The sequence below is a fragment of the Haladaptatus sp. CMAA 1909 genome, assembly GCF_043952005.1.
Lineage (GTDB): Archaea > Halobacteriota > Halobacteria > Halobacteriales > Haladaptataceae > Haladaptatus.
Genome location: NZ_JBIOAV010000001.1, coordinates 1,581,519 through 1,637,133, shown reverse-complemented (window position 1 = coordinate 1,637,133; position 55,615 = coordinate 1,581,519). Strand labels below are relative to the sequence as shown.

The window sequence follows — 55,615 nt, the reverse complement described above, 5'->3', positions numbered from 1 at the left end:
CGAATCCGGAACCGGGCGACGAGGACTACTGGCCGAAGAAGTGGGCCAAGGACGAATACGGCACCGACAAACGTCTCGCCGACTTCTTTGCAGGCAAGTACGGCTACGAAGCGACCGGCAAGCGGTCGAGCCCGCCGTTCCTCGCGAACGTCGCGCTGAGCCACTCCGGCACGGGTATCGAAGGCGTCATGGAAGGTCGCGTCGACATCGGCGATGCTAGTGCGCCCGCGAAAGCGGAACTCGAGGGCAAGAACGTCTCCGACTCGGAGATGAAGAAATTCGTCGATCACGTCGTCGGCGTTGACGGCCAGCCCATCGTCGTGAGCAAGGAAATCAAGGGCGCGGGCGTCAACAAGATCACGCTCGACCAACTCAAAAAGATCTACAAGGGGCAGGTCAGCAACTGGAGCGAAGTCGGCGGTCCCGACAAGGAGATGCTCGTTCTCGGTCGCGCACCCGATTCCGGGACCGCGACGTCCTTCCGGAGCAACGTGTTCGGGGACGCGAACGCGCAGACCAAGCCCGACCAGCGCTACGGGAAGAACCAGCAACTCGCACAGGCCGTCGCGCAGGCGGACAACGCCATCACGTACCTCGCACTCGCGTTCGTCAAGCCGGACGGCCAAGTGCCACCCATCGGACTCCAAATCGGAGACACGCTGTACGAGTACGGCAAAAACCTCGGTGCGAAAGATTACCCGCTCTCGCGTGACCTCCACGCTTACACGTGGGAGGACACCTCGCGACGCGAAGCGGCGTTCCTCAACTTCATTCTGAGCGACTTCGGGCAGGAGATGTTCGTGAAAAAGAACAACTACTTCGCACTGCCGAAGGGGCGACTGGAAGAAGAACGCAAGAAAGTCGCGCCGAGCGAGTTCGACTGACCGCTGTCTGCGGTCAGTCCACCGAAGTCGCGAGTCGCACAAACGGATGACTATTTGAACACAGTATTCAGTATGGCAGACGCACTATCGACACGGATAACTAATTACTGGTCACAGCACGACGACGGAGCGCTGTTGTTGTGGGGGTTCGGCGCGCTCACGTTGCTCGCCGCGTTCGGCCTGTTCTTGAACAGTTCTCGGTGGACGGTCGCACCGGTCGCGCTGTTCGTCGTCCTCTCCGGCGTCGGTTGGTACTCCCACCAATCGGACACCGCGATGGGACTGACGTTCCTCGCAACGATACTGACCGTCACCATCCTCGGCCTCATCATCACATTCATCTTCCTCGAAGCGTGGCCCGCACTGCGGAAGACCGGCGTCGCGATGATATACCGAACGAACACGAGCGGATCGTTTTGGCCCGCAGGCGACGGTCTGTACTACCTGTCGCCGATGATATTCGGCACGCTGGTGACGACGGTCATCGCCACTGCGGTCGCCGCCCCGCTCGGCATCGCCGGGGCGTTGTTCCTCTCGGAAATCGCCCCGCCGACGGTCCGCGAGGTCGTCAAGCCGGGCATCGAGATGCTGGCCGGGATTCCCTCGATCACGTACGGGTTCATCGGATTCGTCATCGTCAACGACTACTTCTACAAGGAGTTGAACACGCCGACGTTCGGGAGCCTGTTCACGGTCGGATTGGTCATCGGAATCATGGCGTTGCCGACCATCGTGACGGTCGCCGAGGACGCGCTATCGACGGTTCCGGAATCGATGAAGAGCGGGTCGTTAGCGATGGGTTCGACCGACTGGCAGACGATGAAGAGCGTCACCGTTCCGGCGGCGTTCTCCGGAGTCTCCGCCGCGGTATTGCTCGGCGTAGGCCGAGCGATGGGCGAGACGATGGCGGCGACGGTGATGATAACGCACAACGTCGGCTTCCCGGACCCGATATTCGACGTGTTCGGACGCAAAGGGGAGACGCTGACGACGCTCATCGCGTTCAACGCGAACTCTTCGCACGGACTGGCGTTGAGTTCGCTGTTCGCGGCCGGCGTCGTCCTCTTCCTGACCGTCCTCGTGTTGAGCGTCGGGTCGATGTACATCGAGACGCGGATGCAGGAGAAACTCGGAGGGAAGCGATGAGTTCCGTCGAACGAACCGCACTCGTCGTGGACGAATCGACGACGGCCGATTACCTCGCCACAGGCGTCATCGGCGTCGGACTTGCGGCGTTCGTGGCGAGTTGGCTGACGTTGTTCCAGTGGGTTGATCAGACGACGAGCGTCCTCGGCGTCTCGCTGTTCACGACACTGGGCGTGCTGTTGGTCGCGATGGGACTCGGCGTCATCGCACTCGGTCTCGGGTCACGATACGGGGCGTTCGCGACGGAGCCATCGACGACCGCCGGCTTGCTCGTCGGCGTGCTGTTTGGCCTCGCTGGCTTCGTCACCGGCGGACTGATCGCGTCCCAGACGGTCGGGTTAGGGACCGGCGGATGGCTCGCCGCTGCCGTCCTCATCGGCGTGGTTGCCACGGTAATCGCGGTCCTCCCGCGGGAGGACGTCGGTTCGACGCTCCCGGCGGGAACGTTCCTGCTGTTCGTCGGCGGCGTCGTGGCGACCGGCGTCATCGATACGACGTGGACGTGGTCGCCGAACGGCCTCTCCATGACGTTCATCGGACCGGTCGTCGTACCGACGCTCGTCGCCTTGGCGTCCCTCGTCGCATCGTGGAGCGCCGCAAAGGCACGCGCAGGATTCGGTGCTCGGGGACGTCAGAACGGCGCGTACCTTCTCGTGTTGATGAGCATCGCCGGGATGCTCGCAACCCTCCTACTGCTGGTCGGGTTCATCGTCGTCAACGGACTCGATACCGTCCTGACCGGGGCGAAACTTGGCGGAAAGAACGTCGTTTCGCTGCCGTTCCTGACGAACGTCACCAAGAGTCTCTTCGTCGAAGTACCGGGCGTCTTCCCCGCCGTCGTGGGAACGCTTTGGCTCGTCGCCGGAGCCATCGCGTTCGCGGTCCCGCTCGGCGTCGGCGCGGCGGTGTTCATCACCGAGTACGCCGACCGTGGACGGTTCACCCGACTCGTCGAAGTCGCGACGAACGGCCTCTGGAGTACGCCCAGCATCGTCTTCGGACTGTTCGGCATCGCGTTCATCATGCCGCGGGTCAGTAGCGGTCGGCGGTCGTTGCTCGCCGGAATGGTCGTCCTCGGATTCATGCTCCTCCCGCTCGTGGTCATCACGAGCCGTGAGTCTATCAAAGCGGTTCCCGAGGAGTACCGAGAAGCGAGCGTCGCGCTCGGCGTCTCGAAGTGGCAGACGATTCGTAGCGTCGTCCTTCCGTCGGCGGTGCCCGGCGTCATCACCGGCATCATCCTCGGCGTCGGGCGTATCGCCGGCGAGACCGCACCGCTGATTCTGGTGTATGGCGGGCCGCCGTACCCGAATTCGAATCCGAACGTGCTCGGGTCGTTCGAGTTCACGTCCTCCCCGCCGTTCGTGACCAACCCGGAACTGCTGAAAGCGGGGAGTGCACTTCCATACCAGCTCTACACGTCGATAACGTCCGGACTGCCGCCGGGAGAAGCGTTCACGGCCCAAGCCTTCGGCTGGGGGACGGCGCTCGTCCTGCTGGTCGTCGTCCTCGGACTGTACGCTATCGGCATCGTCAGTCGACTCTACTTCAGGAGGAAACTACACCATGAGTAAAATCGCGATGAACCAGAACGGCGAACAGACCACGACCACCGGCGAAACAGAAGAGCGGGTTCGAACGGAGTGGACGAACTACGAGTTCGATGGCGAGACGAAACTCGCCGTCTCGGACCTCGACGTCTACTACGGCAACGACCACGCGTTGAAGAGCGTCTCGATGGACATTCCCGAAGAGAGTGTGACGGCGCTCATCGGTCCGTCCGGTTGCGGGAAATCGACGTTTCTCCGGTGTCTCAACCGGATGAACGACCGCATCGACGCCGCAGCCATCGACGGATCGGTGACGCTCGACGGCCAGGAGGTCTATCAGGACGGCGTGAACCTCGTGGAACTGCGTAAGCGCGTCGGCATGGTGTTCCAAAGCCCGAACCCGTTCCCGAAGTCCATCCGGGACAACATCTCATACGGGCCGCGAAAACACGGCGACACCCAGACGGGGTTGCTCGCGAGACTGCTCGGCAACGCCGACGGAGAGGCCGAATCGGACCTCGTCGAGCGATCGCTTCGGAACGCCGCGCTGTGGGACGAGGTCAGCGACCGACTGGACGACAACGCACTCGGTCTCTCGGGCGGTCAGCAACAACGCCTCTGCATCGCGCGCTGTCTCGCGGTGAATCCGGAGGTCATCCTGATGGACGAACCGGCGAGCGCGCTCGACCCCATCGCCACCGCGAAAATCGAGGAACTCATCGAGTCGCTGGCCGACGAGTACACCGTCGTCGTCGTCACGCACAACATGCAACAGGCGGCGCGCATCAGCGACCAGACCGCCGTGTTCCTCACCGGTGGCGAACTCGTCGAGTACGATACGACCGGGAAAATTTTCGAGGATCCCGATAGCCGACGCGTCGAAGAGTACATCACGGGCAAGTTCGGATGACGGTGGAACTGGCGAACGACACGCGGACGGTACAGGCGACCGGTAGCTCCTCGTACACCATCTCCCTGCCCAAAAAGTGGATCGACGAACACGGTATCGACGCCGGGATGGAACTCTCGTTCTATCCCGCACACGGCGGTGAACTGGTCATCAAACCCGAACCGACGTCCGCCGGAGGGCGGGGCGCTTCCGACGAACCGAGAGTCGATATCGCGGCGTTATCCGCCGCCGAAGTTCGGCAGGTGGTGGGCGCCCTGTACGCGACTGGCTGTGAGGAGTTCGTCCTCCGCGCCGGAAACGGCGTCAGTTCGAAACAGCGTCGCGCCGCGGCGAACGCGGCATCGAGCAAGACCGGGCTGGAAATCGAGCGCGAATCGGGGTCGGAAATTCACTTCAGGACGGTCATCGACACGACGGCCGTCTCGCTCGAACGGTCCGTCCTCCAACTGCAGTACGCCGCGCTCTCGATGCAGCGAACCGTCGTTCGCGTTCTCGTCGACGGCTCCTTCGACGACCTCGAACGAATCGACGGACGGTATGACGACGCAGTGCGGCGGTTCGAAGTCATCGACGGTCGGTTTCGACGCGCGCTCGCCGATGTGGAGGAACTCGACCGTCTCGGCCGTTCCCGACGGGCGGTGTTCGACCGGTATACGACTGCCGGACACCTGCTCACCGTCACCGAGCGATTCCAGCGGGTGGCCGACCTGCTCCGCGGCCGGGTGAACGCGGAGCGAACCCCGTGGTCGGACGAGTTCGAGGACTGTGCGCGTCGGTCGCGGACACTCACGGAATCGGCGGTCGATGCCGTTTTGACGGCATCACGACCGCCGTACGATACGGCCCAGGACGCTCGAATGCTCGCCGAAGACGTCGTCGAACTCCACCGGAGAGCGAACGAGGAGGACGGACACGCGCACGTCTGGACGGTCGCGCTCGTCGGCCTCGAACGATCCGCGACGAGCGCGGCGGAAATCGCCGAGCGAGCGGTGCAGGCGTCGCTCCGCTAACGTCGTGTCGATAATCTTCGGTTAGTTCCACTGCCACACGCTCAAGTAGCCCCAGTATCGAGAATAGGATATATCTATGATCGAAGTAGAAAAGATTCGGAAAGAATACGGGAGCTTCACGGCCGTCGAGGGGAGCAGCTTTTCCGTCTCCGAGGGGGAGGTGTTCGGCATCATCGGCCCGAACGGGGCGGGAAAGACGACGACCCTGAAGATGCTGTCGGGTCTCATCGAACCGACCGCCGGGAGCGCACGGGTCGCGGGCTACGACGCGCAGGACGTCGAAATGCGGACTCAGCTGGGGTTTCTCCCCGAGGAATCGCCGCTGTACGAGGACATGACGCCGCTCTCGTATCTGTCCTTCTTCGCCGACCTCTACGACGTACCGCCCGCCACCGCTACCGAGCGGATTCATCATACGCTGGACCGCCTCGAACTCGACCACCGCGAGCGACGACTGGGCGATATGTCCAAGGGAATGCGGCGGAAGGTCGCCATCGCCCGCTCGTTGGTCAACGACCCGGACGTGTTGATTTACGACGAACCGGCGAGCGGGTTGGACCCGCTCACGACGAACTACATCATCGAGTTCACGCGGGAGTTGAGCGATTCGGGGAAGACGGTCGTCTTCAGCGCGCACAACCTGTTTCACGTCGAGAGCATCTGTGATCGAATCGTCGTGATGAACAACGGTCGAATCGTCGCGGGCGGGAGCGTCGAGGACCTCCGCGAAGAGTACGGACGAACCGAGTACCACGTCTCCACGACGGTCGAGGTCGCGGATGCGGTTCGGGAGAACGGAACCTATCGTCGCGTCGTGGGGAGCATGGACGCCGTGGCCGAAACGCGCGAACTCGCCGAAGCGTCCGGTGGGAGTGTCGTGGACATCGAGACGCACACGCCCAGTTTGGAGGACATCTTCCTCGATTTGGCGACCGACGCGCCGGACGTGGAGGGCCGTCCGTGAAACGCCGCAAGACGCTTCGAATCGCACGCTGGGAGGTGAGCAGAAACGCGGGGCAGTTCGACCGCCGGACGCTAGTTCTCGTCGCCGTCGTTCTCCTCTTCGTCGGCGTGCTGACGCCCATGGTCGCCAGTCGGGGGAACACCGTGGACGACGGCATCTACCGCGTCGGCGTCAGCGAGAACAGCCGGTACCACGCCCCGGTCGCTTTCGACCGGACGTTCGTGGCCGTCGAACCGACCGCGGCGAACTACGACTCGGGCGCGTTCGACCTGTTCATCTGCCCGAACTCCGGAATTTCGGGGTGTCCAGCGAACACGATGCGTTACAAGGACTCTCCCAAAGGCAAAGCGGCGCTCGCGGAACTGCGGACGACGGTCGAACGTTACAACGACCGGCGGATAGCCGAGGAACCGGACAGCGCCGCCGCGTTCCCGGTGAACGTCACGCTCCGCTACGTGGCACAAAACGACACGGGCGGCTTCGCCGGGTCGGGAACAGGTACGGGAACGGATTCAAGCGGGAAGATCACCACTCGAACCACGACGGCGGGAGAGATGCGCCTCGGCGGCGGAAGCGGCGGTACCGGAACGGGCGGCGGCAGCGGAACCGGAGAAAGCGCTTCCGGTGGGTCGGGCAGCGGTTCGGTCGCGGCCCCGTCGGTCGGTTCCGGGTCGTCCATCTTCGTCGATAACGAACGACGGGGAACGCCGTCGGACATCTCGCCGCCGTTCCCGTTCGAGTCGCTGATCCTCGCGTTCGCGTTCATCTTGCCGATGAACTTCGTGATTCAGGCCTACGCCAGCAGCGTCATCGAGGAGCGCATCAACGACCGTGGCGAACTACTTCTCGTCTCGCCGGTGTCCCGCGGCGACATCATCGTCGGTAAAACCCTGCCGTATCTCGTCGGCATGGTCGCCATCGCCACGGTGACGGCGGTCGGAATCGTCCAATTCACGCCCCACATCGGCACCGAACCGTTGGCCACCGCAAGCGCGGTAGTGACGGCCGTCTCGGCGGTGATTCCCATCGCGCTGTTGTTCCTCGCCAGCGCGTTCGTCGGCGCGATGTTCGCCCGCTCGTTCAAGGAACTCACCTTTGTCACGGTGTCGCTCAGCGTCTTCCTCACCTCCTACGCCTTCGTGCCGTCCGTGTTCACCGACGTGCATCCGATAGCGGCCATTTCGCCCCTGTCGCTGGTGGTCCGCGTGTTGCAGGGCGAACCGGTCGCGCTCGGTCAGTACGCCTTCTCGACGCTGCCGCTGTTTCTCACCGGGGGCGCGTTGTTCGCGCTCGGCGCCGGCGTCTACCGCGAGGAGGACATGTTCACCCAACGACCGGTGACGCTGAAGGCGCTCGACGCCCTCGACGGCCAACTACGCGGAAAGTGGAGCGTCGCGAAGGTCAGCGCGTTCTCGATTCCGTTCGTCTTCGTCGCGGAACTCCTCGCCGTGGCCCTCCTCTTCGCGCTTCCCGTGGAACTCTCGATTCCGGTGTTGCTCCTCGCCATCGCGTTCATCGAGGAAGTCGCAAAGAGCGTCCACGTCTACGCCGGATTCGCCCACGAGCGGTTCGACCGCTCGCTTCGGACGGTTGGTACCCTCGGTCTGCTCTCCGGACTCGGCTTCTTCGCGGGCGAGAAACTGACTGCCATCGCCCAGTTGGTCGGACTTCCGAACCTCGAACTCGGGCGGGCGGCGTTCGGTGCCGCCACCGGCCTCGGCGTGGACGCGTCGCCGCTCGTCCTGCTGGGGCTGCTGTTCGCGCCGCTCGCGCTTCACTCGGTTACGGCGACCATCACGGCCTACGGTGCCGGCAAGGACCGAACCTGGTACGTCTGGACGCTGGTCGTCACGACGTTAGTTCACGCCGCCTACAACCTAACGGTGGTGAACGCCCTTGGATAGGCGTCTCACCGTCGCACGACGGGAGTTGGCGTCGCTCAGGAGCGAGAAGACCATCGTGTTGGCGATACTGATTCAACTGCTCATCGCGGCGTTCTCGTCGTTCCTCGCGGTCGGATTGGTGTCGATGTACGACCCCGGGTCCGCCTCCGACAACGTCGTCGTCTCCTTCGGCGTGACGGGCGACGCGAGCGACGAACTCGCTCCGGTTCTCGCCTCCGACGATGCGTGGAAAGGGGTTCGGTACCGGACCCAGCGCGGCGCGATGGATGATTTCCGTTCCGGGGAGGTGCAAGCGGTCCTCCACGTCGAGCGCACCGCGAACGGACGCCTCGACGTGACCGCTATCGCCCCGGATGGCAACATACAGACGACGTTAGTCGTGACCCGGATAAAGGAGGTGCTCGACGAACTGGAACGTCACCAGCGGACGCAATTATCGGCGCGACTCGAACGGTCCGTCGTCGCGCCGCCGCCGGAGAAGGGTGCGAGTCCGTACTTCGGGTTCACCTACACGGTGCTCATCCCGCTGTTGATGTTCCTGCCCGTGTTCATCAGCGGGAGCGTCGCCGTGGACACCATCGCCGAGGAGTACGACCGCGGGACCCTCGAACTGCTCCGGGTGACGCCGCTGACGGGCATCGACATCGTGGACGGCAAACTGCTGGCGATGGGAATCCTCGCGCCGGTGCAGGCCGCGGCGTGGTTGGTCCTCCTCTCGTTCAACGGAACGAGCGTCGCCAACCCACTCGAAATCGTGGTCCTCGTAACCGCCTTCTCGATAACCATAGTCGCGCTCGGAGCGATACTTGCGTTGCGGTTCCGCGATAGAAAACAGGCCCAGTTCCAGTTCTCGATGGCGATGCTGGTCGTCTTCAGCGGGACGTACCTGCTTCCCGAAGCGCCCGCGAACACCGTCGCGAAACTCGCCATCGGGAGCCCGACACAGTTCACGCACGCGATGGTCGCACTCTATCTGGTGGCGTCGCTTCTCGGCTACGGACTGGTCCGTCGGGTCGTCGGAACGGGTCGGCTACTGACGACCGCGTGAGCGGCATGGTGACGGGTCGGCCGTGCCACTCGATTCCTCGTTTCGACAGATCGGACGCCGTTCAGTGTCGAATCGAGACTATGTTTTCCATATATAGAACTTTGAATCAATCTAGCTTCCTATTATAAATACTATAGTACTGGCCGAAGTATGTCGAAATATGGTGTCAGAACGACTCCAGACGTTGAATCGGCGAACGTTCGTTGGAACCGGTGCGGCCGTCGCGAGCACCGCGTTAGCCGGAGTCGGAACCGCACAGGAGTGTTCCGATGACGAGACAGACGAGGGTCAGGGTGCGGACGACGACCGCGGCCACGACGGGGGAAACGACGAGGACGGGGTCACGTACGTCGCCCATCGCGGGTACAAGGGGATGTATCCGGAGAACACCCTCCGGGCGTTCGAGGCGGCCTCCCGGACGGCGGACATGATAGAACTCGACATCATGCCGTGTGCGGGCGGCGAAATCGTCGTCTTCCACGACGAGAAACTCGGCGCGCGCGACGGCGGTACCCGCGGCCTCACCGACGAGCACGGGTACGTCTGGGAGAACGACTGCGAGACGGTGCGGAACGCGAACGTCCTCGGAAGCGGAGAAACGATACCGTTCCTCTCGGAAGCGCTCGAAGCCATCCCGGACCACGTCGGCGTGAACATCGAGTTCAAGAACCCCGGTTCGGCGGAGGCACAGTCCTCGACGGACCTCTCCGGTTCGGAACTGGAGGCCGGAAAGGACCGCTGGCGGTCGTTCACGGAGAAGGCGCTCGACATCGCCGACGAGTACGAAAACGACATCCTCGTCTCCTCGTTCTACGAGGCGGCCATCGCCACCGTCCGCGAACTCGACCCGGAGATGCCCGTCGGCTACCTGCTCTGGGACTCCATCGAGCGCGGCCTCGACATCGTGCGCGAGTACGACTGCGAGGCGGTCAATCCCCCGTACAACATGGTGAAGGGGTCGCCGTTTTTCAACGACGCCTACTACCTCGACGACCCGCAGTTCGCGGACATCGACCTCGTGCAGGTCGCTCACGACGAAGGGCGCGAGGTCAACGTCTACACTATCGATACGTGGTATCAGGCCGAGCAACTCGCGGAAGCGGGCGCGGACGGCGTCATCGTCAACTACCCGCACCTGCTCCGAGAGTAGCGGCTTCGTGAGTCCGAAGGACGTATTCTTTGAATGGTCTGCACGGAACGACACGCTCGAACCGTGCCAAAAAGTGCCCTCGTGAAGTTACATCTCGACGGTCGTCCCACAGTCGGGACATTCGAGGTAAATCCCGTCGTCGCCCATATTGAACGCGAGAACGTCACTCTCACACTCCGGACAGGGCTGTGCGACGCGTACGTCGGTCGAGTCACGTGGCGCACCGAGCGCGAGTGCGACCACGTCGTCGTCTGATTCGTTGCGACCCTGCTGATACTCTCCCGCCGGGAACCGGATTGCTTCCCCGCTACCCACCTCGACGGTCTCGCTTTCGGCGTCCGCCTCGGGTTTGATCTCGAACGTCGCGGTTCCCTCCACGATGTAGAAGACTTCCTCCTGATCGAGGTGTGTGTGAAGTCCGCCCGAGAAGGCCTCGCCCGGTTCGAGCGCGTAGTGGTTGAGAGACATATCCTCCGTCTCCAGTGCGTCCGAGAGCCCGCGACGGTCGGCGTCACCCATTCCTCCGGATTCCACGTCGTCGATATCGATTCGTTGCACGCGTTGAATTCACTTCTCGCGGGACATAGGTTTATTGTCTCCACTCGTTCGGAGTCGACCCCGACCCACGGTCGTCGGACGGAATGCCCGGACGGCCATCGACGCCCCCGAGCGGGAACACAGTCCCGCAGTATCCGACGAACGCTCGACGCTTCGTGCGATGTGGTGAACGGCGGTTTCGAAGCATGGTTGTTGGTTATCAGAAGGCGGTTATCGAACCGCGGTACTATCTCGTTTCCCACCGTATTGCCCACCGATGTACGACGATATCCTCGTTCCCACGGACGGCAGCGCATCGGCCACGGAAGCGGCGCGGAACGCCGTCGAACTGGCGGCCCAGTTCGACGCGACGATTCACGCGCTCTACGTCATCGACATCGGCGCGATGTGGCCCGACGCCTACGAGGGAAACGTCCTGAACGACCTCGAAACGCGCGGGAAAGCGGCGGTCGAGAGGGTCCGAGAGCTGGCGGAGGAGGAAAACGTCGCCGTCACCGACGACGTGGTGACTGGCGGGCATCCATACCGCGTGATTCTCGACTACGCCGACGAGAACGACATGGACTGCATCGTCATGGGAACGCACGGGCGGCGCGGCCTCGACCGCTACCTGCTCGGCAGCGTCACCGAGCGCGTCGTGCGGTTGGCCGACGTGCCGGTGCTGACCGTCCACGCACCCAAGGAGTGAGATTCGCGGAGTTTTCCACCGACGCGACGATCGACGTTCTTCCCCGCTTAGTTTTTTCGCCATGGCGATTCCGCTCGTCGCAGTCGTCTCCATCGCCCTCGGCATCGGCCTCGTCGCTGTGTCGTGAGTTCGAGTTCCGGGTTCAGTATCGTCGTGTTTCCCACCGGTCCCAGTTTTCGGTGATTTCGTCCACCAGCCTCGACCCGACGCGATACACGTTCGTCACGCTGGGAAGGAAACCACCGGAATCCGCGGCGAGGCTCTCCCGCACCGACTGACAGGGGTGCGGTTGGTCGAAGTTCGACACGCTCCGAATGCTGACGTATCGGTCCAAGTGACCGAAACGATCGAGAACGCGAGCAGTAGCGAAATCCTCCATTTCCGTCGTCGCGTAGGTGCTCACGCCGTACTCCTCCGCGATGTAGCCCGCTTGGTCGGAGAGCGTGGACCCGTGCCAGTACGTGTCGCCACACATCGTCGTACCGACGCCGATGAACGGTTCGGACTGGGCGGTTTCCTGTGGGTACAGTTTCCGATACTCCTTCGCCCGTTCCGAATCCGTCAGCGTCGCGCGTTCTCCGAGACGCCGAGCGGTCTTCACGAGGTTCCCGTTCAACTCGTAGACGTGGTCTGGCCGGTTCGGGCGGAACATCATGGCGTACGGGTCGGCGTCGCCGTCGGCACGCGACCACCGATGAACCAGGTCCCAATCGGCGACCGCATCGCTCACGAACACCGACCCGAGCGTTCCGACGTCCGGCGGCGAACCGGCGATACCCGCGGTGACGAAGTAGGTGTTCTCGAAGTCGAACTTCGGCGAGCGGAGTATCGACGACAACGAGGTAGCGGCGTTCGTCTTCCCGATTCCGACGACGGTTCCGGCGACGCCGTCGTCGTTGTGATACACCGGCGCGAACGCTCCCGGAACGTCCACGGTATCGGTGAGGTCGTAGTTCCGATACCACAACTGAAACTCTCCGGGTGCGTCGGACGCCCCTTCCCGCTTCTTCAGGTTCGCGACTTCGAAGGCCGCGATGACGAAGACCTTGACGTCGACCGGGTCGTCCGTCGTTTCCGAAGCCGAATCCGTACTCCCGGTCGCCGTTCCCATCAAACCGGCACCGAGCGTGGTCCCGGTCGCTTTGAGAAATCGTCGTCGAATCATCTCGTTCCGCTTTTGAGCCATACCTGAGCTCTCGAATTCAGCCTCATTAACTCTCCGAATTAACTGCAAGTTTATGCGTAATCTTGTATGAAAATGAGATTTTATATCCACAAACATGTATAGATTTTGCTCCGATGGACGACAAATACGCGGTTCGACGGCTCACGGGCGGTCAGAACGCGTGGACGGATATCCACCCGACGGCGAACGAATCACCGAAACCGGTGTCGAAAGGAAGTGTACTAAAACCGTTTCGAAAACACCAGCGGTACGTCGGTTTCATTTCCGATTCCCAGAAATCAACTCGGCCATTTCACCGCTTTCATTCCCTAAGATACAGTACCGTATCGAACTTCTTTTATATAAAATACATAAATAAATATAAAATTCTCCTACAGAATTTATTATGCGCGATGGATGGCAAAAACAGCGGTCGAGAATCGGAAGCAAACACCACAGAGGGCGGATTTCGACTGAATCGACGGCGGGCGATTCAACTGGCGGGCCTCGGCATCGGAAGCGTGGCGATGTCGGGAGGAGGCTCCGCCGCGGAGACGACGGAAGAAGGGGACTGTGCGGAGGGACCGTTCGAGCGAACCTACTCCGGCGGAACCGTGAACTTCGGGCGAATCGCGTCCCGTTCCGGGCGAACGGAGATGAAGGGGCAATCGACGGCGGCCGGGGAACCGGCGAGCGAGCGGGAAATCGAAGCGTCGCGGGCGCACGGACAGCACGGACGGCATCGACACGACCAGAAACACGGCTGGTGGGACGACGACGATGAACTGTCGATTCTCACCGAGTACGACGGCGTGAACGCCGAGCAGACGAGCGGCGGCGTCCCCTCCGACTCGCAGATCGCGGCGGGGTACGGCAAGGTGATTCACGCGGTCAACACGCAGGTCGCGGTGTTCGACAAACGGTCCGGACACGAGGAGCTCTCGGTCCAGTTGAACGACATCTTCGCGCCGGTCATCGACGAACCCGAGGGCGGGTACGCGTACGGCGAACCGTTCGTCTTCGACCCGCGGGCGCGGTACGACCGACGGGAAAACCGGTATGTCGTTGCCGCGGTCCAGTACGAACCCGGCATCACCGAGGACGGCGAACTCGTCACCCGCGAGGAGATGGAAGAGCGCGCGGGCGGCGAACCGGGAGAGGGCGAAGATGGAGAGGACAGTGAAGAGGGCGAGAATGGCGCAGAATCCGAGGAGGAAGCGCTCGAACGGCCGCCGCGAGGATGGTGGGTCGTCGCCGTCTCCGAGACGCCGAATCCGAAGGGGAAGTGGAACGTCTACCGGATTCCGCCGCTCGACAACGAGGGACTCGTGGATTACCCGACGCTCGGGTTGGACAGGGACGCCATCTACCTCGCACAGAACTTCTTCGGCGACGCGGTGTCGGTGACGATGGTGGCGCTCGACAAGGAGGCCATCTACCGCGGTCGGACCACCACCGGCAATCACTTCACCGACTTGGACAACCCGAACGTCGAACAGGACGACTTCACCCTGCAACCGGCGCTTCAACCGTTCTCCGGCGGCAGGCACGGTACGTTCTACCTGCTGGATTCCACCTTCCCGGAACCGACGGCGAGCGCGCTCACGATGTGGGAGTTGACCGACCCGCTCGACGACCCGACGCTCGAATGTCACACCGTTCCCGTCGAGGAGTTCTCGTACCCGCCGACCGCCGAGCAACCGGATTCCGAAAAGCGAATCGACACGCTCGGCACGCGACAGATGAACCTCGATTATAACGACGGGTCGCTGTGGACGGCCCACACCATCGCCTATGACTGGAACGGCGACGGCGAGACGGTCGCCGCAATCAAGTGGTACGAAGTGGACACGCGGACGCGGCAGGTCGTCCAGAGCGGCGTGTACGGCGAACCGGGCACGTCGTACTTCATTCCGACCATCCAGTCGGACGACGACACGACCGTCATCACGCACAACGTGAGCGGTCCCGACACCTTCCCGAGCATGGCGGTCGCGGGCCGAACGGAGGGGTACGAACGGAACAAACTGGAGGATTCCGTCGTCGTCGAGGAAGGGAAATCGCACTACGACTACGGCGAAGGCGAGGAGGTCATGCGATGGGGCGACTACAACGGAATCTCGGTGGATCCGCACACCGGGACGTTCTGGACGGTGAGCCAGTATTCGCCGGACATCGACATCGACCCCGCCGCCGAGGAGCGTGACCCGTACCACACGCGCATCGCGGAAGTGACGTTCGGCGACGGACGGGGTCACGATCACCACGGCGGTCACGGAGGCCACCATCACGACGGCCGCGACGACCGCGATCATGGTCGCAGGCACGACGACTACGGCCGCCACCGCTGGGACTAACGACGGTTCCGAAAAACGACCGCACTTCTTTTCCGACTCGGTTATCGTCCACTCATTCGTCCCCGGGACGGTCGCGCCAGTCCTCGGCGTGTTCGCGTCCCTCTACGGGTCGTTCGTCTTCGATTTCCGTTCGGTCGTCGGGGGTTCCGACCAGACCGGCGTACAGACCCACCCACACATGCGCTCGTTTCGTCCTGTTTCCTCGGAACATGGTCTCTCACCGAACCCCTTCGTCTCGCGGACGAGATGGCTCTTTAGGCTAGCCTAAAAACGGCGATGGTAATAATCGTTTGGGTGCCTCGAACTCATCCCTCTGCCCGTGTCGCATCCCGCCGGATTCGGTCGCCGAGGCGGTACACGGCGCGGAAAGCGAGCAGCGCAATGGCGATTTCGAGCAGTCCGGTGACGGCGAACGCCGTCGTGAATCCGAGTCGGTCGGCGAGGCCCCCGCCGACGAGGAACCCGGTCAGGAACCCGAGACTTCCGGCGGCGTTGAACCCGGCCATGGCGACCCCTCGGTCGCCCTCTCCCGCGATGTCGGTCACGAGCGCCATCGTCGCGGGCGAGACGAACGCGCCGCCGACGCCCACCGCGACCATGGCGACGGCCGCGAGGGGTACCGACGGTGCGAGCCCCACGGCGACGATGGTGACGCCGTAACAGATGGAACCGACGACGATGGGGACGAACCGGCCGATGCGGTCGGAGAGTTTCCCCATCGGGTACTGCAACAGGGCGAACGGGGCGAAAAAGAGCATAAGCATGATTCCCGTTGCACCCGGGTCGAGGCCGAACTCGGACTGGAAGTAGAGCGTCCCGACGAGCGCGAAAAAGCCTGCGGTGAGTCGGTCGATGAACCCGAACGCGTACGGAATCGACAGTTCGGGGCGGGAGCGGAGGCGCTTCAGTGCGGCAGAAACGCTTTCTCGCGACGTAGACGGCACGCGGTCGGGTATCGACCGCGCGAACACCGCCGTTCCGACCATGAGAACGCTCGCGACGGCGAGCGGCGTCGTCGGGTGAACCTCGGCCAGTTGCCCGCCTATCGGCGCGCCCATCGCGGTTCCGAGGCCGATGGCGATACCGGCCGCGCCCATGTTGCGCCCGTGGCCGCCCCGGAGGTCCATCAACATCGTCATGGAGAGCGAGAAGGCCGCGATGGTCGCCGCACCCTGGAGGACGCGGAGGGCCAACACGCCGCCGAACGGGACGCCGAGCGTCGGTGCCAACGCGAGCGCCGCGTACCCGGCGGACGCTCCGACCGCACCGAAGACGACGAGCGGTACACGCGTTCCGAGTCGGTCGCTCAGGTGACCCCAAATCCCGGCACACGCCACGAACGCGGCGAACTCGGCGACGAGAAACCACGTCCCGCCGTCGAGTTGTTCGCCCGCCCCGAGGTGGACGACGAGGTCCGGAACGCCGGGATAGAGGAGCACCTGTGCGAGCAACACCGCCCAAATCACTGCGGCGAGACGGACGCGCTCGCCGCGCACGCTACGGACGCCATCCATCACCTGCGTCATCGGTCCGAATTGGTGACACGCTCGGAAAACGGTGTCTACATCGGCGCGGACGATTGGGGGACTCCCCCGTCAGTGCGCGACCCGCTTTTCCAGCAGGAGTTTGACGCCGAACCCGACCAGCACGCTCGCGCTGGCGTAACGGAGGAAGTCTCGAACGGCCTTTCGCTCGGTTATCACTCGCCGCGCTCGACTGGAGAACACGGCCAGCGTCGCCTGATAGCAGAAGCCGAGACAGCCGAACAGGACCCCGAGCGTGAAAACCTGGAAGCCGAAACTCCCGCCCGAATCCACGAACTGGGGAAGGAACGCGAGGAAGAACACGGCCACCTTCGGGTTCAGGACGTTGATGGTGAACGCCCGGCGGAACGATTCGGCGTGGGACTGGTCTTCCTCGTCTGGAACGATTTCGAACTCCTCGCGGTTCCGAAGCGTCGTCACGCCGAGGTAGACGAGGTAGGCCGCACCGGCGAACTTGACGACCGTGAACGCGAGCGCCGACGCCTTGAGGAGGGCGGAGAGGCCGAGGACGGTGGCGGTGGTGTGAACGAGACATCCCGTCGAGGTTCCGGCGGCGGCCATCACCCCGGCGGTTTGGCCGTCGCTGATGCTCCGCTTCAGCGTGTAGATGCTGTCGGGACCCGGCGCGACGTTCAGCGCGAGCGCGGCCGGGACGAACGCCGCTAAAACGCCCGTATCGATCATATCCCGAAAATGAGGACGAAGCGGATAAACGCTGGGTTGCCGTCAAATTTCGGCTTCGTCCGCGCTTTCGACCGCTGAAACCAAGCCACAAAAGACACGACGGTGGAAGGATTGTGATAACCAACAGCCATGTCACGATCCGATTCGGACGACCAGTTCGGCTTCGACGAGAGCGCCAACTACCTCGGACGCGCGCTCAGGGCGCTCGTCCCCCAGTCGGTCGCCCGACGGAGCATCGCGGTTTCCGTCTCGGTCCCCGACGGAGGGTACACCGTCGGCGACGAAATCCCCATCACCGTGACGTTCGCCAACCGAAGCCCGTTCCCCGTCGTCGTCGAAACGCCGCGACAGCGCCTCTGGGGATGGGAAGTGGACGGCGAACTCGAAGCGAGCGACGAAGCCTACTACGTCCGAAACCGCCCGAACGCGTTCTACTTCCGGGCGCGGGAGAAAAAGCGGACGACCGTCCGGTGGGACGGGCGATTCGAGCGAAGCGACGAACGGTCCCGACGTCCCGCCGACCCCGGCGAGTACACCGTCGCCGCGTATCTCGCCACGGAGGACGAACGGCCGCGGGACGAGACGACCGTCTCGATCCGCTGAACGTCTCTTACTGTTGAGTTCCGTCGATAACGTCGTCCCGGTGGCGGTGACAGGCGGCGTCGTGCGGCGCGGTTCCGTGTTCGGTCGGAACCTCGTAGTCGGGTACCTGTCTCGCACAGATGCTCTTCTCGGCGAACGACTCGTTCAGCAGTTCGGTCGCGCCGTCCCAGTCGCCGTCTACGATTCGTTCGGCGGCGTCATTCACGACGTTCCCCGCCTCCCCGTGCGGTTCGGTACCGTCGAAGAACCGGTTTACGACGTCGTCCGTCGTCGTCGGTTCGAACGACCGGCGCTGAACTTCCCGAAGGAACGCCCGCGTGTTCTCCCACTCCTCGCGGGAGAAGTCGTACTCCTTCGGCGCGATGAGTTTCGGACAGCGGGTTCGGAACCGACACCCGCTCGGCGGTTCGATGGGACTCGGAACGTCGCCTTCGAGGACGCCGCGAGTCCCCTCCAATCGGGGGTCGGGAACCGGAATGGACTCCAGCAACGCCTGCGTGTAGGGGTGTTGTGGATTCTCGTACAGTTCCTCCTTTTCGGCGAGTTCGACCAGTTGCCCGAGATACATCACCGCCACGCGGTCGGAGATGTGGCGGATGACGCTCAGGTCGTGGGCGATGAACAGGTAGGTCAGGCCGAACTCGTCCTGAAGCGACCGCATGGTGTTGAGCACCTGCGCCTGAATCGACACGTCGAGCGCGGTGACGGGTTCGTCACAGACGATGAAGTCGGGGTTCACGCTCAGCGCGCGGGCGAGGTTCACCCGCTGGCGCTGGCCGCCGGAGAAGGCGTGCGGATGTCGGTTGTAGTGTTGCGGGTCGAGGCCGACCTTTCCGAGCAGTTCGCGCGCTCGCTCTTCCCGCCCGTCCGCGTCGTACATCCCGTGTGCTTTCATCGGCTCCTCGACGATGGGACCGATCTTCATCCGCGGGTCGAGCGAGGACTGCGGGTCCTGAAATATCATCTGTGCGTCCTTGCGCTGGGCCCGAAGCTTTTCGCCGCTCAACTCGGTCAGGTTCTCGCCCTTGAAGTACACCGTCCCGCCGGTCGGTTCGACCAGCCGGAGGATGGCCCGCGCGAGCGTCGATTTGCCACACCCGGACTCGCCGACCAAGCCGAGCGTTTCGCCCTTTCGAATGGTAAAGGAGACGTCCTCGACGGCACGAACCGGCTTGCTCTCCCCGAACATTCCAGACAGGACGCCGCCGCTGTCGTTGAAGTGCTTCGTCAGGCCGTTCACTTCGAGGAGCGGTTCGCCCATCTCCGTATCCTCGTCGGCCACCGTCCCCGCCGCCATCGAATCACTCACGGTCAGTCACCCTCCTGTGGGTCGGTGACGACGTCGCCCGTGATACCGGTCTCGGCCCGTATCTCGATTGGGTCGCTGAACTCGTAGCCAACGTCGAAGGCGTCGTGTTTCACGCACGCCGCCCTGTGCGATGCTTCGCCCGAGTCCGCCACCTCCCTGCAATCGGGGTGGACCTCCGTACAGACTTCGCGGGCGTCGGGACAGCGCGTGTGGAACCGACAGCCACGCGGCGGGTCGATGGCCTCGGGCATGACGCCCCGAATCGGATTCAACTCCTCGACGGTCTGGTCGGGTCGCGGCATGGAGTCCAAGAGCGCTTCGGTGTAGGGGTGTTTCGTGTCGTAGAACAGGTCGTCCGCGGTCGCCTGTTCGACGATTTCGCCGAGGTACATCACGTTCACGCGGTCACAGAGTTCGGCGACCACGCCCATGTCGTGTGTGACCCAGATGAAACTCGTGTCGTACTTGTCCTGTAGTTCGTCCACGAGCGAGAGGATTTGCCCCTCGACGGTCACGTCGAGCGCCGTCGTCGGTTCGTCCGCGATGATGAGGCTCGGTTCGCAGGCGAGCGCCATGGCGATGAGGACGCGCTGGCGCATCCCGCCCGAGAACTGGTGGGGATAGTTGTCGTAACGCTCCACCGGTTCCGGGATGCCGACCTCGCGGAGCATCCCTATCGCCTCCTCCTTGGCCTCCGATTTCGAGAGCCCGCGGTTGATCTTGATGAACTCGCGAAGTTGATTTCCAACGGTGAACACGGGATTCAGGCTCTCCATCGGGTCTTGGAAGATGATGGCGATTTCGCGGCCGCGAATTCGGCGGCGCATCTCCTCGTTCGACAGCATCTCGTCGCGTTCCCGGAGTTCGCCGTTCGGTCCCTCTTCGAGTCCGAACAGCACCTCGTCCCGGAACCGAACCTCGCCGCCCACGATTTCGCCGGGCGGGTCGATGAGACGCAGGATGCTCTGTGCGGCGACGCTCTTTCCGGCCCCGGATTCTCCCACGAGGCCGACGATTTCGCCTTCCTTCACGTCGAAGGAGATGCCGTCCACCGCGCGGACGACGCCCTCCTCGGTGAAGAACTGGGTTTTCAGGTCGTCGATGTGTAACAGTGTATCAGTCATGGTGTGGTCTCGTTAGTTCTTGATTCGCGGGTCGAGCGCGTCGCGCAGGCCGTCGCCGAGCAGGTTGAACCCCATCACGGTGACGAGGATGGCGAGTCCCGGCCAGAGGCTGAACCACGGGTCGGGAAGCATGTAGCCACGCGACTGGTTCAGCATCTGTCCCCACGACGGGGTGGGGGGTTGTGCGCCGAATCCGAGGAACGAGAGGCCAGCGACGATGAGGATGCTGATGCCGACCTGCAACGTCGCCTGCACGAGGACCGGCGCGAAACTGTTGGGAATCACGTGCCGGAGGATGATGTTGCGGTCACGGACGCCCGCCGCTTTGGCTGCCTCGACGTACTCCTCCTCGCGGACGCTGACCACCCGCGACCGGATCAGGCGGGCGAACACCGGAATCGTCGTGATGCCCACGCCGATCATTGCGAACGTCAGGTCGCGGCCGAACGCGGCCATGAACGCGATGACCAACACGAGGAACGGAATCGCGTACAGCGTCTCGGCGAACCGCATCAGCACGTCGTCTATCCACCCGCCGTGATAGCCCGCGACGGCACCGACGAGCGTCCCGCAGATCAGTCCGAATCCGGTCGAGACGATGCCGACTTGCATGGCGATTCGGGAGCCGTAGACGAGCCTGACGAGGATGTCGCGACCGCGGTGGTCGGTTCCGAGCGGGTACTTCCACAGCCCCGGCCCGAACGTGTTGCTCGTCCACGCCGGGGGACGCAGGATTTTGGCGTTCGCGGGGTCGTTCACCGGGTTGTGCCAGAAACTGCTGACGATGGCGTAATCGAAGATTTTCGCGTCTATCCACGCGAACACGGCAAGGGCGAGGATGAAGGCGATGGTGTAGAACCCGATTCTCGCCGTCGTGTCCTTGCGTATCTGGCTGAGGGTGTATCGCCAACCGACGCGGGCCTCGACTTTCCCGCCCTCGTCGGCCTGTTCATTCCTGCTCGCGTTACGAACGTCCGTCGAACTCGCTTCTCCTGTTCCCATCTTAGTCCACCTCGTCGTAGGTCACTCGCGGGTCGATGTATGCGTACGAAAGATCGGTGATGACGACGCCCAGGATGAACGTCAAGCCGAAGAATATCGTCGTCCCCATGACCAGCGGATAATCCTGATTGTTGATCGCCGTGATGATGAGTCGCCCCATCCCGTTGATGTTGAACACGGTTTCGGTCAGCACGGCACCGCCGAGCGCCGACGTGAGTTGGAGTCCGACGACCGTGATGACGGGCAGTTGTGCGTTCCGAAACGCGTGTTTTCTGACGATGGTGCGCTCCGCGACGCCGTAGGCGCGCGCCAACTTCACGTACTCCTGTTGGAGGACCTCCAACATCGATGACCGTTCGATCCGCGTGATGGCGGCCATCTGAAGCGTCCCGAGCGAGAGCGTCGGCAACAACAGATGCGTGAACGTCTGCCAGAGCACGTCGGTGCGCGAGGACGCCCCCTCGACCGAACTCGGACTCGCCCACGGCAGAACCAGCCCCGTCGCCGGAAGCCAGTTCAGGTAGTACGCGAAGATGATGATGAGCATCAGTCCGATCCAGAACGACGGCGTGCTGACGCCCGCGAGGGCGACGACCCGGGACACGTGGTCTGTCGGTTTGTTGCGTCGTTTGGCGGAGATGATGCCGAGCGGAACGGCCGCGACGATGGCGAACGTGAAACTCGAAAGCATGAGCAGGAGCGTCACCGGCAGGCGCTCCATGATTTTGGTCGTCACGGGAACGCCGTAGTAGATGCTCTGGCCCATGTTCCCCTGCGCTACCGACGCGAGGTAGTTCACGTATCGGACCGGAAGCGGTTGGTTGAGTCCGTACTGTGCACGTATTTGATCGACCATCTGTGCGCTCGGCGACGGCCCGAGCATTATCTGAACGGGGTCGCCCGGAATCGCGTTCGTCAACAGAAACGTTATCGTGACGATGCCGATGAGGACGGGGATGGCCTGTAACAAGCGTCGTATCGTGTAGCGGAGGATTCCCATGTGTATTGTCGATCGGTCGTATCGAAGGGGGGTGCCGCGCTACTGCGTCCCCATGGAGACGTTGGTGTAGTCCGTCGAGAGGGCGAAACTCGACACCGGATGCGCCTTGAACCCCTTCACTTTGTTCTTCACCCCGAAACTGTTCTTCAAGTTGTACGCCGGGAGGTGTGCCCGGTCGTTCAGCATCTTCGTGATTGCGGTGGTGTACAGTTTCTTCCGCTTGGCGTGGTTCGCGGACTTCCGCGCCTTCACGATCTTCTCGTTGATGCCGTTGTAGAACGTGCCGTCGTTCGTCCCGTGCGCCTCCTTCGTGAAGAAGTAGTACGTGAACGCGTCGGGGTCGGGGGTGCCGGACCATCCCAGCGTGTACATGTTGTAGTCGCTCGGCTTCCCCGAAACGAACTTGTTGAGGAAGGCACCCCAGTCGAGGCGCTGCACGTTGGCGTTGTAGCCGGCCTCCTTCAGGCCGTTCGCCACGGTGACGCCGAGTTGCTGGCGCTTGTCGTCCGGCGGAACGATGATGTTGGCGTTCCAGTTGTTCGGAACTTTGTCCGAACTGTTCAACATGGATTTCGCCTTGTCGATGTTCTTGTCGTGGGCGATGTTCTTCCACTTCTTCGTCGGGAATCCCCAGTTGTCGGCTATCTGCTTCGGGAACGGACTGTACTGGCGAACGCCCGTCGGTTCGACGAAGTTCGACACGGCTTGGTCCATGTCGAAGCAGTAATCGATGGCCTCGCGTACCTTCGGATCGGTCGTCGGGCCGTTCTTGCAGTTGAACGCGAGATAGAAGTAGCCCATTCCGAGGACCTCCTCGATGGACGCATCGTTCATGTTCTGGACCTGCTTCCAGAGCTTCGGTGGGATCTCCTCGATGACGTCGTTCTCGTTGGTTTGTAAACTCGTCAACCGGGTCGTGGGTTCCTCGACGGGGACGAACTTCACCTCGGAGAGGTTCGGTTCCGGCTTGCCCCAGTAGTCGTCCCAGCGCGATATCCTGGCGAAATTGCCCTCCTGCCAGTCATCAAATTTGAACGGCCCGGCACCGATGGGGTTCTGCTTGTTGAACTTCTGTTTGTTCTTCTCCCTGACGCTCTTCGGGACGATACCCGCTGTCAGGGAGTTGATGAACGGTCCGTACGGGTATTTCAAATCGAACTTGACCTTGCGTTTCCCCATCGGGGAAATCGATCCGATCATCGAAAACGTCGAGGCGTTCTCGGTTTCCTCCTTGACGGGTGCCTCGAACGAGTATTTCACGTCTTCGGGCGTGACGGGGTCCCCGTTTTGGAACTTGAGGCCCTTCTTCATCTCCACGATGTACGTCTTGCCGTTGTTCTTCACCGTCGGCATGCTCGTCGCCATCTTCGGAACGACCTTGATACCCGAGTCGTACGTGTACAAGCTATCGAACACGCGGCTCGATACCTGTTGGGACGGCACGTCGTTGAGAACGATGGGGTCGAATTCGAGCGGGCTTTTGACCTGCGCCATGTTCAACTTCCCGCCGCCACCGCCATCACCGCCGCCGCCTCCGCCCTGCTGACTACCGGCGCAACCGGCGAACGCCGCGATGCCGGTCGCACCGAGGCCCTGGAGAAGCCGTCGTCGCTTTATCGAGTCTTGGTTGGTGCTTTTTTTCGTCATGTGTTTTGTGATTCGTTGGTGGGTTCGCCGCTCGTCCGCAGTCCGCGGATGTGAGCAACTGTCGAATCTTTTTTACTGAGCCAACCATTGTTATTGGGTGCCTGATACGAGCGGTCGAAAGCGGTAAGCCGGGCCTACGAAGTTCATTCCAGCAATGATATCCGGGAGAATGTGTCGTCAATGTGGGACTGGAGTGCGGAAAAGAAGTCGGTCGTCCCGGCGTAATTATTGACTCATTTTGTTGTGATTATGGGCGGGTTTCGAGATATGTCGGACAGTATGACCGTGTCGGGTCGGTCCGGACGACGCCCCGACGCTCGACATCCGCTCACTTGATTCGGGAGAACTCGGACCGGAGCGTCCACTCATCGCCGGAAACGAATGGTGAGGCGGGGCGACCGGTACCCCGCCAGAGCGCGTCGATGGGGTCGGCGAGCGCCTCCCGAACGTCCACATCGAAGTTTTCGAGCGTGACCGGGAACGGGGCAAGTATGTCTTCATTAATAATCTCATACTCTCCGATCGCTTCCGAGTCGTCCGCCGTTCCCCCCGCTTCCAGCCGGACGCCCTCCGTGCCGAAAGCGCTCAGCGTGACGTGAACCGGGGCCGTACACTGGTGATAGGAGAGTACGCGCAGGTATCGGCGGACACACCGCGTCAGACCGAGTTCGAGGGTTCGACCGTCGAGCATCGGCGATTCGTCCGCCGCGCTCTTCGCGTCCCTCTCGAACGGAATCGCCGAGACGGCTTCCACGACGCCGTTCGAGAACAGGTGTGCGTAGCCGGTACAGCGACCGTCCTCGCGGACCGCCGCCCCGAACCCGTCGCCCGTCCACGACCCGTGAGCGCCGTCGCGGCCGAGGACGGGGAGTTGTTTCGGCCGCGACGGGTTCGCTTCGGGCAGCACGCCGTGTTCCCCGAGGTCGATGGCGTACCCGTCGTCGTAGACGCCGGTCGGAACGACGTGGACGACTATTCCCCGCGGCGCGTCGAAGTCGAAGTACCCTGCACCCTCGACGACGGCTTCGAGCCGTTGCTGGTGAAGGGCGGTCGCTTGCTCGTTCGACCCACCGGCGTACTTCGCCCCCATGACCGCATCTCGATAGCTCATTGGCTACCGAAACACGGCCGGATGGTTAAATGGACTGCCACACCGGCTTTGCTCGTCGTCCATCCGAACGGTGTTCGTCCTTCGTCCGCGGAACGAGTCCCGTCCGGTCACCCGTACGTCTCTTCGAGGTGCGTTCGGAGGCTATCGACCGTCGAGACGTCGTACGTCCAGAAGCCGAAATACCGTCCTTCTCCCTGTTCCTCGGCAACCAAAGCGCATTTCTGCCGGTCGTCGCCCCCGCCGTCGTAGACGATGAACCACACCGCGCCGATTTCCCCCGACGTTTCGGCGTGAAACATCGTGTTCGGAATCCGCGGCGGACCCCAGTCCGCCCGCCCGTAGATGTGGATGTCGAGGTCCGTCTCGTTCGCGAGGTGGCGGTAGACCTCCGTCTGGTCCCGAAAGGCCGACAGCGACTGAAATCCGACGTGGAGCGTACCGTCGCCGACGCGCCACGCACGGTCCTCGAACTCGCGACTCGCCGTTAGCATCTGCCGTTTGTCGAAGGAGGTGAACAGCGTTCGGTCGAGGAGCGCCACGAGGTCGCGGAACGACGACGGGTCGAACTCGTCGCTCCACGGCACGAGGACCGGCGGTGTGAGAAACTCCCGGAGCGCCGTGAGTCCGATCGCACCCTCGAATCCGTCTTCGTCGCGGATGACGAGGAACTCGTCCGGCCCGACGCCCCGAAGTCGCCTGTACTGTACGGTGACGTTCTTGCTCTCGAACTCGTCGGCGATGTCGGTCGCGTCGTCGCTGTAGACGATGAGCGTCTTCCGTTTGCGCCGTACGTCGTCGATGGCTTCTCGAAGGTCCATTCGAACTCCTCCGGTAGCGTCGTATCGGGTCGTTAGTTGGAATATTCGTTCGCTCGCGCCCAGCGAAGCAGTCGGTCCACCGGTCGCGACAGTTCGGGAAGTACGAGGCGGTTCTCGTTCGAATCGTAGCTGGCCAGTCCCGCTTTCCGCAGCATCTCGACGTGTTCGTGTCGCAGTTCCGTGACGACCTGCTGGCGGTCCGTCGGGGTCGCCATTCGATACTCGCCCGCGTGGAGCCACCCGGTGAGGACGTCGGCCAGTTCGTCCATCGAAACCCGGTTCCACTCCAGCAGCGTGTAGACGGCGTACCGGCGGGTACGGTCCGCCAGCGCTCGATACACGTCGTCTTCGAGCGACGTGTCCAACAGGATTTCGTATAGCTTGTCCGCGGAGTCCTTCCCCATCTCGACTCCCCCGTTACCGATACGCCGTGAACGTCAGTAAGCGTTCTGTCCCGGCGACTACCGCATTCGGCTGTCGAGCAGACGGCTTCCCGCGAAGAGCATGACGCTGCCGACGAACGAGACGGCGGAGACGGCGAGTACGCTCAATCCCGTTCCGGAGGCATCGAACGGCCCCTGCGCTCCCGTGGCCGTGTACTGCTGAATCGTCTCCACCCCCGCGTAGCCGAGGAGGAAGAAGGTCACCGTTATCGCGAGGAGCAACGCCCCGCCGATGAGGCCGTAGAACGACGCCATCTCCTCGACGCTCAGCAGTTGGCGCATCCGTCGCGTGCTGAGGTCCGATTCACCAGAGAGGAGCGTCGCAGCGACTGCGAGGTGTCCCGTCGCCGCCCCGGTTTCGATGACGAGTGCGAGCACGCCCGGCATCAGGATGACCGGCGAGGACGCGAGCGGCGTCGCACCCGGAAACAGCGCCGCGACCGCCCCCGAATAGCCGAGAGTAATCGGTGCGACGAGCGAGAGGACGAGGAGGATGGCGCTCTGCCACGCTAATTTCGTCGGGATGCGTTGATCGAAGAGGCTGTTCCGTCGGACGCGCAGTCGCTCGTATGGCGAACCGTGCAGGATCGCGTCCGCGATTCTGTCGTCGAAGTAGTCGGTCTGTTCCGTCACGATATCACGACCGTCGAGCGGCCGTTTCCACCGGATATTCACCTCGTGCATATATCTGTATCGGTCCACGGAAGCGCTATTCTTCGGACGTATCGAGGGGTTAGGACAACGACTCCGTGAACCCGATTGTGACGACGACGGACCGATCGGACTGGAGCCACCGCCCCCAATCTCCCTCCCCGACCCTCACGTTCATTGCCACCGGAGGTCACGATTGGAACGAATGACGGAGTACGACACCATCGTCGTCGGGGTCGGCGGCATGGGGAGCGCGACGGCGGCCCACCTCGCCGAGCGCGGACGGGACGTTTTGGGACTCGAACGCTACGATATACCGCATTCGATGGGGTCGTCTCACGGCCTGACCCGCATCATCCGGAAGGCCTACTACGAACACCCGGACTACGTCCCCCTCCTCGAACGCGCCTACGAGCTGTGGGAGGAGTTGGACGCGGGCCATCCGACGGACCTGCTCCACAAAACCGAATGCGTCGTCGCCGGACCCGAGGGGAGCGAGAAAGTCCGCGGAGCGCGCGAATCGGCCGAGAAACACGGGTTGGCACACGAACTGTGTTCGGGCGCGGAACTCGGCGAGCGCTATCCGGGCTACGACCTGCCGGACGGGTTCGACGCCGTCGTCGAACCGGACGGCGGGTTTCTCCACGTCGAACAGTGCGTCGTCGCCCACGTGAACGCGGCCCACCGACACGGCGCGGAGATTCACGCCCGGGAGGGCGTCCTCGACTGGGAACCCACCGCCGACGGCGGCGTCTGCGTCGAAACCGAAGCGGACAGCTACACCGCCGACACGATGGTCGTCGCGGCGGGCGCGTGGGCCGCGAACCTGCTCCCGACCCTGGAGACGGAGGCGGTCCCGGAGCGGCAGGTGCTGGGCTGGTTTCAGCCGGACCGCCCCGAACGATTTCAGCCCGATTCGTTCCCCGTGTTCTCCATGGAGTGTGCGGAGGGCTACTTCTACGGCTTCCCCGAGTACGGCGTGCCGGGATACAAGGTGGGAAAATACAACCACTTCCACGAGGAAGTGGACCCGGACGACGTAGCCGAACCGACGCCTGCCGACGAGCGCGTCCTCCGGAACTTCACGGAACGCTACTTCCCCGACGCGGCGGGGCCGACGATGCGCTTGGAGACGTGCCTGTTCACCAACTCCCCGGACGAACATTTCATCGTCGACACCCTCCCCGACCACCCGCAGGTCGTCGTCGGGGCCGGGTTCTCGGGTCACGGCTTCAAACTGTCGAGCGTCGTCGGCGAGATTCTGGCGGACCTCGCAATCGACGGCGAGAGTCGCCACGATATCGACCTGTTCTCGCTCGACCGGTTTTAGGGCGTCTGGCGGGTCGATGAAACGACCCGTTTCGACTCACTCGAACCGCGTCACACTGAACGCCTCGATATCGACGGATGCGCCTCGAACGCCGTCGGCGACCAGTTTGCCGCTGTACGGCCCGAGTTGTAGTCCCGTCGCGCCGTGACCGGTCGCCAGATGGACGCTGTCGACGGTCGGAACCGGCCCTAGAACGGGCAGTTGGTCGGCCGAACGCGGACGGAGGCCGACGCGAACCTCGCGGATTTCCGCGTCGGCGAGGCCCGGAGCGACGCGGAGCGCTTCGCAGAGCACTTCGTGGACGCCCTCGGCCGTCGTGTGGGGTTCGAACCCGGATCCAACCTCTCGGCTCGCCCCGACCGCCACGCGGTTGTCCGGCCACGGGACCATGTAGTGGCCGTGGAACGCGCTGAGGATGGGCCACGAGGTGGTGTCGGTGTCGCCCAAATCGAGGTGGATGATCTGGCCGCGCTGGGGTTCGACCGGAATCGAGACGCCGAGCGACTCGGCGAAGCGGGGCGACCACGCACCGCCCGCGACGACCACCGCCTCCGCGTCGTGCCGGTCGCCGTCCGCGGTTTCGGCACCCGTGACCACACCGTTTTCGTGGTGAATATCGGTCACGTCCCCGTCACGGACGGTCAGTCCGTGGCCTTCCGCGGCGCGGAGGAGCGCCTCGGTGAACGTCCGGGCGTCCACCCGCGCCGCCCCGTCGTAGGACCGACACCGACGGGTTTCGGCGAGCGCGGGGAACCGGGACCGCGCCTCCTCGGCCGTCAGTTCCGCCGTCGTCCCCGGTTCGGGTTGTCCGTAGCGTTCTCGCCGGTCGGCGATTCGCTCCGACGCGGCATCGTAGTCGCCAACTTCGTCCTCGTCCACCGCGACCGAGAGGAGGTCACACCGCGAGTACCCCGTCTCGCCGTCCTGTTCGTCGGTCAGACGCTCGACCAGTTCGGGGTAGTAGGCCTCGGCGTCGAGCGCGAACTCGAACCACCGGTCCGACGCGGTTCGACTGCTGGTCGCCGGCGAGATGATTCCGGCCCCGGCGTCGGTCGCCCGTCCGCGGTCGTGGCGGTCGATGAGGAGCGTCGTCACGTCTTCCCGCGCGAGGTGGTACGCGACGGAGGCACCGACGATCCCGCCCCCGATGACGATTGTATCGTACATGGTATCCCGTTCTCCCCCCATCCCCTCGGCGGTATGGATACCGACAATCTACGTACGGTTTCTACGCCCGCCCGGCTTACCCCAAATCCGGGTCGGTATCGACGAACCGGTCTATCTTCTCCGGCGCGCGCCAGTCCGTCGTCAGTTCGAGCAGTTGGACCAGCATCCGGGCCGTCGCACCCCAGACGGTGTAGCCGTCGACGTGGAAGTAGTGGATGACCACCTCGCCGTAACGCGGGTGCTCGCGGTATTCGTTCTCGTAGTTGTTGAAATCCGTCAGTCCCGAAACGGGGAGCACGGCGATTTCCGCCACCTCGCGTTCGTCGGGGTCGTACCGTCGGTCCGGTATCCGAACGACGAAGGGGCTTATCGAGTACTGCGTTATCGTGCGGATGTCGTCCAGTCTGCCGACTCGCTCGACCTCGTCCGGTCGAAGGCCGATCTCTTCGTGGGCTTCCCGAACCGCCGTCTCCCAGAGGTCGTCGTCGCCGGGTTCCCGTCCGCCGCCGACGAAACTCATCTGTCCGGGGTGTTCGCCGAGATGGTCCGCCCGCTTCGTAAAGAGGAGGGCGGGCCCGTCGTCGCGGGCGATAATCGGAACGAGGACGGCGGCTTCGCGCTTCTCGTCCGTGACCAACCGTGGTTCGTGGTCGGCCACCCGACCGAGGTTCATGTGTTTTCGTTGCTCCCTCCGGCCTTAATTTGCCCGGTCGCCGAGCGACTCGTCCAGTCGTTCGCGCACGTCGTTCGCCTCGACCGGTGCCCACGCTTCGAGGTCGTAGCTCACGTCCACGAGGTACCGAGCGCGCTCCTCGTCGGTCGTCCGTGCCTCGTCCGCCAGTCGCTCGTATACCCACTCACCCAATCGTTCGCGGTCGGTGGTTCGTTCGGGAACGTCCATGATGTGCGGTAAGTCCTCCGCGTTCTCGGGAAGCGCGGGGAACGCCACCGGTCCGGGAACGAGGACGGTTTCGCCGTTCGCATCAGCTTCGACCAAATAGAAGTCACGGACGCCCTCCTCGATGACCGCTTCGAACGCGGATTCGTCCACCGATTTCCCCTCCTTGAACGCCAGTTCGGCGAGCGCCTCGGCTAATTCATCGCGTGTCAGCGCTCCGAACAGATCGACCACGCCCGCGAGTTCGTCTTTCGTCTCGCTCATTATCCGGAAGCATCGGGCGCTCGATATTAGTGTTGGTGTTCCGGGCATCGACGGGGAGAGTCCGGAGGAATTACGCTGCCAAATAATATCAGACTAGGAACAGGAGATTGTGGACGCCGATGAACCCGTACCACGCACCCGCGGCGAGGTACGTCGTCGTTCTGAAGGCGGCGGGATAGCCGTCGGGTGCCCACGACTCCGGGAGGAGTCGCTCGATGACCAACCCGCTCTCGGCGAGTGCCACGACGCCGATAACCGCAAACACGAGGGTGATGAGGGACCCGGCGACGGTTCCGAACTGCTCCATGAGCGTTCGCGTGAGCCACACCGATTCGAACACGTCGCTCCGGAGGTGAAGGACGGCGATGGTACTCACCGCATCGAGCATCTTCCCCGCGACGAGTACGGCCAACAGCTGAACGCGGTTCGGGGCGAGCGCCGGCCATTCCCCGCGCCTCTCGAACCAACCCACGGAACTGTTCGACATACACCCATCCACGGCCGAACGGGGCTTTGTTATGATTCGGTTAAGTTCGATTTAGGTGGGCGCTTCCGGGAAAATTCCCCGGTAATGGACCATTGGCGGCGGGGAAACGGAGACGAAACCTCTATCATCCGTTTTATCGACGCGTTTTCCATGCACGAGTTCGTCCTCCCGCCGGCCCTCGAACCCGGCGATTCCGTCGCCGTCGTCGCACCCGGAACGAGCCACGCGTCCCTGTTCCCGCACGTCTACGGGCTGGGACTCGACCGCCTCGAATCGGAGTTCGGGTTGAATCCTGTCGAGTTTCCGACGGCGACGAAGTCGCCCGAGTGGTTGTACGACCACCCCGAAGCACGCGCACGGGACGTGATGGACGCCTTTTCGGACCCCGATATCGGGGGCGTCGTCGCGATCATCGGCGGCGCGGACCAGATTCGAATCTTGCCCCACCTCGACCCCGACGTGCTCCGAGAGAACCCGACGCGGTTCTACGGCACGAGCGACAACACGAACCTCCAGACGGTCCTCTGGAACGAGGGTATCGTCTCGTTTTACGGCGGGTGCCTCTTCACCGAGTTCGCCATGCAGGGGTCGATGCACGACTACACGGTGGAGCATCTGGAACGGGCGCTGTTCGAGGAGTCGTTCGGCGAACTCCGGCCCGCAAACCGGTTCACCGACGAGGATTTGGACTGGGCGGACCCGGACAACCTCGACCGGCACCGCGAAATGGAGCCAAATCCGGGATGGCGGTGGCGGGGTGCGGACGAACGCGTCACCGGTCGAACGTGGGGCGGCTGTCTGGAAGTCGTGGACCAGCAGTTGTCGGTGAGTCGCTATCTGCCCGACCCGGAGGAGTTGGACGGTGCCGTCTTGCTCCTCGAAACCTCCGAGGAACTGCCCACCGAGTTCGACGTTCGATGGGCGCTCATGGGGATGGGCGAACGCGGTCTCCTCTCTCGGTTTTCCGCGGTCCTCGTCGGGCGGGCGAAGGCGCGGACATACGAGGAGGTGCGACCGCCGGACGAACGGGCGGCGTACCGCGAACGCCAACGCGACGCCATCACGGATCTGGTCGCCGAGTACAACCCGGACGCACCGATCGTCTTCGACCTCGATTTCGGCCACACCGCCCCCGTCGCGTCGATTCCGGTCGGCGGCGAGGTGACGGTGGACCCCGAGAACGAGCGAATAACCTTCGAATACTGATAACAAGGTTCTAATAGCGTTCCGGTTCTGGATTATTATATGACCGTCGTCAGCGTCTCCATGCCCGACGAGTTGCTCTCCAGAATCGACCAGTTCGCCGACGAACACGGCTACACCGGCCGGAGCGAGGTCGTTCGCGAGGCCAGCAGAAACCTCCTCGGCGAGTTCGAGGACCGCAGACTCGAGGACCGCGAACTGATGAGCATCGTCACCGTCCTCTTCGATTACGAGACGACCAGCGTCGAGGAGCGGATGATGCACCTCCGTCACGAACACGAGGGCCTCGTCGCCTCGAACTTCCACAACCACATCGGCGACCACCACTGCATGGAACTGTTCGTCCTCGAAGGGACGTTGGAGGAGATTTCGGCCTTCGTCGGCCGGATTCGAGCCACGAAGGACACGCTCACCGTCGACTACTCCGTGACGCCGGTTGACGGGTTCAGTCCGCTCCAAGACGCCGAGTAAAGCCCTATTCGACCAACCGAACCGAATCGCCGACCGTGACGTCCGATGCGCTTCCCGCGGGTAGTTCGAACAGCGTGTCCGCGTTCGCCTTTCCCAATCCGGTCCACGCCGACAGCCGTTTTACCTGCTGTACCTCGCCGTCGGCCGTCCACACCGCATCGAGCGGAAACGGGACGAACACCATGTGAACGTCGCGGGCGGCGACGTCGTCGAACCGGAACGCGAGGGCGTAGTCGTCGGGGACCGACCGTCGAAACATGAGTCCCTTGGCCTGCGAGAGGAACGAATCCGCCGTCTCGACATCGCTCGCTAGCGTCTCCGACCGTCCGTCCGATTCGTGTACGACGCGCATGTCGGGAACTTCTCAGGAAGAAGACAAAACGTTTGTGCGAGCGCGCCGCTACGACTTCAGCATGGAGAAGACACCGACGGGTACCGCCGTCGGCGTGGACGACCCGTACGAACACGTCGGACTCTGCGACCATCTCACCGACGAGGGAAACTGCCGCTACGCCTTCGACCATCCCCAACACGACCCGGAGTTCGCCCGCGAGCGCCGCGAGGAGGACTTCGCCTGCCCCGTCGCCGACCCCGATGGTGACTGGTCGTGGCGCGACTGTCCGCATTTTCGGTGTCGAAATCACGACCGTCAGTGCGTCCGCTGCGGCCTCGAAGAGCGGCGGATGGCCCATTCCGACGAGCGACCCCTCCTCGAAGAACACCACCTCTCATACGCCGGTGGTGGCGAGACGCTCTCGCACGAAATCACGGTGTACCTCTGTCGCTGGTGTCACGCGAAGGTCCACAACTCGTGGGCGCGAATCGACGACGACGTGCGTCCCGACCCGGAGGCGATGGCGGAGGCGGAGGGACGGCGGAGCACGGAACGGGCCGAAGCGGCCTTCGAAACCGCGGCGGAGCGGTACGACCGCGAGGACTGAAGCGGAGCGGTGCAACCGCGACGACCGATAGCGGAGGCGAGATTATCCGCTCGTGTCCGTCGATTTCGAGGTTCCCGAACTTTTCGCGTCCGTTCCGTCGCCCTTCTGCTTCCCCTTTTTCGCCTTCTTCCGCTCGGCCCGTTCGACCGCCCGTTTCAACAGCGAGGGCGTTAGCAGCACCGAGATGACGAAGACGACCAGATAGGCCACGAAGATTTGATTGCCCACGATATCCTGTGCGACGCCGAGCGAGACGATGGCGATGCCGGATTCGGAGCGAGGGATGAGGGCGCATCCGATTATCAGCGAGTGTTCTCGCGGTCCGCCCGCGATGATGTTGCCGACGTATCCGGCCACGAAGTTCGAGAGGAGGCCGAAGACGGCGAAGACGAGGATGAAGTTGTTGACCGTCAGCTCGGCGAGGTTCATCCTGGCTCCGATGGCGACGAAGTAGAGCGGGATGAACACGCCATAGGCGATGCCGTACACGTTCGACTGGAGTTTCTTGCCCTCCAGTCGCTTGTTCGTCGAAATGACCAGTCCGATGGTCAGCGCGCCGATGAAGTACGAGAGGTCCACCGCGTCGGAGGCGTAGCCGAAGATGAACAACAGCCCCAGAATGCCGATGAAATCCGCCATGCCGACTTGGGATTTCGACAGCAGGTCTGACACCGGGTCGAGGAGGAACCGGTAGAAAATAGCCGCGGCGACGAAGAAGAGCGCGGCCAACCCGAGCGCCGAGACGGTTCCCATCAGACCGCCGCTGACGAAGAACAGGGGAAGAATGGAGATACCGAGCAGTCCGACCACGTCGTCCACCACCGACGCGCCGAGAATCCAGCGGCCGTACTGCGTGTCGAGTTTGTCGAGCGACAGCAGGGTTCGAACGACGATAGAGACCGACGTCACCGAGAGGATGAGGCCGAGGTAGAGGCTCGATTCCAACCCCTGTCCGAAGTAGCTTCCGATGATATACCCGACCACGAACGGCAGGAAGACGCCCGACAGACCGATTATCAGCACCGGACGGAACGCGGCGAGCAGGTCGCTCAAATCGATCTGCTGGTAGCCGACGTCGAAAAAGAGCAGCAGGCCGCCGATGGTGGAGATGAGGATGAACGGACTGCTCTCGGAGACGCTGCTGATGAGCATGGCGACGGACGGGCCGAGAATGACTCCCGCGAGGATCTCCCCGAGAAAGCCCGGTTCCCCGAGTCGTTCGATGACTTCGCTCAGGACGAGCGAGAGCAACAGGCTCACTCCGATGACGAGGAAGATTTCGAGCGACGCCATTATCCTCGACGCCCCCGGGTGCCGTTCGCTTCCGTTCCTCTTCCCCCGCACCTCAGGCGATTCATGTCACGGGAACGGTCGGTAGCGTCCCGCATAAGTATGCGGCGCGTATGCGGGGAAACGGCTCGTTATAGCGCTTCCCTCCGTCGAAAATGACGGTTACCGACCGCCCGAACGAGCGAATCTTCCCGCTCAGCGTGTGACTAGTTCACGTGATTTGCCACAGCGTACATGCACGTGGGGACAGTCACGAACAGGTATGGAGAGTCTCAATCCCGCGACGGGGGACGTGGTCGAGACGTTCGACGAACACGACGAGAGCGCGGTCGAAGAGAAGCTTCAGCGCGCCAGTGACACCTACGAAGAGTGGCACCGGCAACCCATCGAGGAGCGCCAACGGCTCATCGGGAACGCGGCGGACGTACTCCGCGACAACAAGGAGGAGTACGCCGAGACGATGACGACGGAGATGGGAAAACCCCTCGATGCCGCGGCGTCGGAAGTCGAGAAGTGCGCGTGGGTGTGTGACTACTACGCCGAACACGCCGCCGAGTTCCTGCAGGACGAACACATCGGCACGGAGTCCGAGGTGGAGTCCTACGTCTCCTACGAACCGCTCGGGCCGGTACTCGCCGTGATGCCGTGGAACTTCCCGTTCTGGCAGGTGTTCCGCTTCGCCGCGCCGAACCTCACCGCCGGAAACGTCGGCCTGCTCAAACACGCCTCGAACGTGCCGGGGTGCGCGATGGCGATCCAGGAGGTGTTCGAGGAGGCGGGGTATCCCGACGGCGCGTTCACCAGCCTGCTCGTCGGGTCGGACACCGTGGAGGACATCCTCGGGGACGACCGTCTCGCGGCGGTGACGCTCACGGGGAGCGAACCCGCGGGCCGTGCGGTCGCCGAGACGGCCGGGAGTAACCTCAAGAAATCCGTCCTCGAACTCGGGGGGAGCGACCCGTTCGTCGTCCTCCCCGATGCCGACGTCGAGGACGCGGCGAAAACGGGCGCGCAGGCTCGCTGTATCAACAACGGGCAGTCCTGTATTGCGGCCAAACGCTTCGTCGTCCACGACGACGTGTACGACGAGTTCATGGACACGTTCACGGACGAGATGGAGTCGCTGACCATCGGCGACCCGATGGACGAGGACACCGACATCGGTCCGCAGGCCCGCGAGGACCTCATGGAAGACCTCCACGAGCAGGTCGAAGAGAGCGTGGACGCCGGTGCGACCCTCGAACTCGGCGGCGAACCCCTCGACCGCGAGGGCGCGTACTACCCGCCGTCGATACTGACGGATATCCCTGAGGGTACCCCCGCGGCGGACGAGGAACTGTTTGGCCCCGTCGCGTCCGTGTTCCGCGTTTCGGACACCGAAGAAGCAGTTCGCCGCGCGAACGACACCCACTACGGCCTCGGCGCGAGCGTCTGGAGCCAGGACAAGCGGCAGGCGAAGGAGGTCGCCCGCGAAATCGAGGCGGGCATGGTGTTCGTCAACGAACTCGTCAAATCCGATCCCCGACTCCCCTTCGGCGGCGTGAAGGATTCGGGCTACGGGCGCGAACTCTCCGAGCACGGGATTCACGAGTTCGTCAACAAGAAGACGATGTGGGTCGCGGACGTGTCGAGCGGGGAGTATGGCGTGGAGTAGGGAATCGGACGATTTTTCGCTGTCGGGAGGGAGTTGGTTTCGCTCGTCAACACATATATGCACTCACGAATGTATCGTACACAAACAAACCGATGATGAGGAATCTTCGTGAATTCGTGACGGCTCATCCGTGGGCGTACGCACTACCTGCTGGACTCATTTCGGCCGCTTACGTCCTCCTCAACGCGCCATATCCCGGAACGCTCGACTTCGGCATCGTGTTCTGGACGGGACTGCTCGGCGGAGTAGTAACCCTCGGCGGAAAGAAAGAGGCGAAGGGTATCGGATTTCGAACCGGATTAGTCGGGTCGCTTCCGATCTTGTGGGATATGATCCCCACGGTCGGTGCGATTTTACAGTTCGACCAGCCCGTATTTTTCGGAGCCTTGGAGGTACTCGTCGTGTTCGTACTGATCGCGTTCGTTGCCGTGATGGTCGGTGTGTCCGGGGCAATCGCGGCGATGATCGGGAGATGGCTATCACGTAAATTCGGTTCGAAGAAACCCGAACCAGTCGGCAGCTAAAACCCGGTTTCACCGTCCCGATTCCGCCGGATCGACGACCGTACCGGTTTCCACATCTACCCCGACCCGCTCGCACAGATCCGCCATCGGACACGCCTCCGGCCCGTCCAGACAAGCGGGCTTTCTCGCGGAACAGTATTCGCGCCCGAACTGAATGCTCGCCGTGTGTCCGAACCCGCACTTTTCGGCCGGAACCTCGCGCTCTAGCACTTCTCGAACTTCCTCGTGATCGGCGTCCGGCGGCGCGATACCCAGCCTGCGATAGATTCGGTGGACGTGCGTATCCACGGGGAAAACCCCGGACTGGCCGCCGGAGAAGAGTAGAACGCAGTCGGCCGTCTTCGGTCCGACGCCGTTCATCTCTAACAGTTCGTTTCGAACCTCGCTCGGTTCGCCCTCCCGGACGAACTCGTCGAACGCCGCCGCACTGCCGTACTCCGCGAGGACCCTCTCCGCCGACTCGATTATCACCGTCGCCTTCTGGTTGTACAGTCCGGCGGCGTGAATCGTGTCGGCCAGTTCGCCGTGGTCGGCTTTCGCGAGGCGTTCGGCGAGGTCGTCGCCGCCGTATCTTTCGACCAACGCGTCGTGTGCGGGTTGGCTCGCCACGTCGCTCGTGTTCTGGCTGAGGATGGTCCGGACGAGGCAGGTGAAGGCGTCCTGCCCGCCGTAGCTCTTCTGCCAGTACAGTTCGCCGAGTCGGTCCACGACCTCCTCGGCGCGCGTCTCGGCGTCGGCGGGGGTGAATTCCGCCGCCATACCGCCGCCCTCCGTCCCGCCGCTGATGTTCTCGACGGGTTCCGGGTCGTCGCTCATGGAGTGGTCTCGGGTCGCTATCGGATAAAAACCATCGGGCCGTCGGGCGAGCGGTTACTCGACTTCGACGGTGACCAGGGCCTCCATGCCGTCCGCCAGCGCGTTCACGAGGTCGCGGTTGAACCCTCCAGCGGCGAACTCACAACCGACGACGAACGTTCGTTCGTCCACGTAGTCGCTCGTGCGTCCGACCATGCTTCGGTCGCTGTCGAATTCGAGGTCGGGATGTCCGCTGCCGGTGACGGTTTCGCTGTGGTCGCCCGACTCGACGGTCACGGTGATGGTGGCCTCCTCGTCACGGCAGGCGTCCACGAATTCTGGGTCGAAATCCGCGGGCGCGCGGTCGGCCTCGACGGCGAGGATGCAGTCGCCCGCGGGCGTGAGGAAATCGTCCGTCGTGATTTCGAACGTGCTCGCGTGGCGGCCGGACACGTTCTCGTGGCCGCGCGCGTGAATCGTCTCCTTCATGGTGTCGGGTTTCCGCGGGGAACACTTCAGCGTCGCCATTTCGACGTCGTCATCGCGTGACCGTAACCGTCACCGCACCGCATTCGCACTCGTACGCGTGGCGGGTTCCGGCGCTCGTCTCCATCGTCAGCATGAACTGAGACTCGCCGAGTTCGCGGTCGCATCCGGTGGCTTCGCAGGTACATCGGAGCGCTTCGATCATACCGGAGTTCCGTTCGCGTCCTACGTTAAATCGACCCGTGGGTGGGGTGAAAGTGAAAACCGTCCGTAGCGACTTCCTTGGACATGTTTTGACCGATACTGTCGGAACTCGGATTCGTTCTCCCGTCACGGTCGCTTGCATGCGCCACCTTCCATTTATAAACGGCTGGGCAGGCGTGTGTCAACCGTTTCCACGGCGTAGGGGGCGTGTGCTAAGCGTTTCCACGGAATTCGAGGGCACAACATTTAAATAGCTATGTCGAATACTTCGTAATACCTGAACGCTTCCGGCGTCACGGTAGCACCGCGCGTCAACCAATGATATGGGAATATTGTCATCGGCTGGTTGGTATCAATCGTAGAGTAGCGATGCTCTTATCCGCCGGAGCGGAAGGAACCGAGGTTTAACTAAGAATGGTAAGCGTAACAGAAGAGGATCTTCAGAACAAGTCGAAAGGTGAACTCATTAAACTCGCGGGACAGCTCCGAGACCGACGAAACGAGCTGAATCAGCAAGCGAGCAAGCGCGCGTCCAAACGCGACGAGCTGAACGCGAAGACGCGTGAGAAGGTGGACGAAGCCCAGGAACACCGAGAACAGCGAGACAACCTGAACGAGCAGGTTCAGGAACACAAAAAGAAGCGTAACGAACTCAACGCCGAAGCGAACGAACTGTTCGACCGCGTCGAGGAGCGCAAGTCAGACCTCGAACTGGACGAGGGAAAGGATTTGGAGCAGCTCAAGAAGGAAATCGAAGAGCTTGAGTTCAAACAGCAGACGGAAGTTCTCTCCACCGAAGACGAGCGCGAACTCATCGAGAAAATCGAGGCCAAGCGCGACGAGTACACGAACCGAAAGGAAAAGCTCGACCAGAGCGACGACCTCGAGGAACTCGTCGAGGAGGCGGAGGAAGTTCGCGCCGAAGCGAGCACCCACCACGAGAAGGTCACGGAACTCGCGGACCAGGCCCAGCAGCATCACAACAAGATGATCGAGGCCTACCGCGAAGCCGACGACATCCGTGACGACGCCGACGAGATGCACGAGAACTTCGTGGAAGCACAGGAAGCGGCCGACCAGCACCACGAGGACTTTGTCCGCGTCCAGAAGCGCCTCCGCGAACTCGACAAGAAGGAGGAGAAGGAGCGCAAGTCCGAGAAGGCAAAGGAGCGGGAGGAGGCCAAGGCCGAGGCCGAGGAGATCTACCAGCAGTTCAAGGAAGGAGAGACCCTCGACACCGAGGACCTCATGAAGCTCCAGAAGACCGGTCTGCTATAATCTGCGAACCCTTTACTAGCGAACTTTTAACGCCGTCGCCCGCCCAATAACGGGTATGGCAAGCGGACGCTCGGCCGACAGTAGTGGCCGCGGGCAACGGCTCGCAATCGTTCTCGTCGGAACAGTGCTAACGGTGGCGGTCGCGTGGTGGCTGTTTCTCTCCTTCCCCACGTCGCTCGTGGAACTGCTCGGGGTGCTCCTCGTGTTGCTCGCGGGCGTGATGGGGGCGCGGTTCGCGGCCCGCGTGGCCGCACAGCGATTCCCGTCGTACGACGTGGCAGAAGTCGCCGTGGAAGGGCCGATACGGCGGGACGCCGGCGGGGGGCTTCCCTCGGCGAGCGGAACACCCGCCGACGACATCGTGGAACAGATCGACCGCGCGAACGACGACGACAACGCGAAGGGACTGCTGTTGCGGTTGAACACGCCCGGCGGCGAAGTCGTCCCAAGCGAGGACATCCGCCTCGCCGCCGAACGGTTCGACGGGCCGACCGTCGCATACGCGACGGACGTGTGTGCGAGCGGCGGCTACTGGATCGCGAGCGGGTGTGACGAACTGTTCGCCCGCGATGCCAGCCTCGTCGGCAGCATCGGCGTCATCGGGTCGCGGGTGAACGCCGCCGAACTGGCCGACCGGGTCGGCCTCTCCTACGAACGGCTCGCGGCGGGGAAGTACAAGGACGCGGGCGTCCCGCTGAAGGAACTGGACGGCGACGAACGCGACTACCTTCAAGGCATCATCGACGGCATGTACGACGACTTCGTCGAACGCGTGACGGCGGGCCGCGACCTCGACCCCGAAACGGTCCGCGAAACGGAGGCGCGGGTGTACCTCGGCGACGAGGCACACCGACTCGGACTCGTGGACGAACTCGGCACGCACGAGGACGTGGAGGCCCGACTTGCCGAGCGGTTGGGCGTGCCCGAGGTATCGGTGGGTGAGTTCGAACCGAACCAGCCGCTGCGTCAACGGTTGAACCTCGGGGCGCGGGGAATCGCCTACTCGTTCGGCGCGGGTATCGCGAGCGTGGTCGGCGACGAGAAGGGGGACGTGGACGGCTTCGAGTTTCGGGCTCGGTAGTCGATAGCGGGTATCAGTCCGTCAGGTCGGCGATGATCGCCTCCTCGGTCCCGCGGTCCGGGCCGATTTCCTCGCCCGTACGGTCGGATTCGAGGTGCTCCTCGACTGTTTTGGCGACGGCTTCGGACAGCGGCGTCGATTCCCACCCGAGCGCGGCGAGTTTCTCGGTCGAAACGAGGAACGGGGCGGGCGTGTAGAGCGGAAACTCGGCGGGGGACACGCCGTGCCGTTCCAATTCGCGCTCGCTCGCGTGGACGAGTTCGACCTCGGTGTCGAGCGCGTCGGCCGCGAGTTCGAGGGAGTCGTCGAGGGACATCGTTTCGCGGTCGGCGAAGTTGTAGGCCTCGCCGGGCGACCCGTGTTCGGCCACGGTTCTGAGGGCGCGGGCACCGTCGAGCGCGTAGGCCCGGTGCAGGAGACTCCCGCCGTCGCCCGGGACGAGCACGCGGTCGTATTCGGCCACGCGGTGAAGCCAGTAGTCGTATCGCTCGGTGTAGTCGTAGGGGCCGTAGATGAGCATGGGTCGGAAAACCATCGCGTTTACGTCCTCCTCTTCGGCCGCTGCGATGCACACTCGGTCGCATTCGGCCTTTCGCGGGCCGTAGCTCTCCATCGATTCGTCGTCGGCCTGTTCGGGGGAACAGTCGTGGAGCGTGGTGTCCTCGCGCATCGGAATCCGGTTTTCCGCGTAGGCACTGCCGCTGGAGACGTAGACGTACGCGTCCACGTCCGCGAAGATTTCGGTGGCAGCCGTTATCTGTCGCGGGTGCATGACGCAGAAGTCGATGACGATGTCCGGATCGACCTCGTCGCGGGCCGCTTCGAGCGCTTCGCGGTCGTTTCGGTTTCCTTCGAAGTGCGTCACGCCGTCGCGGTCGGCGAACGGGTTGCCGGATTCGCCGCGGGTGAACGTCGTCACCTCGTACTCGTGTGCCAGCAGTTCCTCGACCGTGTGTCGTCCCATGAATCGGGTTCCGCCGACCAGCAGTGCGCGAGCCATGCAGTCGATGCGGACGAGCGGCCGATAAATCTACAGGAACCAGCGAAACCGGGACGGGAATGCCACGACCTTTTATCGCTCTCCCGACTAGCACAGGCATGGCGACCGAAGCGGGAACACACGGCTATCGAACCGAACACGGCGGCGACTTCGGACGGACGTACTTCAGGCAACTCGGCGATTTCGCCGTCTCCTCGATCGGACTGGGAACCTACCTCGGCGATCCCACCGACGAGGTGGACGAGGAGTACGACGAGGCGATCACGACGGCGGTCGAGGGGGGAATCAATATGATCGATACGGCCGTCAACTACCGGTGCCAGCGGAGCGAGCGCGTCGTCGGGCAGGCGCTCGCCGACGCCGACGTCGACCGTGATGCCGTCTTCGTCTCGACAAAGGGCGGGTTCGTCCCGTTCGACGGCGAGCGACCCGAAGAACCGGGGACGTACGTCAAACGGGAGTTCGTGGACACCGGCCTCGTGGACGCCGCCGACCTCGTTCGCGGAAGCCACTGTATCGCGCCCGACTACATCGACGACCAACTCGACCGGTCGCTCGACAATCTCGGACTCGATACGGTCGACTGCTACTACGTCCACAACCCCGAGACACAACTGTACTCGAACTCGCCCGAGGAGGTGTACGACCGGCTCGAAGCGACGTTCACCCGACTCGAAGAGCGCGCCGCCGCGGGCGACATTCGGTACTACGGCGTGGCGACGTGGAACGCCTTCCGCGTCCCGGAAGGTCACGACGACTACCTCTCGCTCAGGGAGGTCGTCTCCCGCGCTCGGAGCGCCGCGAAAGCCGCCGAGAACACGGCGACCCACTTCCGCGTCGTTCAACTCCCGTTCAACGTCGTCATGGCCGACGCGTTCACCGTCGAGTCACAGGACGGCCCCAACGGGAAACAGAGCGCGCTCCGGTTCGCCCACGAAGCGGGGTTGAACGTCGTCACGAGCGCGAGCATCGCGCAGGGAGATCTCGCGGCGGAGATGCCGGAGGAGGTCGCGGAGCGACTCGCCGGGGAGACGGCGGCCCAACGTGCCATCAACTTCGCGCGGAGCGCGCCCGGCGTGACGAGTTCGCTCGTCGGTGCGAGTGCGACGAACCACGTTCGGGAGAACCTCGATGCGGGGCGCTACGACCCCATGGGAGCGAACGCGTTCGACGCGGTTTTCGAGTAAATATCAAAATATTGTCTATATGTCCTTCCACGAACTGCCACAGTCCGGACACGAACGAATCGAGTAGACTTCCGACGGATCGTTTCGCGTCTTCAGTGACTCTCCGCAGTTCGAACACGAGAGACGACCGTACGTGTCTTTCTCGACTTCTCCCTTTCGTAGACCGCTTCGAACTGATTGCATCGAGTGAACAGATATCATACTGTAACATATACGCACCGACGTAAATGGTCTGGGAGATGATATTTACGAAAGATCGACCCCTCTCCTTTTAATACCTACGGCCGTCGGGCCAACAGACATTTAATTCGGTTGTTCAAATATCTCACCGCCAAATGGATACTATTCACCGACGCCATCTTCTCCGTCTCACAGGTGCGAGTCTCACCGCGGTCCTCGCCGGTTGTTCCGACAATGAAACCGGAGGGAACACGACCGAGGGAACGAAAACATCCTCGTCCGGGAACGCGACGACCGATACCGCGACGGACACGATGACCACGGAAACCACGACGGCAGAACCGGACCAGACCCTCCACACGAAGTACAACAGCAGGGAGAAGTTCGCCTCGCCGGGGACGAGTTTCGAAACGTTCGAAGACCCGTCCAACTGGGAGGCACGCGGAGGGTCGATGACTCCCGACACGAAGGTCAAATACTCGGGGTCACAGAGCCTCCGACTGGAGGGTAAAAGCGGCCACCACGCCATCATCGAACGGTCGCTGGCCGACCCGATGGATTTCACCGATCGCGACATTTCGGCCATGATCCGGACGACCACGCCCTCGAAAATCGGCTTCTACATCTATCTCGAAGACATGAGCGGCAACAGAGCCGTACTGGAACTCCGGAACATCTCCTACCGAGCGCCCGACGTCGGATGGTTCCGCACCTGCCCCGGCGTGTACAAGGTCGACGGGGAGGAACCGGACCTGAGCAGCATCGGCCGCATCATGTTGCAGGCCACCAACGCGACGGAAGACGACGTGAACGTGTGGGTCGACGACGTTCGCCTCCATCGGAAACCCGACAAGGGATACGTCATCCTCAGCTGGGACGACGGCAAACGGAGCTACTATGACAACGCCGCACCGGTTCACGACGAGTACGACTTCCCCGCCGTCCTCACCCATCCACCGCATCTCGAAGGGTTGAAGCTGAAAGCGTTCATGTCCCTCAAAAATCTGAAGGAACGGGAGTCGAAGGGTGACGAAGTGGTCGCACACGGAAGCGCCCAGTACCCCTTCTCCGAGACGTCGGCCTCGAAACTCGATGAAGTCGTCAAGAAACACAAACAGTGGCTCATCGACCACGACTTCGGTGGTGCGAACTTCATCGTCTACCCCGGAAACAACTTCGACAGGGAGGCGCTCGGGGTCGTCTCGAAGTACCACTACATGGGCGGTATGAACCAGTCGGGGAGCCCCAACACGACCGGCGTCCACGGGTTCGACCCGCTCGTTCTCCCCCGGACCATCGGCGAAGACTTGGAAATTTCGAAGACCGTGGTCGATAACGTCGCCAAATACCGAAACTGCGGCATCCTGAACTTCCACGACTTCAAAAGCAACAACACGATGTCCGTTTCGGACTACGAGAAGCTCCTCGCGTACATCGACGGGACCTCCGGCGTCGAGGTCATCACCTTCTCGAACCTCTGGGAAATGCGAACGAATACCGCACCGTAGGCCTTCTCCTTGCCCGTTTCGGAAGGTTTGACTCCCCCCTCGATAAACCACTCCGTGTGTCCCGGGGCCGACTCTTTGCATCACTCAGCTCGATGGTCTTTCTGGTCAACTTCGCTCGTGTGGTGTTCGCGCCGTTGCTCGAACCGCTCAAGCACGAGTTTCTCGTCAGTGACGCCACCATCGGGCTGGTCGCCTCTCTCGTCTGGCTCGGGAGCGCGCTTCCGCGCATTCCGACGGGGTACCTCCTCACCCGCATCGAACGCCACTACGTCGTCCTCGGTGCGGGCGTCGTACTGACCGTCGCGTCCGGCCTTACCGCGTTTGCGCCGAACGTCACGCTCCTCGCGGTCGGCGCGTTCTCGATGGGCGTCTCCAGCGCGGTGTACTTCATCGCCGCGAACCCGCTCGTGAGCGAACTGTATCCCGAGCGCGTCGGACGAGCGCTCGGGATCCACGGCACGGCGAGTCAACTCGCGGCAGCCATCGCCCCCGTCTTCGTCGGCGTGATGTTGACGATAGTCGGGTGGCGGAACGTTTTCGAACTGCTCGCGGCCGTCGCCGCCGTCGTGACCGTCGCGTTCTTCGCCGTCGCCCGCAGAACAGACCTGCCGGAGGCGGGCGTCGCTGACCGCGATTTCCTCACGGCGTTCCGCCGTCAGTGGCCCATCATCCTGAGCGGCGTCGCCATCATCGGTGCGACCGGACTCGTCTGGAACGGCCTGTTCAACTGGTATCCGAGCTACATCAGCCAGACGAAGGGCCTCTCGTTGGAAACCGGTCGCACCCTGTTGACGGTCCTGTTCGCGGCGGGCGTTCCGGCGTTCTGGTTGACCGGCCGACTCGCAGACAGGCTTCCGCACGTCCCGCTCATGCTGTCCATCCTCGGCGGCTTCATCGTCTGTCTCGTCTCGCTGACGCTCGCCCAAGGACTCGCGGCCATCGTCGGCATCTCCCTCGTCCTCGGGTACGTCATCCACAGCCTGTTTCCGGCGCTCGATACGTACCTCCTCGACTCCCTCCCGGACGAAAACAGGGCCAGCGCCTACGCCATGTACAGCGGACTCGCCATGATAGGACAGGCGGGAGGAAGTTCGCTCGTCGGAACGTTGCTGGACGCTCAGTTCGCGTTCGACACCATCTTCAGAACGCTCGCGGTCGGCCTGTTCGCCATTCTGGTGGTGTTGCTCGCACTGCACCGAACCGACCGCCTCCCGACCGGTGCGGTGACGAGTTGAGTCGTCAGTCGAAGACCGACCGGCACGTCCGTATCGTCGTCGGAATCAACGTCTCGTCGGGGTCGAGGCCGATGAACACGCCGGCGTTCTCGTCCCAACCGACGACGTTGATGCCGTATTCGAACACGCGACTCGTGAATTGGAGGTCCCCCAACGGCGCGAACAGCCCCTCCTGTCTGACCTCGACGAGGTTTTCCAGTACGAGGTCGTGGAGTATCTCTTCCCGTTCCTCTTCGGAATAGAGCGCCCCGATATCCTCCCGCATGTAGACGATATTGAACGATTCGTCGTCAGTGTCACCCGTGGCGACCGTTCGCAACCCGTCCCCCACGGCGTCTCGGAGGGCGTCGGTTAGTGTCTCGACTTTCATTGCCTCCAACTATTGGAATCAAATTGATATTAAATCGTTCGTTTCTGCCGACTTCACGCCACTTTTCTTCCCCCTCTCCTAAGCCCCTCTCAATGGAGTACGTGCAGGAGCAGGTGACGACGCTCCACGACCTGACCGGGCGGATTCCGGACGCCCCGACCGACCGTACCGCCGTCGTCGTCCCCATGACCGACGCGGAGTTCGGGTCACGGACGGCGGACCGCGTCCTGTCGGCGCTGGAAACCGTCTCGCCGAACCGCGTCGTCGTCCCGCTCCGGGCGCCGTCCGACTCCGTCGGCGCGGTTCACGACTGGCTTTCGGGATTCGACCTTCCCCTCTCCCTCCTCTGGTGTTCCAACCCCCGAAGCGAGGCGCTGTTGGACGACCGCGGTCTCACGGGACCCGCAGGTAAGGGACGGGACGTGTGGCTGGCGCTCGGCGTCGCCGCGGCCGACTCCGACTTCGTCGTCTGCCACGACGCGGACACCAAGACCTACGATCCGTCCATCGTCCCGCGGCTTCTCGCACCGCTCGACGACGGCTTTTCGTTCACGAAGGGCTACTACGCCCGCGTCGAGGAGAACCGCCTCTACGGTCGCCTGTTCCGCCTGTTCTACGCGCCGCTGGTCCGAACCCTGCGTCGCGCCGACGACGGGCGAATCCTCGACTACCTCGGCGCGTTCCGCTACGCGCTGGCGGGCGAGTTCGGCATGACCGCGGACCTCGCCACGGGCATGCGCGTCGAACGCGACTGGGGCTTGGAGGTCGGCACCCTCGGCGGCGCGTTCGAACACGCCGGATTCGACGGAAGCGCGCAGGTGGACCTCGGGCGCTACGAACACGACCACCGCGGCGTGGCCGGACCGGGCGGCCTCTCCTCGATGAGCGAAGGCGTCGGCGCAGCCCTCTTCCGCGTCTGTGAGAACCACGGCGTCACGCCCGCGTACGAGACGCTTCCCGAACGCTACCGCGACACCGCGCGACGGTTCGTCCGGCAGTACGCCGCCGACGCCGCGTTCAACGGACTGACCTACGATTCGGCGGCCGAACGGGCGCAGGTCGAGACGTACGCCGAGGCCGTTCGACCCCCGGACGGCCACGAAATCCACGCCGTCCTCCCGGCGTGGGACGATGTCGACATCGACCCCGACGAGGTTCTGGAGGCCACGCGCCCCATTCTCTCCGAACGGCATTGACGGGAGGTACGTCTCTCGTTTTTCCGGCGTAGAATACACGGGTATCGAGGTCCGTGAAGCGAAATAGCCACGTCGGCGCGCGTCAAATTCCTTGACCGCTTTTCCAACCACGGAGACGGGTCTCGACGTTTGCTCACCTCCGTTCGCAACGTCTCGACTGGTCACCGTCGCGCCGTGAAAATACGCTGAGAGGGAGATTTGAACCACGCCCGGACGTTCCTGCTCGCTCACTCGCGTTCGCTGTGCGGGCCTGCGTCCGGTCTACTTCAAATTCCCTCGGCACGTTCTCCCACTCGCGTCGTGGCGAGCACACGCTACGCGGTGCTCGCCGATTTGCTCGTGAGAGAAACGCCGAGAGGGAGATTTGAACTCCCGTGTCCGTGAGGACAGCAGATTTCGAATCTGCCGCCTTGGCCGGGCTAGGCTATCTCGGCTCATCTCCCAGTACCGCGTTTTGCGGTTTATGGGTTTCGATTTTCGTCACGGAAACCCAGATGACCACCACATTAAAATCGATGGCCGTCTCTTGATATTTCATGGACGTTACAGACGCGAACACCGAGGCAAATTCCGTCCTCGATGCTATCGGAACTGCCGTCATTGCCGACCGAGAATTCCTCGAAACGGTCCTCCTCGGCGTCATGGCACAAGGCCACGTGCTGCTGGAGGACGTACCCGGAACCGGAAAAACGCTCACCGCGCGGAGCTTCGCCTCCGCGCTCGGTCTCTCGTTTAGCCGCGTGCAGTTCACCCCGGACCTCCTCCCGGCCGACGTGACGGGGACGCACGTGTTCAACGAACAGGACCGCAAGTTCGAGTTCAACGAGGGTCCCATCTTCGCCAACGTCGTCCTCGCCGACGAAATCAACCGCGCGCCGCCGAAGACGCAGGCCGCGCTCCTCGAAGCGATGGAGGAACGACAGGTGACGGTGGACGGCGACACCCGCGAACTGCCGAAGCCGTTCTTCGTCATCGCCACGCAGAACCCCGTCGAGCAGGAGGGGACCTTCCCGCTCCCCGAAGCGCAGGTGGACCGCTTCGCGGTGAAGACCAGCCTCGGCTATCCGGAACTCGACGGCGAAATCGAACTCCTTCGACGGCGTTCGGCCCGCGACAGCCAGAGTCCGTCCGTCGAAACCGTCCTCGACAACCAACTCGTCACGGACCTCCAGTCGGTCCCCGAGACGGTTCGCGTCGAGGAGGACCTGCTCGAATACATGGCCGCCATCGCCCGCGGAACCCGCGAGGACCGCCGCGTCGAAGTCGGCGTCTCCCCGCGCGGGACCCAGCGCCTGTTCGAGGCGACCCGCGCCCGCGCCGCCATGCAGGGCCGCGATTTCGTCACTCCCGACGACGTCAAGCGCGTCGCCTACCCCGTGCTGGCCCACCGCGTCGTCCTCACGCCGGACGCGAAGGTGAACAACGCGCGAAAGGACGAAATCGTCGAGTCGGTGCTGGACAGCGTTCCCGTGCCGACGGTCGAATAGCGAGGGAGAACGTTCCCGTTTTCTCGCGTTTCACGCCCGCAACGCCGACGTGAGCGCCAGTGCCGCGATCAACAGGAACACCAGCGCGGTCACGGGTTGGCCGCCGCTTCCAGTTAAATACATGCCGTATCCGACGCCGCCCGCCGTGATGCCGATGACCGTGCTCGACGCGGCGTGCATGACTTCGAGGGTTTGGGTGTCCGCCTCCCGACCCAACTGCTCGCCGACGTTGATGGCCTGTTCGCCGAAGTCCCACGCGAGGACGGCGGCTATCGCGCCGGGAATCAGGAGTTCCGGGGGCGCGGCGACGAGGCTCCCGGCCAGAATTCCCAGCAACAGGACGAAACTGCCGACCGTGACGAGGCGGCGACTGCCGCGAACGACGCCGGCAGCGACGAACAGGAGTCCGAGGATGCCGCCGAGCGCGCCGACGCCGCCGAACAGCGCGCTCGCTCCGACCGCGACGGACGCGGCGATGATGGCAAGCAGTTGGCTCACCCGTGCCGGCGAGCGGTCGATGGTTCCGTCTCGAACCTCCGTTCCGCTCATCGCGCCCACCGCCTGTTCATCTTCGCCAGCGTCACGCCGAGGGGTTCCTCGGGGTTCCAGTCCACGACTCGAATTCCGCCGGCGCGGAGCGTCCCGATTCGCTGTGCCCGCTCCGCCCGTGCGAGTCGTTTCCCCGTGGTCTCGTCCGTCGTCGGGTTCGGACTGATGACGGTCACGGCGTGACCCATGGCGTCGAGCCGCCGCGCCACGTCCGGCGCGAAGCGGTCGCAGAGCGGCGAGAAGTACACCACCTGCGCCTCGCTCGGGATTCGTCGTCGAAGCCAGCGCAGTTTCACGGTGGAGTAAAACATCTCCTCGGGCGGGTTTTGGCCGAACGCGCTCGCGTGCGAGAGGAGTTGCCGCGCTTTCGCGCGGTGGGTTTCGCCGGTGCCGGGCGCGAGCCATACCTCCTCCGGGCCGAGCGCCGCGATGCCGACCCGGTCGCCGCTGTCGAGTAGGGCGCTGAACGCGTCCCCTGCGGCGCGAATGGATTGTTCGACCGCGCCGGGTTCCTCCGCGTCCGTCGTCAGGTACGCCTGCTCCCGAACGTCGACGAGGAGGACGACGGTCGCGGTTCGCTCCTCGCGGAACTCGACGGTCGTCAGTTCGCCCGTGCGGGCCTTCCGTTTCCAGTCGATGCGGGAGAGCGGGTCGCCCGGTCGGTAGTCGCGGGTGGCGAAGAATTCGACGCCCGTTCCACCTTCACGGGTCGCCACGCGCCCGACGTGACGAATCGTCTGTTCGCGGAGCGGAACGTCGTCGGCCGACGATTGGAGCCGAGGGGTGCAGGTGATCGTCGTCTCGTCTTCGAGTTCGAACTCGCGTTCGAGCGCGCCGCTGAAGTCGCGGGCGATGGCCTGCGCCGGACCGAAGGCGTGGTCGCCGCGAATCGCTTCGAGGGTGTAGCTGAAGGTGTCCCGTTTGCCGGGGCGAAGCGCCGTTCCGAGTCTGGGCGACCCGCCGGTCACCCGGAGTCCGTCGGGCACGCCGTCCACGATTCTGAGGTCGGGCGCGGTCGTCTCGCCGACGTTTTCCACCGTCACCTCCACGGTCGTTTCGCCACCCGGTTCGAGAACCGGGTCGCTCACGACGCGCGTCAACTCGAAGTCGGTCGGCGGCGAGGCGGTCCGGGAGTACGCCGCGAATGCGACGCCGATCACGCCGACGAGGAGCGTGACCGGACTCCCAGTGAAGACGCCGACGCCAGCCGCGAGGAGCGCCATGGCGCTCACCCCGTGCCACCGGTTGGTCTCACGAACGACGTTCATCGGTCCTCCTCGATGTAGCGGGTGACGGCGTCCGCCGTCTTTCGGGCGCGGTATTGGAACGCCGTCTCGCTGCCGAACGACTGGCGGAACCACTGTCGCCACGACCGGCGCGGGGAGGGGTGCCCCGCCACGAACGCGGCGGCCTCGGGGTCGTCCGTCCATTCGCCCGTTTCGATGCGCGTCCGCGCGCCGTCGTCGGAACACCCCTCGCGCTGGACGATGGCCTCGACCAGCGCCTCCTCGAGTCGTTCTCTGACCGCCTTGCGCGACCGAAATCGTCGTCTTCGCGGCCCCGAATGGACGGTTCGAAGTCGGTCGTCGAACTCCTGCCCGGGCACCGGCAGCGTCACGTTCGTTTCCGGGTCGCCCGTTCCTGCCCCTTCGACGTCCGTGTGTCGCCGCGCCTGTACGACCCGGAGTCCCTGTACGAACGCCAGCAGGCCGACGAACTTCACGAACAGGTCCCGGAGCGGGAAGAGCGACGCCAAGTCCGGCGCGAACACCATCGCCAATCCCCCTCCGACGGCGAGGATGCCGATCGCCGTGACGGCCGAGCGGGCGTTCATTCGTCCCCCGCGTACGTCCGCTCGATGCGGCGGAGCGCGGCTATCGCCCGCTCTTCGTGTTCGTCGTTCGCCTCGTGGCCGCCGTATCGGACCTCCTCGAAGACGCCCGTCAGTTCGCTCACGTCTTCGGGGTCCATTCCGGCGTCCACGGCGGCGGCCGCGAACTCGCCCGGCGTACTCGACTCCGGCGAGGGGACGTGTAGATACTGAGTCATCTCGCTCCACGCCCGGTACACCTCGTTCTCGACGCTCGATTCGGATTCGATTCGGTCGGCCGCCTCGCCCGCCGCCCGCCCGACGGCGGCGATGTCCTCCTCGCTTTCTTCGAGTGCGTCCGCCTCCGGTGTGTCCTCCTCGCTTCCGCTCGAACTTCGAACGAGGAGGACCACCGCCCCGACGAGCGCGATGCCGAGGACGAGGAACATCAGAATCGAGGGGGACATGGTCTTCGCGCCGTCGCCGAGGCCGCCGGTACCGCCCTGCGGGAGCGAAAGGTCGCTCCGGTTAAACTCGCCCATCAGACCGCCGTCCCTTTGGAGGGGCGACACCGTGCAGGCCGTCAGTAGCGCGTGAAGGAGCAACACGGGGATTCCGACCGGCCCGATTACCGCGAACGCGCCGAGGCCGCCCGCCTTCCGGTAGGCGATCCCCACGAGGAGCAAAAACGCCCCGAGGATGAGCAGGATGGCGGGGGCCGTATCCAGAACGGGATAGCACGGCATCTGGAACGGCATCGACGGACCCCCGTTACCGGCGACTTGCGGAGCCGACGAGTTCGTCCGACTGCTTCCGACGCCGCCGGGACCGCCACCGAGACCGGTTCCGGACCCGTCTTCGCTCACGGCGGAGTTCAACGTCGCGGCGGCGAACGCGATCGCGAGAATACAGAGGAGGGCGATTACGATTGTGCGGGCGGTATCTCGTTCCACGGTACCGAGTAGCGGGATTGATAACTTAGGTTTTCTGTCTCCTTCCGGGAAACTTGGCACCGGTGTTCATAGCGATGACAAGAAATAAACCGTCGGAAACGAGCGGACCACCCGATGGATGTCGAGATACACGACGACCGTCTCGCACGACAGATGGAGGGGGAGGAGTTCGTACTGGCCGTCGTCACCGCGACGAAACCCGACTTCTACAATCAGGCGCCCGTCGTCGCCGCGGCGCGCGACCGGGATCTCCCGTGTTTCGTCCTCCACACCGGCCAGCATTACGACGACCTGCTCGGCCACGGACTCGACGAGTATGACCTCGCGGACCACATCGCGGTCGACCTGAACGTTCGGGGCGGTCTCACGCAGAAGACGGCCGAGTTGATGACCCGAATCGAGTCCGTCGCCGACACGCTGGCCTCCTCGTATCCCGACACCACCGTCCTGCCGGTCGTCCACGGGGACACGCTCGCCGCCGGAATCGTCCCGCAGGCGTGGCTGTTCGCGACCAACAGCGGCGTCGCCCACAACGAGGCCGGCCTCCGCGGTATGGCTCCACCGTTCGAGAACTACGGGACGCCCGCCGAGTTCGTCGAGGAGCAGTGGCACGCCGACTGGGAACTGAACCGAACGGAACCGTTCCCGGAGCAGTACGACACGTTCGTCGGGTCCGCCGCGTCGACCTACCACTTCGCGCCGACGGCGTTGAACCGCGAGCATCTCGTCCGCGAGGGCTACCCCGAGGAAGTTCACGGTCGGGAGCGGATTCCGGTCGTGGGCAACTCCGTCGTGGACGCCATCGAGATGAAGAAGGGCGGCGACGGCGAGAGCGTCTTCGACGTCTATCCGATTCTCGAACGCCGCGACGACTGGATCCGCGTGGACGTCCACCGTCGGGCGAACCTCCTTCCCGACCGCTTTCGCGCCATCGTTGACGCGGTCATCGGCCTCGTCGAGACGGGGTACAACGTCAACTTCGTGGAGTTGAACGCCACCAAGGCCGCGCTCGAAAACTATGGCCTGCGCGATAAACTGCTTCGACTCGCCGACGACAACGACAACTTCCTCTTCAGCGGCCTCTGGAAACGCCACGCGCACGTCTACGAGTTCCTCGAATCCGGGCAGTGTTTCGCGGAACTGACCGATTCCGGGAGCATGCAGGAGGAACTCAACCACATAGACGAGGCGATCTGTCTGACCGCGCGATTCAACACCGACCGGCCAGAGACGGTGTTCGAGGCGAACTCCAACCTCCTCGTCCCACCGATTTCGGGCGCGTTCGTGCGGGGGATGGTCGAACACGTTCACGGAAACGACTCGCTCCGCGAGCGAATGCGATCGGGGCCGTCGCTCTACGGCGAGAACGTCGCCGACGACATCGTCTCGTTTCTCTCCGACCGCCGCGACGAAGCGCCGTTCGAGTGGGCACACGAACGCGCCGGGTTCGACGCCGGACGACGGGCGTTCGACTATCTCTAATCGGGGGCACGAACGGAGTTCCGCCAGCCTTCACGGCGCACCGGTCAAATTCGACCGGAAACTCGTCGTGATACAACGGTCAACCGTTATGCCGCGGGAGCCCGTGGCATCGGTATGCGATTCGTGGGGGCGATCGTCGTTTTACTCGTCTGTTCCGCGTCGGTGGGTGTGATGGTGGCCCCCGGGGGAAACAACGGCAGTTCGAACGAGGCCAACGCCCATCCGCCGGACCCGAGTTCCGACGTCATCGGCTGGGAGAACGGCTACTGGTACAACGAGAGCATCGACGTGAACCAGCGCGACGGACTGTCCGACGCCGAGTTGAAGGCGTACAAGGGACGGGCGATGGCACGCGTCGAGTTCATTCGAAGGGAGGAGTTCACCCGCTCGGTGAACGTCCAGTCGTTGTCGCGAAGCGAGTATCGGGACCTCGTTCGACGTCGGTCGGCGAACGAGTACACGCCGCCCCAGCGCGCGCGGGAAAATCAGGTCTGGGAGGGGTTGTTCGTCACCGGCGAGCGGGCGGACGCCGCCCGACAGCAGACGAAACTCTATCAACGGCGCGTCGCCGGGTTCTATCTGCCGGGCGAGGACCGAGTCTACGTCATCTCGGATGGGAAACGCAGGATCGATAACGCGACGCTGATTCACGAACTCGCGCACGCGATGCAGGACCAGCACGTCGACCTGTCGTCGTCGGAGTTCGAATCCAAGACGATGGACGCCCAACGCGCCCACGACGGCCTGACTGAAGGCGAGGCGATGTACGTGGAACAGCGATACACGAACCGGTGTGGGAAGTCGTGGCAGTGCGTCCCGAAGCCGGACATCGGACCGAGCGGATCCCCGTACAGCGGCGGGACGCTTCCGAACTACAACCTCGGCATGCAAGTCGCGACGATTCAACCGTACTCCGACGGTCCCGCGTACGTCGCCTCGCTGTTCGGTTCCGGCGGGTGGGACGCGGTGACGAAGCGGTATCGAAACCCGCCGGAGTCGTCCGCTGCGGTCATTCACCCCGAAGAGCGAACCGGCCCGCCCGCCCCGCTCCGTCTCGGCGAACAGGCACGAAACGGCTGGAAACTGTACGGCAAGCGCGGCGAAAACGGGTCACAGACGGTCGGCGAAACCGGCATTTACACCATGTTCTGGTATCAGGGCCGGGCCGAGGGTAACCCCGTCATCGACTGGCGGACGTTCACGGACCCCGACAAGGGGAAGTTCGACATGTTCAACTACACCAGCGCGCCGTCCGACGGGTGGGCGAACGACCGACTCTGGCCGTACCACAGGGGGAAACAGCGCGGCTACGTCT

General features: G+C 63.5%; 56 protein-coding genes, 1 tRNA gene and 1 pseudogene (2 of these 58 only partly in view). 27 read left to right on the top strand and 31 right to left on the bottom strand.

The window, feature by feature from the left end; translation table 11 throughout:
• From ACGYLY_RS09090 to ACGYLY_RS09050, 9 genes and pseudogenes are all read left to right on the top strand, one after another.
• Positions 1–884, top strand: the 3' portion of a protein-coding gene (locus ACGYLY_RS09090) for a PstS family phosphate ABC transporter substrate-binding protein (RefSeq protein WP_395281974.1). Its footprint begins 280 nt before the window's first position; 884 of the gene's 1,164 nt are visible here — the last part of the coding sequence; its start codon lies off the left edge, out of view; its stop codon occupies positions 882–884.
• A gap of 72 nt (positions 885–956) precedes the next feature.
• Complete coding sequence (pstC, locus tag ACGYLY_RS09085; protein WP_395281975.1) at positions 957–2,030, top strand: phosphate ABC transporter permease subunit PstC; 1,074 nt, start codon at positions 957–959, stop codon at positions 2,028–2,030.
• A complete protein-coding gene (gene pstA / locus ACGYLY_RS09080; protein ID WP_395281976.1) occupies positions 2,027–3,604 on the top strand; it encodes a phosphate ABC transporter permease PstA in 1,578 nt (525 codons plus the stop codon). The genes pstC and pstA overlap by 4 nt, the downstream gene beginning before the upstream one ends.
• Before the next feature lie 34 nt (positions 3,605–3,638).
• A pseudogene (gene pstB, locus ACGYLY_RS09075) lies at positions 3,639–4,490 on the top strand (phosphate ABC transporter ATP-binding protein PstB); the annotation flags it as partial.
• Complete coding sequence (locus ACGYLY_RS09070; protein WP_395281977.1) at positions 4,487–5,500, top strand: AbrB/MazE/SpoVT family DNA-binding domain-containing protein; 1,014 nt, start codon at positions 4,487–4,489, stop codon at positions 5,498–5,500. The pseudogene pstB and the gene ACGYLY_RS09070, both read left to right, overlap by 4 nt.
• Positions 5,501–5,576: 76 nt before the next feature.
• Positions 5,577–6,464 carry an ATP-binding cassette domain-containing protein gene (locus tag ACGYLY_RS09065; protein ID WP_395281978.1) on the top strand — a complete coding sequence of 296 codons (888 nt, stop codon included), beginning with the start codon at positions 5,577–5,579 and terminating at the stop codon, positions 6,462–6,464.
• Entirely contained in the window at positions 6,461–8,368 is a 1,908-nt protein-coding gene (locus ACGYLY_RS09060) for an ABC transporter permease subunit (RefSeq protein WP_395281979.1), read from the top strand. Before ACGYLY_RS09065 ends, ACGYLY_RS09060 begins: the two co-directional genes overlap by 4 nt.
• Positions 8,361–9,416: an ABC transporter permease gene (locus ACGYLY_RS09055; RefSeq protein WP_395281980.1), complete on the top strand. Its 1,056-nt coding sequence runs from the start codon at positions 8,361–8,363 to the stop codon at positions 9,414–9,416. The genes ACGYLY_RS09060 and ACGYLY_RS09055 overlap by 8 nt, the downstream gene beginning before the upstream one ends.
• A gap of 160 nt (positions 9,417–9,576) precedes the next feature.
• Positions 9,577–10,566 (top strand): glycerophosphodiester phosphodiesterase, encoded by a 990-nt coding sequence (locus ACGYLY_RS09050; protein ID WP_395281981.1) that lies wholly within the window; start codon positions 9,577–9,579, stop codon positions 10,564–10,566.
• A gap of 87 nt (positions 10,567–10,653) precedes the next feature.
• Here ACGYLY_RS09050 and ACGYLY_RS09045 read toward each other — a convergent pair whose 3' ends face one another.
• Entirely contained in the window at positions 10,654–11,124 is a 471-nt protein-coding gene (locus tag ACGYLY_RS09045; protein WP_395281982.1) for a cupin domain-containing protein, read from the bottom strand.
• A gap of 256 nt (positions 11,125–11,380) precedes the next feature.
• Between ACGYLY_RS09045 and ACGYLY_RS09040 the strand changes: the two genes are divergently transcribed.
• On the top strand, positions 11,381–11,812 hold the full coding sequence (locus tag ACGYLY_RS09040; protein WP_395281983.1) for a universal stress protein: 432 nt from the start codon (positions 11,381–11,383) through the stop codon (positions 11,810–11,812).
• A 142-nt stretch (positions 11,813–11,954) separates the two neighbouring features.
• On the opposite strand, the gene ACGYLY_RS09035 is transcribed toward ACGYLY_RS09040, so the two are convergent.
• Positions 11,955–12,998 (bottom strand): phosphorylase, encoded by a 1,044-nt coding sequence (locus ACGYLY_RS09035; RefSeq protein ID WP_395281984.1) that lies wholly within the window; start codon positions 12,996–12,998, stop codon positions 11,955–11,957.
• A gap of 392 nt (positions 12,999–13,390) precedes the next feature.
• Here ACGYLY_RS09035 and ACGYLY_RS09030 point away from each other — a divergent pair, with 392 nt between their 5' ends.
• Positions 13,391–15,334, top strand: a complete 1,944-nt coding sequence (locus ACGYLY_RS09030; protein ID WP_395281986.1) for a hypothetical protein — start codon at positions 13,391–13,393, stop codon at positions 15,332–15,334.
• A gap of 52 nt (positions 15,335–15,386) precedes the next feature.
• Here ACGYLY_RS09030 and ACGYLY_RS09025 read toward each other — a convergent pair whose 3' ends face one another.
• The 3 genes from ACGYLY_RS09025 to ACGYLY_RS09015 all read right to left on the bottom strand — a co-directional run bounded on the left by ACGYLY_RS09025 (position 15,387) and on the right by ACGYLY_RS09015 (position 17,562).
• Complete coding sequence (locus ACGYLY_RS09025; protein WP_395281987.1) at positions 15,387–15,545, bottom strand: hypothetical protein; 159 nt, start codon at positions 15,543–15,545, stop codon at positions 15,387–15,389.
• A 94-nt stretch (positions 15,546–15,639) separates the two neighbouring features.
• Positions 15,640–16,860 (bottom strand): MFS transporter, encoded by a 1,221-nt coding sequence (locus ACGYLY_RS09020; protein WP_395281988.1) that lies wholly within the window; start codon positions 16,858–16,860, stop codon positions 15,640–15,642.
• A 69-nt stretch (positions 16,861–16,929) separates the two neighbouring features.
• Entirely contained in the window at positions 16,930–17,562 is a 633-nt protein-coding gene (locus tag ACGYLY_RS09015; protein WP_395281989.1) for a LysE family translocator, read from the bottom strand.
• A gap of 129 nt (positions 17,563–17,691) precedes the next feature.
• Here ACGYLY_RS09015 and ACGYLY_RS09010 point away from each other — a divergent pair, with 129 nt between their 5' ends.
• Positions 17,692–18,165 (top strand): hypothetical protein, encoded by a 474-nt coding sequence (locus ACGYLY_RS09010; RefSeq protein ID WP_395281990.1) that lies wholly within the window; start codon positions 17,692–17,694, stop codon positions 18,163–18,165.
• Positions 18,166–18,172: 7 nt separating this feature from the next.
• On the opposite strand, the gene ACGYLY_RS09005 is transcribed toward ACGYLY_RS09010, so the two are convergent.
• The 9 genes from ACGYLY_RS09005 to ACGYLY_RS08965 form a co-directional block, all read right to left on the bottom strand.
• The gene (locus ACGYLY_RS09005) at positions 18,173–19,462 is read right to left on the bottom strand and encodes an ABC transporter ATP-binding protein (RefSeq protein WP_395284129.1); all 1,290 of its coding nucleotides are present in this window, start codon (positions 19,460–19,462) and stop codon (positions 18,173–18,175) included.
• Positions 19,463–19,476: 14 nt separating this feature from the next.
• Positions 19,477–20,598 (bottom strand): ABC transporter ATP-binding protein, encoded by a 1,122-nt coding sequence (locus ACGYLY_RS09000; RefSeq protein WP_395281991.1) that lies wholly within the window; start codon positions 20,596–20,598, stop codon positions 19,477–19,479.
• Between the two features lie 12 nt (positions 20,599–20,610).
• Complete coding sequence (locus tag ACGYLY_RS08995; protein ID WP_395281992.1) at positions 20,611–21,600, bottom strand: ABC transporter permease; 990 nt, start codon at positions 21,598–21,600, stop codon at positions 20,611–20,613.
• A gap of 1 nt (position 21,601) precedes the next feature.
• Complete coding sequence (locus ACGYLY_RS08990) at positions 21,602–22,600, bottom strand: ABC transporter permease (RefSeq protein WP_231184122.1); 999 nt, start codon at positions 22,598–22,600, stop codon at positions 21,602–21,604.
• Between the two features lie 39 nt (positions 22,601–22,639).
• The gene (locus ACGYLY_RS08985; protein WP_395281993.1) at positions 22,640–24,247 is read right to left on the bottom strand and encodes an ABC transporter substrate-binding protein; all 1,608 of its coding nucleotides are present in this window, start codon (positions 24,245–24,247) and stop codon (positions 22,640–22,642) included.
• Between the two features lie 328 nt (positions 24,248–24,575).
• Positions 24,576–25,358 (bottom strand): hypothetical protein, encoded by a 783-nt coding sequence (locus ACGYLY_RS08980; protein ID WP_395281994.1) that lies wholly within the window; start codon positions 25,356–25,358, stop codon positions 24,576–24,578.
• Positions 25,359–25,465: 107 nt separating this feature from the next.
• The gene (locus tag ACGYLY_RS08975; RefSeq protein ID WP_395281995.1) at positions 25,466–26,176 is read right to left on the bottom strand and encodes a DICT sensory domain-containing protein; all 711 of its coding nucleotides are present in this window, start codon (positions 26,174–26,176) and stop codon (positions 25,466–25,468) included.
• Positions 26,177–26,208: 32 nt separating this feature from the next.
• On the bottom strand, positions 26,209–26,580 hold the full coding sequence (locus ACGYLY_RS08970) for a hypothetical protein (protein ID WP_395281996.1): 372 nt from the start codon (positions 26,578–26,580) through the stop codon (positions 26,209–26,211).
• Positions 26,581–26,637: 57 nt separating this feature from the next.
• A complete protein-coding gene (locus ACGYLY_RS08965) occupies positions 26,638–27,303 on the bottom strand; it encodes a hypothetical protein (RefSeq protein WP_231184116.1) in 666 nt (221 codons plus the stop codon).
• 172 nt (positions 27,304–27,475) lie between these two features.
• On the opposite strand from ACGYLY_RS08965, the gene solA reads away from it, so the two are divergent.
• On the top strand, positions 27,476–28,600 hold the full coding sequence (solA, locus tag ACGYLY_RS08960; RefSeq protein WP_395281997.1) for an N-methyl-L-tryptophan oxidase: 1,125 nt from the start codon (positions 27,476–27,478) through the stop codon (positions 28,598–28,600).
• 36 nt (positions 28,601–28,636) lie between these two features.
• Here the strand turns inward: solA and ACGYLY_RS08955 are convergent, their stop codons facing one another.
• The 4 genes from ACGYLY_RS08955 to ACGYLY_RS08940 all read right to left on the bottom strand — a co-directional run bounded on the left by ACGYLY_RS08955 (position 28,637) and on the right by ACGYLY_RS08940 (position 31,416).
• Positions 28,637–29,767, bottom strand: a complete 1,131-nt coding sequence (locus ACGYLY_RS08955; protein WP_395281999.1) for an NAD(P)/FAD-dependent oxidoreductase — start codon at positions 29,765–29,767, stop codon at positions 28,637–28,639.
• Between the two features lie 76 nt (positions 29,768–29,843).
• Positions 29,844–30,440, bottom strand: coding sequence for an NUDIX hydrolase (locus ACGYLY_RS08950; protein ID WP_395282000.1), 597 nt, complete (start codon positions 30,438–30,440; stop codon positions 29,844–29,846).
• Positions 30,441–30,464: 24 nt separating this feature from the next.
• Positions 30,465–30,929: a hypothetical protein gene (locus tag ACGYLY_RS08945; protein ID WP_395282001.1), complete on the bottom strand. Its 465-nt coding sequence runs from the start codon at positions 30,927–30,929 to the stop codon at positions 30,465–30,467.
• A gap of 88 nt (positions 30,930–31,017) precedes the next feature.
• Positions 31,018–31,416, bottom strand: coding sequence for a hypothetical protein (locus tag ACGYLY_RS08940; RefSeq protein WP_395282002.1), 399 nt, complete (start codon positions 31,414–31,416; stop codon positions 31,018–31,020).
• A 150-nt stretch (positions 31,417–31,566) separates the two neighbouring features.
• Here ACGYLY_RS08940 and ACGYLY_RS08935 point away from each other — a divergent pair, with 150 nt between their 5' ends.
• Entirely contained in the window at positions 31,567–32,622 is a 1,056-nt protein-coding gene (locus ACGYLY_RS08935; protein WP_395282003.1) for a S66 peptidase family protein, read from the top strand.
• Between the two features lie 39 nt (positions 32,623–32,661).
• On the top strand, positions 32,662–33,090 hold the full coding sequence (locus tag ACGYLY_RS08930; RefSeq protein WP_231184106.1) for a CopG family ribbon-helix-helix protein: 429 nt from the start codon (positions 32,662–32,664) through the stop codon (positions 33,088–33,090).
• A 4-nt stretch (positions 33,091–33,094) separates the two neighbouring features.
• On the opposite strand, the gene ACGYLY_RS08925 is transcribed toward ACGYLY_RS08930, so the two are convergent.
• The gene (locus ACGYLY_RS08925) at positions 33,095–33,442 is read right to left on the bottom strand and encodes a DUF192 domain-containing protein (protein ID WP_395282005.1); all 348 of its coding nucleotides are present in this window, start codon (positions 33,440–33,442) and stop codon (positions 33,095–33,097) included.
• Between the two features lie 61 nt (positions 33,443–33,503).
• On the opposite strand from ACGYLY_RS08925, the gene ACGYLY_RS08920 reads away from it, so the two are divergent.
• Positions 33,504–34,031, top strand: a complete 528-nt coding sequence (locus tag ACGYLY_RS08920; protein ID WP_395282006.1) for a hypothetical protein — start codon at positions 33,504–33,506, stop codon at positions 34,029–34,031.
• 42 nt (positions 34,032–34,073) lie between these two features.
• On the opposite strand, the gene ACGYLY_RS08915 is transcribed toward ACGYLY_RS08920, so the two are convergent.
• Positions 34,074–35,324: a cation:proton antiporter gene (locus ACGYLY_RS08915; RefSeq protein WP_395282008.1), complete on the bottom strand. Its 1,251-nt coding sequence runs from the start codon at positions 35,322–35,324 to the stop codon at positions 34,074–34,076.
• Between the two features lie 217 nt (positions 35,325–35,541).
• Between ACGYLY_RS08915 and ACGYLY_RS08910 the strand changes: the two genes are divergently transcribed.
• The gene (locus tag ACGYLY_RS08910) at positions 35,542–36,975 is read left to right on the top strand and encodes an NAD-dependent succinate-semialdehyde dehydrogenase (protein ID WP_395282009.1); all 1,434 of its coding nucleotides are present in this window, start codon (positions 35,542–35,544) and stop codon (positions 36,973–36,975) included.
• Positions 36,976–37,091: 116 nt separating this feature from the next.
• Entirely contained in the window at positions 37,092–37,499 is a 408-nt protein-coding gene (locus ACGYLY_RS08905; protein WP_395282011.1) for a DUF5518 domain-containing protein, read from the top strand.
• Positions 37,500–37,508: 9 nt separating this feature from the next.
• Here the strand turns inward: ACGYLY_RS08905 and nth are convergent, their stop codons facing one another.
• Genes nth through ACGYLY_RS08890 form a run of 3 tightly spaced genes read right to left on the bottom strand, consistent with a single transcriptional unit; the run spans position 37,509 to position 38,985 of the window.
• Positions 37,509–38,315: an endonuclease III domain-containing protein gene (gene nth, locus ACGYLY_RS08900; RefSeq protein WP_395282012.1), complete on the bottom strand. Its 807-nt coding sequence runs from the start codon at positions 38,313–38,315 to the stop codon at positions 37,509–37,511.
• A gap of 54 nt (positions 38,316–38,369) precedes the next feature.
• Positions 38,370–38,783, bottom strand: coding sequence for a DUF371 domain-containing protein (locus ACGYLY_RS08895; RefSeq protein WP_395284130.1), 414 nt, complete (start codon positions 38,781–38,783; stop codon positions 38,370–38,372).
• A 49-nt stretch (positions 38,784–38,832) separates the two neighbouring features.
• Complete coding sequence (locus ACGYLY_RS08890) at positions 38,833–38,985, bottom strand: hypothetical protein (protein WP_231184098.1); 153 nt, start codon at positions 38,983–38,985, stop codon at positions 38,833–38,835.
• A gap of 413 nt (positions 38,986–39,398) precedes the next feature.
• On the opposite strand from ACGYLY_RS08890, the gene ACGYLY_RS08885 reads away from it, so the two are divergent.
• Both ACGYLY_RS08885 and sppA read left to right on the top strand, forming a co-directional pair.
• Positions 39,399–40,262, top strand: coding sequence for a coiled-coil protein (locus ACGYLY_RS08885; RefSeq protein ID WP_395282015.1), 864 nt, complete (start codon positions 39,399–39,401; stop codon positions 40,260–40,262).
• A gap of 55 nt (positions 40,263–40,317) precedes the next feature.
• Positions 40,318–41,343, top strand: a complete 1,026-nt coding sequence (sppA, locus tag ACGYLY_RS08880) for a signal peptide peptidase SppA (protein WP_395282016.1) — start codon at positions 40,318–40,320, stop codon at positions 41,341–41,343.
• A gap of 13 nt (positions 41,344–41,356) precedes the next feature.
• Here the strand turns inward: sppA and ACGYLY_RS08875 are convergent, their stop codons facing one another.
• A complete protein-coding gene (locus ACGYLY_RS08875) occupies positions 41,357–42,343 on the bottom strand; it encodes an NAD-dependent epimerase/dehydratase family protein (protein WP_395282017.1) in 987 nt (328 codons plus the stop codon).
• A 98-nt stretch (positions 42,344–42,441) separates the two neighbouring features.
• Between ACGYLY_RS08875 and ACGYLY_RS08870 the strand changes: the two genes are divergently transcribed.
• Positions 42,442–43,530, top strand: coding sequence for an aldo/keto reductase (locus ACGYLY_RS08870; protein WP_395282018.1), 1,089 nt, complete (start codon positions 42,442–42,444; stop codon positions 43,528–43,530).
• 15 nt (positions 43,531–43,545) lie between these two features.
• Here the strand turns inward: ACGYLY_RS08870 and ACGYLY_RS08865 are convergent, their stop codons facing one another.
• Positions 43,546–43,713 carry an HVO_0758 family zinc finger protein gene (locus tag ACGYLY_RS08865; protein WP_395291136.1) on the bottom strand — a complete coding sequence of 56 codons (168 nt, stop codon included), beginning with the start codon at positions 43,711–43,713 and terminating at the stop codon, positions 43,546–43,548.
• 152 nt (positions 43,714–43,865) lie between these two features.
• On the opposite strand from ACGYLY_RS08865, the gene ACGYLY_RS08860 reads away from it, so the two are divergent.
• Positions 43,866–45,218, top strand: coding sequence for a polysaccharide deacetylase (locus ACGYLY_RS08860; protein ID WP_395282021.1), 1,353 nt, complete (start codon positions 43,866–43,868; stop codon positions 45,216–45,218).
• A 92-nt stretch (positions 45,219–45,310) separates the two neighbouring features.
• On the top strand, positions 45,311–46,453 hold the full coding sequence (locus ACGYLY_RS08855; protein WP_395284131.1) for an MFS transporter: 1,143 nt from the start codon (positions 45,311–45,313) through the stop codon (positions 46,451–46,453).
• 4 nt (positions 46,454–46,457) lie between these two features.
• On the opposite strand, the gene ACGYLY_RS08850 is transcribed toward ACGYLY_RS08855, so the two are convergent.
• Positions 46,458–46,823, bottom strand: coding sequence for a hypothetical protein (locus tag ACGYLY_RS08850; protein ID WP_395282022.1), 366 nt, complete (start codon positions 46,821–46,823; stop codon positions 46,458–46,460).
• Positions 46,824–46,915: 92 nt separating this feature from the next.
• Here ACGYLY_RS08850 and ACGYLY_RS08845 point away from each other — a divergent pair, with 92 nt between their 5' ends.
• On the top strand, positions 46,916–48,019 hold the full coding sequence (locus tag ACGYLY_RS08845; protein WP_395282023.1) for a glycosyl transferase family 2: 1,104 nt from the start codon (positions 46,916–46,918) through the stop codon (positions 48,017–48,019).
• A 349-nt stretch (positions 48,020–48,368) separates the two neighbouring features.
• On the opposite strand, the gene ACGYLY_RS08840 is transcribed toward ACGYLY_RS08845, so the two are convergent.
• A tRNA-Ser gene (locus ACGYLY_RS08840) sits at positions 48,369–48,453 on the bottom strand.
• Between the two features lie 102 nt (positions 48,454–48,555).
• Between ACGYLY_RS08840 and ACGYLY_RS08835 the strand changes: the two genes are divergently transcribed.
• Entirely contained in the window at positions 48,556–49,506 is a 951-nt protein-coding gene (locus ACGYLY_RS08835) for an AAA family ATPase (RefSeq protein WP_395282024.1), read from the top strand.
• Between the two features lie 30 nt (positions 49,507–49,536).
• Here ACGYLY_RS08835 and ACGYLY_RS08830 read toward each other — a convergent pair whose 3' ends face one another.
• From ACGYLY_RS08830 to ACGYLY_RS08815, 4 genes are read right to left on the bottom strand one after another with little or no spacing between them, the layout of a single operon-like run.
• Positions 49,537–50,055 (bottom strand): hypothetical protein, encoded by a 519-nt coding sequence (locus tag ACGYLY_RS08830; RefSeq protein ID WP_395282026.1) that lies wholly within the window; start codon positions 50,053–50,055, stop codon positions 49,537–49,539.
• Positions 50,052–51,323, bottom strand: coding sequence for a DUF58 domain-containing protein (locus ACGYLY_RS08825; protein WP_395282027.1), 1,272 nt, complete (start codon positions 51,321–51,323; stop codon positions 50,052–50,054). The genes ACGYLY_RS08830 and ACGYLY_RS08825 overlap by 4 nt, the downstream gene beginning before the upstream one ends.
• On the bottom strand, positions 51,320–51,889 hold the full coding sequence (locus tag ACGYLY_RS08820; protein ID WP_395282028.1) for a hypothetical protein: 570 nt from the start codon (positions 51,887–51,889) through the stop codon (positions 51,320–51,322). The genes ACGYLY_RS08825 and ACGYLY_RS08820 overlap by 4 nt, the downstream gene beginning before the upstream one ends.
• Positions 51,886–52,818 (bottom strand): DUF4129 domain-containing protein, encoded by a 933-nt coding sequence (locus ACGYLY_RS08815; RefSeq protein WP_395282029.1) that lies wholly within the window; start codon positions 52,816–52,818, stop codon positions 51,886–51,888. The genes ACGYLY_RS08820 and ACGYLY_RS08815 overlap by 4 nt, the downstream gene beginning before the upstream one ends.
• A 114-nt stretch (positions 52,819–52,932) precedes the next feature.
• Here ACGYLY_RS08815 and ACGYLY_RS08810 point away from each other — a divergent pair, with 114 nt between their 5' ends.
• Together ACGYLY_RS08810 and ACGYLY_RS08805 are read left to right on the top strand one after the other, a co-directional pair.
• Positions 52,933–54,300, top strand: coding sequence for a UDP-N-acetyl glucosamine 2-epimerase (locus ACGYLY_RS08810; RefSeq protein ID WP_395282030.1), 1,368 nt, complete (start codon positions 52,933–52,935; stop codon positions 54,298–54,300).
• A 114-nt stretch (positions 54,301–54,414) separates the two neighbouring features.
• Positions 54,415–55,615 carry the 5' portion of an Hvo_1808 family surface protein gene (locus tag ACGYLY_RS08805; protein ID WP_395282032.1) on the top strand. The gene runs 257 nt beyond the window's last position, so the window shows 1,201 of its 1,458 coding nt (coding positions 1–1,201); it begins with the start codon at positions 54,415–54,417; its stop codon lies off the right edge, out of view.

Bases quoted from the DNA above. Each gene is read 5' to 3' on its own strand.
- ACGYLY_RS08975 (WP_395281995.1), bottom strand. From the start codon at position 26,176: ATGGACCTTCGAGAAGCCATCGACGACGTACGGCGCAAACGGAAGACG.
- nth (WP_395282012.1), bottom strand. From the start codon at position 38,315: ATGAGCGACGACCCGGAACCCGTCGAGAACATCAGCGGCGGGACGGAG.
- ACGYLY_RS08830 (WP_395282026.1), bottom strand. From the start codon at position 50,055: ATGAGCGGAACGGAGGTTCGAGACGGAACCATCGACCGCTCGCCGGCA.
- pstC (WP_395281975.1), top strand. From the start codon at position 957: ATGGCAGACGCACTATCGACACGGATAACTAATTACTGGTCACAGCAC.
- ACGYLY_RS09030 (WP_395281986.1), top strand. From the start codon at position 13,391: ATGGATGGCAAAAACAGCGGTCGAGAATCGGAAGCAAACACCACAGAG.
- ACGYLY_RS08940 (WP_395282002.1), bottom strand. From the start codon at position 31,416: ATGTCGAACAGTTCCGTGGGTTGGTTCGAGAGGCGCGGGGAATGGCCG.
- ACGYLY_RS09010 (WP_395281990.1), top strand. From the start codon at position 17,692: ATGTCACGATCCGATTCGGACGACCAGTTCGGCTTCGACGAGAGCGCC.
- ACGYLY_RS09065 (WP_395281978.1), top strand. From the start codon at position 5,577: ATGATCGAAGTAGAAAAGATTCGGAAAGAATACGGGAGCTTCACGGCC.
- ACGYLY_RS08885 (WP_395282015.1), top strand. From the start codon at position 39,399: ATGGTAAGCGTAACAGAAGAGGATCTTCAGAACAAGTCGAAAGGTGAA.
- ACGYLY_RS09050 (WP_395281981.1), top strand. From the start codon at position 9,577: ATGGTGTCAGAACGACTCCAGACGTTGAATCGGCGAACGTTCGTTGGA.
- ACGYLY_RS08810 (WP_395282030.1), top strand. From the start codon at position 52,933: ATGGATGTCGAGATACACGACGACCGTCTCGCACGACAGATGGAGGGG.
- ACGYLY_RS09040 (WP_395281983.1), top strand. From the start codon at position 11,381: ATGTACGACGATATCCTCGTTCCCACGGACGGCAGCGCATCGGCCACG.
- ACGYLY_RS08980 (WP_395281994.1), bottom strand. From the start codon at position 25,358: ATGAGCTATCGAGATGCGGTCATGGGGGCGAAGTACGCCGGTGGGTCG.
- ACGYLY_RS09020 (WP_395281988.1), bottom strand. From the start codon at position 16,860: ATGACGCAGGTGATGGATGGCGTCCGTAGCGTGCGCGGCGAGCGCGTC.
- ACGYLY_RS08915 (WP_395282008.1), bottom strand. From the start codon at position 35,324: ATGGCGTCGCTCGAAATCTTCCTCGTCATCGGAGTGAGCCTGTTGCTC.
- ACGYLY_RS08860 (WP_395282021.1), top strand. From the start codon at position 43,866: ATGGATACTATTCACCGACGCCATCTTCTCCGTCTCACAGGTGCGAGT.
- ACGYLY_RS09000 (WP_395281991.1), bottom strand. From the start codon at position 20,598: ATGACTGATACACTGTTACACATCGACGACCTGAAAACCCAGTTCTTC.
- ACGYLY_RS08825 (WP_395282027.1), bottom strand. From the start codon at position 51,323: ATGAACGTCGTTCGTGAGACCAACCGGTGGCACGGGGTGAGCGCCATG.
- ACGYLY_RS08970 (WP_395281996.1), bottom strand. From the start codon at position 26,580: ATGGGGAAGGACTCCGCGGACAAGCTATACGAAATCCTGTTGGACACG.
- ACGYLY_RS08950 (WP_395282000.1), bottom strand. From the start codon at position 30,440: ATGAACCTCGGTCGGGTGGCCGACCACGAACCACGGTTGGTCACGGAC.
- ACGYLY_RS08835 (WP_395282024.1), top strand. From the start codon at position 48,556: ATGGACGTTACAGACGCGAACACCGAGGCAAATTCCGTCCTCGATGCT.
- ACGYLY_RS08895 (WP_395284130.1), bottom strand. From the start codon at position 38,783: ATGAAGGAGACGATTCACGCGCGCGGCCACGAGAACGTGTCCGGCCGC.
- ACGYLY_RS08955 (WP_395281999.1), bottom strand. From the start codon at position 29,767: ATGTACGATACAATCGTCATCGGGGGCGGGATCGTCGGTGCCTCCGTC.
- sppA (WP_395282016.1), top strand. From the start codon at position 40,318: ATGGCAAGCGGACGCTCGGCCGACAGTAGTGGCCGCGGGCAACGGCTC.
- ACGYLY_RS08945 (WP_395282001.1), bottom strand. From the start codon at position 30,929: ATGAGCGAGACGAAAGACGAACTCGCGGGCGTGGTCGATCTGTTCGGA.
- ACGYLY_RS08990 (WP_231184122.1), bottom strand. From the start codon at position 22,600: ATGGGAATCCTCCGCTACACGATACGACGCTTGTTACAGGCCATCCCC.
- ACGYLY_RS08935 (WP_395282003.1), top strand. From the start codon at position 31,567: ATGCACGAGTTCGTCCTCCCGCCGGCCCTCGAACCCGGCGATTCCGTC.
- ACGYLY_RS08875 (WP_395282017.1), bottom strand. From the start codon at position 42,343: ATGGCTCGCGCACTGCTGGTCGGCGGAACCCGATTCATGGGACGACAC.
- ACGYLY_RS08925 (WP_395282005.1), bottom strand. From the start codon at position 33,442: ATGCGCGTCGTACACGAATCGGACGGACGGTCGGAGACGCTAGCGAGC.
- ACGYLY_RS09015 (WP_395281989.1), bottom strand. From the start codon at position 17,562: ATGATCGATACGGGCGTTTTAGCGGCGTTCGTCCCGGCCGCGCTCGCG.
- ACGYLY_RS09025 (WP_395281987.1), bottom strand. From the start codon at position 15,545: ATGTTCCGAGGAAACAGGACGAAACGAGCGCATGTGTGGGTGGGTCTG.
- ACGYLY_RS08995 (WP_395281992.1), bottom strand. From the start codon at position 21,600: ATGGGAACAGGAGAAGCGAGTTCGACGGACGTTCGTAACGCGAGCAGG.
- ACGYLY_RS08965 (WP_231184116.1), bottom strand. From the start codon at position 27,303: ATGCACGAGGTGAATATCCGGTGGAAACGGCCGCTCGACGGTCGTGAT.
- solA (WP_395281997.1), top strand. From the start codon at position 27,476: ATGACGGAGTACGACACCATCGTCGTCGGGGTCGGCGGCATGGGGAGC.
- pstA (WP_395281976.1), top strand. From the start codon at position 2,027: ATGAGTTCCGTCGAACGAACCGCACTCGTCGTGGACGAATCGACGACG.
- ACGYLY_RS09035 (WP_395281984.1), bottom strand. From the start codon at position 12,998: ATGGCTCAAAAGCGGAACGAGATGATTCGACGACGATTTCTCAAAGCG.
- ACGYLY_RS08985 (WP_395281993.1), bottom strand. From the start codon at position 24,247: ATGACGAAAAAAAGCACCAACCAAGACTCGATAAAGCGACGACGGCTT.
- ACGYLY_RS08855 (WP_395284131.1), top strand. From the start codon at position 45,311: ATGGTCTTTCTGGTCAACTTCGCTCGTGTGGTGTTCGCGCCGTTGCTC.
- ACGYLY_RS09070 (WP_395281977.1), top strand. From the start codon at position 4,487: ATGACGGTGGAACTGGCGAACGACACGCGGACGGTACAGGCGACCGGT.
- ACGYLY_RS08930 (WP_231184106.1), top strand. From the start codon at position 32,662: ATGACCGTCGTCAGCGTCTCCATGCCCGACGAGTTGCTCTCCAGAATC.
- ACGYLY_RS08850 (WP_395282022.1), bottom strand. From the start codon at position 46,823: ATGAAAGTCGAGACACTAACCGACGCCCTCCGAGACGCCGTGGGGGAC.
- ACGYLY_RS08870 (WP_395282018.1), top strand. From the start codon at position 42,442: ATGGCGACCGAAGCGGGAACACACGGCTATCGAACCGAACACGGCGGC.
- ACGYLY_RS08920 (WP_395282006.1), top strand. From the start codon at position 33,504: ATGGAGAAGACACCGACGGGTACCGCCGTCGGCGTGGACGACCCGTAC.
- ACGYLY_RS08820 (WP_395282028.1), bottom strand. From the start codon at position 51,889: ATGAACGCCCGCTCGGCCGTCACGGCGATCGGCATCCTCGCCGTCGGA.
- ACGYLY_RS08845 (WP_395282023.1), top strand. From the start codon at position 46,916: ATGGAGTACGTGCAGGAGCAGGTGACGACGCTCCACGACCTGACCGGG.
- ACGYLY_RS08890 (WP_231184098.1), bottom strand. From the start codon at position 38,985: ATGATCGAAGCGCTCCGATGTACCTGCGAAGCCACCGGATGCGACCGC.
- ACGYLY_RS09005 (WP_395284129.1), bottom strand. From the start codon at position 19,462: ATGGCGGCGGGGACGGTGGCCGACGAGGATACGGAGATGGGCGAACCG.
- ACGYLY_RS08865 (WP_395291136.1), bottom strand. From the start codon at position 43,713: ATGCAATCAGTTCGAAGCGGTCTACGAAAGGGAGAAGTCGAGAAAGAC.